This window comes from Eubacterium sp. (assembly GCF_057858645.1).
In genome coordinates this window covers 1-57671 of sequence record NZ_DBLZZO010000009.1, presented here as the reverse complement: position 1 = coordinate 57671, position 57671 = coordinate 1, and the positions used below count along the sequence as shown (strand labels likewise).

Annotated in this window: 42 protein-coding genes and 1 other annotated feature (1 of these 43 running past the window's edge); of the genes, 36 read left to right on the top strand and 6 right to left on the bottom strand. The window is 33.4% G+C overall.

Going from position 1 to position 57671, the window contains the following annotated elements; all coding sequences use genetic code 11:
• From ACZM4J_RS04560 to ACZM4J_RS04550, 3 genes are all read right to left on the bottom strand, one after another.
• Window positions 1–464, bottom strand: partial view of a YoaK family protein gene (locus ACZM4J_RS04560; protein ID WP_118000434.1) — the 5' portion only. It extends 217 nt beyond the left edge of the window; only the first 464 of its 681 coding nucleotides appear in the window; the start codon lies at window positions 462–464; its stop codon lies beyond the left edge, outside the window.
• 105 nt (window positions 465–569) lie between these two features.
• The gene (locus ACZM4J_RS04555; RefSeq protein WP_428245208.1) at window positions 570–1910 is read right to left on the bottom strand and encodes a threonine/serine exporter family protein; all 1341 of its coding nucleotides are present in this window, start codon (window positions 1908–1910) and stop codon (window positions 570–572) included.
• Window positions 1897–2658 carry a DUF4866 domain-containing protein gene (locus ACZM4J_RS04550; RefSeq protein WP_022165312.1) on the bottom strand — a complete coding sequence of 254 codons (762 nt, stop codon included), beginning with the start codon at window positions 2656–2658 and terminating at the stop codon, window positions 1897–1899. The genes ACZM4J_RS04555 and ACZM4J_RS04550 overlap by 14 nt, the downstream gene beginning before the upstream one ends.
• 119 nt (window positions 2659–2777) lie before the next feature.
• On the opposite strand from ACZM4J_RS04550, the gene ACZM4J_RS04545 reads away from it, so the two are divergent.
• From ACZM4J_RS04545 to ACZM4J_RS04515, 7 genes are all read left to right on the top strand, one after another.
• Window positions 2778–3665 carry a LysR family transcriptional regulator gene (locus ACZM4J_RS04545; protein WP_022165313.1) on the top strand — a complete coding sequence of 296 codons (888 nt, stop codon included), beginning with the start codon at window positions 2778–2780 and terminating at the stop codon, window positions 3663–3665.
• Window positions 3666–3843: 178 nt separating this feature from the next.
• On the top strand, window positions 3844–5175 hold the full coding sequence (locus ACZM4J_RS04540; protein WP_022165314.1) for a sodium-dependent transporter: 1332 nt from the start codon (window positions 3844–3846) through the stop codon (window positions 5173–5175).
• A gap of 145 nt (window positions 5176–5320) precedes the next feature.
• Window positions 5321–5794 carry a GNAT family N-acetyltransferase gene (locus ACZM4J_RS04535; RefSeq protein ID WP_022165315.1) on the top strand — a complete coding sequence of 158 codons (474 nt, stop codon included), beginning with the start codon at window positions 5321–5323 and terminating at the stop codon, window positions 5792–5794.
• 56 nt (window positions 5795–5850) lie between these two features.
• Window positions 5851–6582, top strand: coding sequence for a LytR/AlgR family response regulator transcription factor (locus ACZM4J_RS04530; RefSeq protein ID WP_022165316.1), 732 nt, complete (start codon window positions 5851–5853; stop codon window positions 6580–6582).
• Between the two features lie 5 nt (window positions 6583–6587).
• Window positions 6588–7907 carry a sensor histidine kinase gene (locus tag ACZM4J_RS04525; RefSeq protein ID WP_489485673.1) on the top strand — a complete coding sequence of 440 codons (1320 nt, stop codon included), beginning with the start codon at window positions 6588–6590 and terminating at the stop codon, window positions 7905–7907.
• 235 nt (window positions 7908–8142) lie between these two features.
• Window positions 8143–10767 (top strand): lectin-like protein, encoded by a 2625-nt coding sequence (locus ACZM4J_RS04520; RefSeq protein ID WP_489485672.1) that lies wholly within the window; start codon window positions 8143–8145, stop codon window positions 10765–10767.
• A complete protein-coding gene (locus ACZM4J_RS04515) occupies window positions 10727–12304 on the top strand; it encodes a hypothetical protein (protein ID WP_489485670.1) in 1578 nt (525 codons plus the stop codon). The genes ACZM4J_RS04520 and ACZM4J_RS04515 overlap by 41 nt, the downstream gene beginning before the upstream one ends.
• Window positions 12305–12438: 134 nt before the next feature.
• Here the strand turns inward: ACZM4J_RS04515 and ACZM4J_RS04510 are convergent, their stop codons facing one another.
• Together ACZM4J_RS04510 and ACZM4J_RS04505 are read right to left on the bottom strand one after the other, a co-directional pair.
• Window positions 12439–13548 (bottom strand): hypothetical protein, encoded by a 1110-nt coding sequence (locus ACZM4J_RS04510; protein WP_022165319.1) that lies wholly within the window; start codon window positions 13546–13548, stop codon window positions 12439–12441.
• 1 nt (window position 13549) lies between these two features.
• Window positions 13550–14032, bottom strand: coding sequence for an RNA polymerase sigma factor (locus ACZM4J_RS04505; RefSeq protein WP_022165320.1), 483 nt, complete (start codon window positions 14030–14032; stop codon window positions 13550–13552).
• A gap of 330 nt (window positions 14033–14362) precedes the next feature.
• Between ACZM4J_RS04505 and ACZM4J_RS04500 the strand changes: the two genes are divergently transcribed.
• The 7 genes from ACZM4J_RS04500 to ACZM4J_RS04470 all read left to right on the top strand — a co-directional run bounded on the left by ACZM4J_RS04500 (window position 14363) and on the right by ACZM4J_RS04470 (window position 26778).
• Window positions 14363–16726 carry an alpha-galactosidase gene (locus tag ACZM4J_RS04500; protein WP_022165321.1) on the top strand — a complete coding sequence of 788 codons (2364 nt, stop codon included), beginning with the start codon at window positions 14363–14365 and terminating at the stop codon, window positions 16724–16726.
• 204 nt (window positions 16727–16930) lie between these two features.
• Window positions 16931–18226: an ABC transporter substrate-binding protein gene (locus ACZM4J_RS04495; RefSeq protein WP_022165322.1), complete on the top strand. Its 1296-nt coding sequence runs from the start codon at window positions 16931–16933 to the stop codon at window positions 18224–18226.
• 232 nt (window positions 18227–18458) lie between these two features.
• Entirely contained in the window at window positions 18459–19325 is an 867-nt protein-coding gene (locus tag ACZM4J_RS04490; RefSeq protein WP_412336437.1) for a carbohydrate ABC transporter permease, read from the top strand.
• Window positions 19318–20160 carry a carbohydrate ABC transporter permease gene (locus ACZM4J_RS04485; protein WP_022165324.1) on the top strand — a complete coding sequence of 281 codons (843 nt, stop codon included), beginning with the start codon at window positions 19318–19320 and terminating at the stop codon, window positions 20158–20160. Before ACZM4J_RS04490 ends, ACZM4J_RS04485 begins: the two co-directional genes overlap by 8 nt.
• A 100-nt stretch (window positions 20161–20260) precedes the next feature.
• Window positions 20261–23296 carry a beta-galactosidase, LacZ type gene (lacZ, locus tag ACZM4J_RS04480; protein ID WP_489485668.1) on the top strand — a complete coding sequence of 1012 codons (3036 nt, stop codon included), beginning with the start codon at window positions 20261–20263 and terminating at the stop codon, window positions 23294–23296.
• 16 nt (window positions 23297–23312) lie between these two features.
• Entirely contained in the window at window positions 23313–24833 is a 1521-nt protein-coding gene (locus ACZM4J_RS04475) for a response regulator transcription factor (RefSeq protein WP_022165326.1), read from the top strand.
• A gap of 61 nt (window positions 24834–24894) precedes the next feature.
• Window positions 24895–26778, top strand: a complete 1884-nt coding sequence (locus ACZM4J_RS04470) for a sensor histidine kinase (protein WP_489485666.1) — start codon at window positions 24895–24897, stop codon at window positions 26776–26778.
• Between the two features lie 174 nt (window positions 26779–26952).
• On the opposite strand, the gene ACZM4J_RS04465 is transcribed toward ACZM4J_RS04470, so the two are convergent.
• Window positions 26953–27843, bottom strand: coding sequence for a LysR family transcriptional regulator (locus ACZM4J_RS04465; RefSeq protein ID WP_412336314.1), 891 nt, complete (start codon window positions 27841–27843; stop codon window positions 26953–26955).
• A 384-nt stretch (window positions 27844–28227) separates the two neighbouring features.
• Between ACZM4J_RS04465 and ACZM4J_RS04460 the strand changes: the two genes are divergently transcribed.
• From ACZM4J_RS04460 to ACZM4J_RS04355, 22 genes are all read left to right on the top strand, one after another.
• Window positions 28228–28914: a F0F1 ATP synthase subunit A gene (locus ACZM4J_RS04460; protein ID WP_022165328.1), complete on the top strand. Its 687-nt coding sequence runs from the start codon at window positions 28228–28230 to the stop codon at window positions 28912–28914.
• A 46-nt stretch (window positions 28915–28960) separates the two neighbouring features.
• Window positions 28961–29191, top strand: coding sequence for an ATP synthase F0 subunit C (gene atpE / locus ACZM4J_RS04455; protein WP_022165329.1), 231 nt, complete (start codon window positions 28961–28963; stop codon window positions 29189–29191).
• Between the two features lie 26 nt (window positions 29192–29217).
• A complete protein-coding gene (gene atpF, locus ACZM4J_RS04450; protein ID WP_022165330.1) occupies window positions 29218–29670 on the top strand; it encodes a F0F1 ATP synthase subunit B in 453 nt (150 codons plus the stop codon).
• Window positions 29648–30166, top strand: a complete 519-nt coding sequence (gene atpH, locus ACZM4J_RS04445; protein ID WP_022165331.1) for an ATP synthase F1 subunit delta — start codon at window positions 29648–29650, stop codon at window positions 30164–30166. The genes atpF and atpH overlap by 23 nt, the downstream gene beginning before the upstream one ends.
• Complete coding sequence (gene atpA / locus ACZM4J_RS04440; protein ID WP_368074867.1) at window positions 30163–31680, top strand: F0F1 ATP synthase subunit alpha; 1518 nt, start codon at window positions 30163–30165, stop codon at window positions 31678–31680. The genes atpH and atpA overlap by 4 nt, the downstream gene beginning before the upstream one ends.
• Window positions 31681–31701: 21 nt before the next feature.
• Window positions 31702–32586 (top strand): ATP synthase F1 subunit gamma, encoded by an 885-nt coding sequence (gene atpG, locus ACZM4J_RS04435; RefSeq protein ID WP_022165333.1) that lies wholly within the window; start codon window positions 31702–31704, stop codon window positions 32584–32586.
• 16 nt (window positions 32587–32602) lie between these two features.
• Window positions 32603–33994, top strand: a complete 1392-nt coding sequence (atpD, locus tag ACZM4J_RS04430; RefSeq protein ID WP_412336315.1) for a F0F1 ATP synthase subunit beta — start codon at window positions 32603–32605, stop codon at window positions 33992–33994.
• Window positions 33995–34024: 30 nt separating this feature from the next.
• On the top strand, window positions 34025–34438 hold the full coding sequence (atpC, locus tag ACZM4J_RS04425; protein WP_022165335.1) for an ATP synthase F1 subunit epsilon: 414 nt from the start codon (window positions 34025–34027) through the stop codon (window positions 34436–34438).
• Window positions 34439–34718: 280 nt separating this feature from the next.
• Entirely contained in the window at window positions 34719–35687 is a 969-nt protein-coding gene (locus ACZM4J_RS04420; RefSeq protein ID WP_302689595.1) for a hypothetical protein, read from the top strand.
• 141 nt (window positions 35688–35828) lie between these two features.
• Window positions 35829–38366, top strand: coding sequence for a YhgE/Pip family protein (locus ACZM4J_RS04415; RefSeq protein WP_428245221.1), 2538 nt, complete (start codon window positions 35829–35831; stop codon window positions 38364–38366).
• Window positions 38363–40540: a YhgE/Pip domain-containing protein gene (locus ACZM4J_RS04410; RefSeq protein ID WP_022165338.1), complete on the top strand. Its 2178-nt coding sequence runs from the start codon at window positions 38363–38365 to the stop codon at window positions 40538–40540. The genes ACZM4J_RS04415 and ACZM4J_RS04410 overlap by 4 nt, the downstream gene beginning before the upstream one ends.
• 433 nt (window positions 40541–40973) lie before the next feature.
• Window positions 40974–41960, top strand: a complete 987-nt coding sequence (locus tag ACZM4J_RS04405; protein ID WP_022165339.1) for a diaminopimelate dehydrogenase — start codon at window positions 40974–40976, stop codon at window positions 41958–41960.
• 798 nt (window positions 41961–42758) lie between these two features.
• Window positions 42759–43535, top strand: a complete 777-nt coding sequence (locus tag ACZM4J_RS04400) for an MFS transporter (RefSeq protein ID WP_428245222.1) — start codon at window positions 42759–42761, stop codon at window positions 43533–43535.
• 393 nt (window positions 43536–43928) lie between these two features.
• A complete protein-coding gene (locus ACZM4J_RS04395) occupies window positions 43929–47774 on the top strand; it encodes a leucine-rich repeat protein (protein ID WP_428245223.1) in 3846 nt (1281 codons plus the stop codon).
• A gap of 233 nt (window positions 47775–48007) precedes the next feature.
• The gene (locus ACZM4J_RS04390) at window positions 48008–48379 is read left to right on the top strand and encodes a CidA/LrgA family protein (protein WP_022164581.1); all 372 of its coding nucleotides are present in this window, start codon (window positions 48008–48010) and stop codon (window positions 48377–48379) included.
• Window positions 48360–49052: an LrgB family protein gene (locus ACZM4J_RS04385; protein WP_022164580.1), complete on the top strand. Its 693-nt coding sequence runs from the start codon at window positions 48360–48362 to the stop codon at window positions 49050–49052. The genes ACZM4J_RS04390 and ACZM4J_RS04385 overlap by 20 nt, the downstream gene beginning before the upstream one ends.
• 191 nt (window positions 49053–49243) lie before the next feature.
• Complete coding sequence (locus tag ACZM4J_RS04380; protein WP_022164579.1) at window positions 49244–49804, top strand: cytidylate kinase-like family protein; 561 nt, start codon at window positions 49244–49246, stop codon at window positions 49802–49804.
• Between the two features lie 189 nt (window positions 49805–49993).
• Window positions 49994–52165, top strand: coding sequence for an ATP-dependent helicase (locus tag ACZM4J_RS04375; RefSeq protein WP_022164578.1), 2172 nt, complete (start codon window positions 49994–49996; stop codon window positions 52163–52165).
• A 122-nt stretch (window positions 52166–52287) separates the two neighbouring features.
• Window positions 52288–52540: a binding site (T-box leader), on the top strand.
• Between the two features lie 450 nt (window positions 52541–52990).
• Window positions 52991–54691 (top strand): carbon starvation CstA family protein, encoded by a 1701-nt coding sequence (locus ACZM4J_RS04370; protein WP_022164577.1) that lies wholly within the window; start codon window positions 52991–52993, stop codon window positions 54689–54691.
• Window positions 54692–54957: 266 nt separating this feature from the next.
• A complete protein-coding gene (locus ACZM4J_RS04365; RefSeq protein ID WP_022164576.1) occupies window positions 54958–55500 on the top strand; it encodes a type IV toxin-antitoxin system AbiEi family antitoxin domain-containing protein in 543 nt (180 codons plus the stop codon).
• Window positions 55500–56297: a nucleotidyl transferase AbiEii/AbiGii toxin family protein gene (locus ACZM4J_RS04360; RefSeq protein WP_412336329.1), complete on the top strand. Its 798-nt coding sequence runs from the start codon at window positions 55500–55502 to the stop codon at window positions 56295–56297. The genes ACZM4J_RS04365 and ACZM4J_RS04360 overlap by 1 nt, the downstream gene beginning before the upstream one ends.
• Before the next feature lie 141 nt (window positions 56298–56438).
• Window positions 56439–57413: an ATP-dependent 6-phosphofructokinase gene (locus ACZM4J_RS04355; RefSeq protein ID WP_022164575.1), complete on the top strand. Its 975-nt coding sequence runs from the start codon at window positions 56439–56441 to the stop codon at window positions 57411–57413.
• Window positions 57414–57671: the final 258 nt, after the last annotated feature.

Genomic DNA, 57671 nt, shown 5'->3' with positions numbered 1-57671 from the left:
ATACCGCTTCTGATATTGCCAATGCACATTGTACTTGCGAAGGCATAGCCATTTACTTTTCTGAATGTTTGAACCTGCATTGCACAGGAAAAAGATACTACAGCGTTAGCAAGCATATTGAGATTTTCAGGTATGAACCCAACAAATAGCAGTAGAAAAATTTCTATTATAAGAACTAATTGGCGCCAATGTATTTGCTGAACTCGTTGGAACTTGGTTCTAATAATTTCTGCTGCAACAATCCCAATTGCAAAAGAAACAAGTGGAATCATATAATGAATTACCAGGTGCCAATTCCTTTCCATAATATTTTGACTTAAAAGAACAATGTTACCTGTTTGGGCATTTGCAAAAACTTTGCCTCTAAATAAATATGTGTAGGCATCCTGTAAACCGCCTGATATTGAAAGGAACGCGGCAGTTAGGATAGATTCAGACATTTGCCCATGTGTTTTGTAATTCATTTATATTTCCTCCACAAGTTTCATAGAATATAGTAAAGCACATAGCTTTGTGAATAAAACATTGACTGAAAAAGGGAAAAGCCAATCTATGTTTTAAACACACCGTTACGTGCAGTAACGGAAAGTTTTATCAGTTAATATTCTGGCAAAAATTAATCCTAATGGAAGAGCCATAATAATCATAATAGCTAATGAGAACCATGAGACAGCTTCCGTAAGTGACATAATGCCAAAATTGTAAATTGCTCTGTATAAATAAAGTCCCGGAACCATAATTACAATGGAAGGAACGGTAAGGGATATTCGTGGATATCCATTATTGCTTTTTATAAAAGAAGCAAGAAGCCCGGCTGTTAGGGCACCAATAAAAGCTGCCACAGAGTAAGGCATGTGTGTAAAATCTATAAGTTCTAAACGGAGTGTGTTTGCAACTGCACCAATACAGGCGGCTGTTGTAGCCATTGGTATAGAACTGTTAAACATAATTGAGAAACCAAATACACCACAAAAACTTGTTATTATTCTTAATACTAATAGTAAAATTTTACTCATGTGTATTGTTGTGAAATCCTGTGGCTGTAGCTTTAACAGAAGTGCCATAATCCAGGCAAACATTGTTGCTACTAATATAATTATTATTGAATATGTTAATCGTTCAAGACCTGAACGTAAATCTAGCTTAGCAAGGTCAATACCGCTTGTTATAAATGGAAAGCCGGGAATTATAAATAACATGGAGCATATATATCCGGCTTCATGTACATGGGCAATACCAAGCACAGACTCAGCAACATTAAAACAAATGGCATAAACCAAACATGCGATTGAAATCGATGCTGCTATATTTAAAAATAATGTAAAATGATGTTTTATAAGCTTTGTACGGACAATATTTCCAACACCAGCTGCAATAAACGCAAAAAGCATTTCAATTGGCCCGCCTCCAAGAAGAAATGTAAAACCACAACAGGCAAGAGCTGCAGCAAGACCTAATTTAACAGGAGAATACAATGTATGAATTTTCTCTATTTCATCAAGTCGTTTGTGAATTTCTTCACCGGTTAAATGGGCGTCTTCCTTTGGAAAGTTCTCAACAAATTGTTCCATTCTGTAAAGCTTTGAAGTATTAACCCCTGTGTTAGATATACTAAGAGACTGTGAAACACAGTCTTTTCCATCAAAACAGTTAAATTCAATGGACATAAGTCCAACATCAACTGTACATGTAACATGAAGTTCCTTTGAAAGTCTGTTCATTGAAGTTCTTACACGCCATGCACCTGTGCCACAGGAAAGCATAATTAAACCAACTCTGCCAATAACAGATGCTTTTTCAATCAAACCTGACTCTTTAATTAATGTATTACTGTCATCACCGGTATAATCATGCCATGGAATTTCCATATGGTTTTTTTCCATAATATCAATGTAATTATTTGTTGGCATATATAATCGCCTCTGCTTTCGCTACATGTTTTTCTAAATGTTTTAAAAAGATGGAATTTGGAAGAAATATTCCAATTTCATCATATCTTTTATTATTTTCTACAAGTGAGTCCTGACCATAAAAAACAAATGCCATAGGGAGATTCTTTTCAAGTTCAATCATTAAGTCCCAAACTGCTGAATAGGCTTCGGCTTCAGTTTTGTTAGCCGTTACAGTGTCAGGCAATTCTCTAATAACTAATATACCTGTATTTTTTTCAAGAATCTGCTGCTTCATTTCCATATTGTCTGAAGTGTATTTATGATTATATCTATATGCTTTTGCAAGATATATTTTTTTATTGTTATTTAACTTTTTATATATTTCATGAAAATGATTGTAGTCTTTTTCGTGAACTTTTGATTTATACTTTGGAAGTAATAATCCATTATCGTCGGTCATAATTACAGGATTTTCTATTCCGTCAGCATTAAATCTATATGGAATCAGATATGAATTTCTAAGTAAGTCAAATATAGTATTTTCACAAATAGCCATCAAAAAGGCTGATAAATCTCTATTGTGATATGCATTGAATAACGCCTGTGAGAATTCTAATGGAGATAAATAGCTATTGATTTCATCATCGCAAAAAAGATAATTGCAAAATGTTTCCTGAAGTTTTTCGCATGCCCAGGGATCATCAAGAATTTTCTGAAATAACACTTCTGTTTTTTCTTCTCTTGGAAAAATTGTTCCTTCTCTCATACAACTCACACCCTTTCTTGAAAATTTCATTCGGCTAGATTATACTATGATTATAGAAATAAGTAAAAATCATAATTGATATGATAACAATAAGTAATTGATATACCAAGGAGAATGCCATGAATGTAAATTTAGATTATTATAAAATTTTTTATTATGTTGCTAAATATGAGAATTTTACAAGAGCAGCTCAGGCATTAGGTAACAGTCAGCCTAATGTTACAAGAGCAATGAATTGTTTGGAACAACAGATTAACAGCACTTTATTTGTTAGAACGAACAGAGGTGTGCAGCTTACACAGGAAGGAAAGCGTTTATATGAACATGTGTCAATTGCTATGGCACAACTTTTAGAGGCAGAGGAAGAACTGGCTGACAATGAAGGAATTTTTCAGGGAAGTATTTCTATTGGAGCAAGCGAAACTGCCTTAAATATATTTTTATTAGATATTCTAAAATCCTTTCACAAAATGTATCCAAAAGTAAGACTAAAAATATATAACCATTCAACGCCACAGGCAATTGAGGCTGTGAAAAGTGGCAAGATAGATTTTGCAGTTGTATCAACACCTGTAAAGGTTAAGTCGCCTTTAGAAAAAACAATATTATGTTCATTTAAGGAAATATTAATAGGTGGAACTGATTTTGAGCATATAAAAGATGACAATATTTCTTTAAAAAATCTTAAAGACTATCCATTAATTAGTTTGGGGCAGGAAACTACTACATACGATTTTTATAATAAGATATTTTTAAAACATGGTATTGAACTTAATCCTGACACGGAGGTGGCAACTACAGACCAGATTATTCCTTTGGTAAAGTCAGATTTAGGAATGGCATTTGTTCCTGAACCTATGGCAAGAGAAAGTATTGAGAAAAACGAAATTGTTGAGATTTCTTTAAAAGAAAAAATTCCTAATAGAGAAATATGTATTGTGCATGATTGCCAGCATCCACTTAATTCTGCAGCGCGAAAATTAAAAAATGAAATATGTTCCTGTTAGAGTTTCTCTTCTATTGAAAAGATATACTCTAATAGTTGCATTTAATTAAGAAGATATGCCTATTATTAAATAGATATATTCACATTTTATTATTCCTGATTAAATAGATATATATTCTATAATATGGTATGATAGACCTTATAGTGCGAAAAGCACAAAAAGGAAGGATATATTAATTATGGAAAAAAAGAGGGATGCTTTTAAAAGCGGAACCGGCTTTGTCATTGCTTGCATAGGCTCAGCCGTAGGTATGGGAAATATTTGGAGGTTCCCATACATGGTATCAGACTGGGGAGGCATGACATTTTTGCTACCTTATGTTTTGTTTGTTATTCTAATTGCTTCAACAGGACTTATTGAAGAAATGGCGTTAGGTAGAGCCGCAAAGGGTGGTCCGATTAAAGCATTTGGAAAATGTACGGAAATTAGAACCGGTAATAAGAAAACAGGTGAGGCCATTGGTGTGCTTCCTGTACTTGGTTCACTGGCTTTAGCCATTGGGTACACAGTTGTTGTTGGGTGGATTTTTAAATACGCCTTTTTAGCACTTTCAGGTCAGTTGTCAGCTATGGGTGGTGATATGAATAAGATAGGGGCAACATTTGGAAGTACAGCAACAAAGTTTGGTAATAATAGTTGGCTTGTAGTTGCCATGATAGTAACAGCAGTAATTATGGCATTTGGTATTGCAGCAGGAATCGAGCGAGCCAACAAAATAATGATGCCACTTTTATTTGTATTATTTTTAGGTTTGGGAATTTATATTTTCACATTACCGGGAGCAACGGAAGGGTACAAATATATTTTCACAATTAATCCTAAAGGACTTTTAGATCCAAGATTGTGGATTTATGCATTTGGTCAGGCATTTTTCTCGCTTTCAATTGCAGGTAATGGAACGGTAATATATGGTTCTTATCTGGATAATTCAGAAAACGTAGTAAGCTCAGCAAGAAATGTAGCAATCTTTGATACAATAGCAGCATTGTTAGCAGCATTTGTTATTATTCCGGGTATGGCAGTTGACGGAGCAGAGTTGTCATCAGGTGGACCGGGACTTATGTTTATTTATCTGGTAAATGTATTTAACGGAATGCCGGGGGGAAAAATCGTTGGCATTATTTTCTACATATGTGTGTTGTTTGCAGGTATGAGTTCATTAATCAACTTATATGAAGCACCTGTTGCAACATTAGAAGAAAGATTCGGACTTAAAAGAGTAACTTCAGTTGGAATAATTGCTGTTATCGGTTGTGCAGTGGCACTTGTTATTCAGGGAATTGTTTCAGGTTGGATGGATGCAGTGTCAATTTACATCTGTCCATTGGGAGCCATGCTTGCAGCAATAATGTTTTTCTGGGTTGCAGGAAAAGATTTTGCTACAACAGCTGTAAATACAGGAAAAGAAAAGCCAATTGGCAAATGCTTTATACCACTTGGAAAATATGTTTTAGTTCCATTAGCTTTTATAGCATTAGTTGCAGGTGCAATTTTAGGTGGAATCGGTTAATAAAAATATAATTAAAAGCGCAGAGAAACCATGGTGGTCATCATGTTTTTCTGTGCTTTTTTTATTTCATTTGCTATAATAATTACGGATATATTTAATAAAAAATATAAGAAGAAATGTTATATGACAGCAAAGGAGAATATAAATGAACATTAGATTAGCAGAAGAAAAAGATATAGATTCAGTAATTAAATTACTAACACAGGTTTTAAATATACATGCAAAAATCAGACCGGACATTTTTATTGGTGGAACAACAAAATATACAAAAGAGGAATTAATGGAAATTTTTAATGATGCTAACAGACCTGTGTATGTGGCAGTAGATGAGAATGACAGCGTTATGGGCTATGCTTTTTGCATAAAGAAGAAACAGCCATTTTCAACTAATATGGTGCCATTTGATTCTTTATTTATTGATGATTTGTGTGTGGACCAAAACATTAGAGGAAAACATGTAGGGCAGAAACTTTTTGAACATGTTAAGGAAGAAGCAAAGAAAATGGGCTGTTATGAAGTCACACTTAATGTTTGGGAAGGCAACGATACAGCCCGCAGATTTTATGAAAAAATGGGTATGGTTCCAAAAGAAACACAGATGGAATTTATTTTAAAATAGAGAATTAATTATGATTTGAAAGTAGTGGTAAAAAAACTGAGATAAGGGAGAGAATTATGAAAATAGCAATAGTGGATGATAGTATAAAGGATAGAGAATATCTGCAAAAAGAAATACAGGAAATTTTTTTTAGAAGAACGAAAAATCATATAGAAATTACTACTTTTAAAAGTGGTGAAGAACTTCTTGAATATTTTTATGATAATAAGGAAGGTAATGCTTTATTATTTGATATTGTTTTTCTTGATATATACATGGAGGATATAACTGGTGTTGATACAGCAAGAGCAATTAGAAAAATAGATGAAGATGTTAAGCTTATATTCATAACCACAAGTAATGAGTTTGCCAGTGAAAGTTATGAGGTAAAGGCAGAAGATTATTTAATAAAGCCTTTTAATAAGGAACGTTTGGAAAAAACTTTAGAGAGACTTGTGATAAAGAAGAAAAAGGAAGACAAGATATTAAAGTTTTCAGAAAACAAAGTGGTTCATGTAGATTCTATTGTCTATACAACATTTTCAGGGCATTATGTTACCATATATTTAAAAGACGAAACATCAATTCAAGTTCGTTGTACTCAGAAAAATTTCGAAAAGCAAATAGAACATTTTCCGCAGCTCATATCTTCATTTAAGGGAATCACCGTTAATTTGGCACAGGTGGATAATATTGAAAGTGACAGATTTAAAATGAAGAATGGCTCATTTGTCCCAATCAGTCGTAGGAAGTATGCTGAAATCAAGAAAGCATACACAAGATTTTTAATTGAAGCTTTAAAGGAGTAGGGCGTATGACATCATTTAGAATTTTTGAAATTATATTATATTCATGTCTTAATTTGCTACCTTATTTGGGGCTTGCCTTATATCCTTTTGCAGACAAATTAAGATTTTCAAAAGTAAAAGTCGGTTTATTTATTTTTCTTTTATTATTTTTCCAAACATCACTTGGAATATATGCAACAACCTGTTCACAGGGACAAAAGGGAATGTTGTCCCTTATTAGTACCCTTTGTTATGGCATATTTTATTTTTTCGTTGTAAAAGAGACCCCGGGAAAGTTAATTTTTGTATTACTAATAGTTTCTAATTTTGCTAATTTTATTGTGATTTGTGCAAAGTGGATGGAAGCACAGATTTTTCCTAAAATGGTATTTGACAATAATAGCTGGTCTTTTTCTTTGTGTACTTTTGTGGCGCAGATTATATTTATTCCAATGCTATTTATATATTTTAGGAAGCACATAAAAGAAATTGCAACCATAGAAACAGGAAGAAAAGTTTGGAGAATTTTGTGGTTAATCCCGGCTACTTTTTATTTGTTTTGGTATCATGGACTTTATTTTAATTCTCAGTCAACAATTGCATTGGCAATGAATCCCGCCAATGTGGTTTTTACATTGTTTGTAAATATAGGGGCAATGCTTGTATACAGTGTAATTGTAAATGCCATAATAGAGTTTCGTAACAATCTGGAATTGCGTGATGAAAACAGACAGTTGGAAGTTCAGAATTTGTGTTATGAAAATCTTAAAACACAAATGGAGTCTACCAGACGGGCAAGGCACGATATGCGTCATCACATGAATGTGATTCGCACCATGGCTGAAAATAATCAGTGTCAGGAGATAAGGCAATATCTTGAAAAATATTTGGAAGCAACATCCTGGAACGAAAAATTTGTATATTGTGGCCATTTTTCTTTAAATGCACTGTTAGTATATTATGTGCAAAAAGCGAAGAATTATGGAATTGATGTTAATATAGATGTGATAATTCCAAAGGAATTGAGTATAAGTGACGCAGATCTTACAGTGTTATTTGGCAATCTGTTGGAAAATGCAATTGACGGTTGCAAAACCATAACAATAGAGAACAAGTTCATTAATTTAAAAATCAAAAGACCAAATGAAGGAGCGTTGGTTTTCTCAATAAAAAATACTTTTAACGGCAATGTAAAATTAGAAAACGGCAAATTCCTTAGCACAAAAGAACAGGGTAGTGGTATAGGAACAGAGTCTGTTAAGTACGTTGTAAACAAATACAACGGAGCTATAGAATTTAAGTCAGATGAAGAGACCTTTAGCGTATCAGGAGTACTGTTTATTTAAAATATTATAACCACTTGATGCCAGGAGCAGACCGTTTGAAGCCAAAATATAGAACGAAAAGAATATTTATATGATAATGATTACATAAATGTTGTGATGCAACTTATGTAATCATTTTTTTTTGTAACACAGTGTCCAAAGCACGAAGCAATCCGTGTTACAAGAAGTGTAGACTTTAGGAATGTCCCATTTGTGCTTACACAAGAATGGGAGAATTATCAAAAAGGAGGACAATATGAGAAAAATATGGAAACAGCTAATAAGTATTTCAATGTCTTTAATAATGGCATTAGGAAGCAATGTGGTAATGACTCAGACGGCTTATGCTGATGAGGAAACAGGAACTGAAACAAAACAGGAAATTGTTTATGGGGATGAGGTGGCGTATGATCCAAACACAGGTCATAGTTATGAATTTGTTAATAGTAGTGTGAATTATAGCACTGCAAAGAAAGAGGCAAAAAATAAGGGTGGTTATTTAATTTGTATATCATCCAAAGAGGAAAATAATATCGTTGTACACTATCTGGAAAAATTAAATCAAGGGGATACCAGAATGTGGATTGGTTTAGAGAGAAATCAAAACGATATATCAAAATTTAAATGGATTGATGGTAGTGAACTTACTTATACTAATTGGGAAAAAGGCGAACCAAGCACATTAAGCGAAACAAGGGTAGAAGTCTATTTTGAAGGAACATGGAATGACTGCTATGGGAATTTAGATCGTCCATATATAATTGAATATGATAAGTGTTCTCATCCGGAAGAAAAAGAAATTGTGGAAAATAGAACAATAACAGATTGTTCAATAGGTGGTTTTACAGGAAAAGTTACATGTGGTGTTTGTGGTGAAATTTTAGATGAAGGAATCATGGTAGAACCGGGAAATCACGCAGAGGCTGTTATAGATAAGAAAACATTTATTGAGGCAACCTGCAAGAGCAAAGGCTTTAGTGGTAATAAAATCTGTCCTTTATGTAAAAAAGTTTTAGAAGAAGGAAAAGAGACAGATATAGTAGATCACAAAAAAGAGGACGAACCTGAAAATTATACTGAAAATACATGTTATGTAGATGGATATACAGGAGACTACAACTGCAAATGGTGTGGTGAAAAGGTACAGGAAGGCAATATTATAGCAAAAAAATCTCATGAATATAAGGATGATGTATGTGTAAATTGTGGACGTGTTAATAATGCAGTTTATGGAAAAGAATATAGCATGAAAACAACAGCACAAAATCCGTTCCAGGTATTTCAATTTAAAGTTGATGAAGATGGATACTATGCAATAACCTGTAGTAATAAAACAGATTGGGATAGCTATGGATATCTTTTTGAAGAAGAAAGCTTTAATGATGATATTATTGCTAACGGAATAAAGGAACTTAAAAATAACAATCGTGTAAGATTAGAAGGGTGCATAAAGAAAAATGATGATGGTGGTCAGGGAAGTGCACCTAAGATTATAGGAAAGCTTAAAAAAAATCATACATATTATTTTGTTGTAGGACCGTGTAGTGATGAATATGAATATGGAGAGTATACAATATCTTGGGAATGTGCACATTCAAGAAAGAAATTTGTGAATAGAACTATCAAATCCTGTGAAGAAGGTGGATACACAGGAGATTTACAGTGTAAAGATTGTGGAAAAACTATTAGTGAAGGACAACAGATTGAACCCCAATCAGACCATAGTTATTCAAGATATTATACAATTGGTAAAACTTGTACAAATTATGAAAAAAGAGTGTCTGAATGTGAATATTGTGGTTATGTACATAAGGAAATTAATGAAAAAGAAGGTTTAGGCGAACATGTATTTGTGAAGGTAAATCATAAGGAACCAACATGTACTGAAGAAGGTTATTCTTATGACTTGAAGTGTAGTGAATGTGGCGAAATTAATAATGATGGGAATCAGAAAGCCGGACAAACAATTCCCAGCATTCATAGTAATCTGTCAGGAAGCAATATTATAAAGTATTATAACGAATCAAACGCAACATGTTTTAAAGCAGGTTACACAGGAGACACAATATGCCTGATATGTAATAAGGTTCTTGAGAAAGGTAGTGAATCACCACAGCTAGAACACAATTATGTGGATGATAAATGTACAAACTGTGGTTTAACAAAGAATCAAATTCAGGAGCTTAAGGATAATTGCTTTGAGATTAATTCTTTCGAAGATTTATTAATGTATTTACAGATGGGAAGTTTAGGAATAAATGGAAAATTAAATGCTGATATTAAGTTCCCGGATAATTACAAAGATGATGATAATATTTTACAGGGGGCATCTTTATTAAATTCAAAGCTAGATGGAAATAACCACACAATATCAAACGTAAACATAGAAGGAATACCATGCCGTTTATATGATAGTATTGGTAATAGTACATTAAAAAATTTAAAAATTGAAGTTCAGGGTGAATGTGAACAGAGTATTTATTACCTTACAGAATATGCGTATTATTCTACAATAGAGAATTGTACATTTGAGGGAAATGTGAAAGCTTCCAGAAGTGATGTGGCAGCGATACAAACAATCGATACATGTACCATTTCAAAATGTATTAATAATGTTGATTGTGTAAATTTCGGTGATGCATATGTGGCAGGTTTAGCTATTAAGGCAAACAATAGTAATATTACAGACTGTGAAAATAATGGTGATTTTTCAGCGAATGATTCTAATATTGCAGGTTTAGTACACACGGCGTCAAATTGCCATATAGAGAATTGTATTAATACAGGTAATATAACAGATGCATATGAGGCTGCAGGAATTGTAGCATCAATAAATAATAGTGAAATTAAAAACTGCACAAATAAGGGGGGATATTACTAATGCAGAGGGGGCAGTAGGCATTTGTGCATATGCATATAACACTAAAGTAGAAGAGTGTAGTAACTATGGCAATATTATTGATAATGAGTATGTAGCATCAGGAATAGTAGGTTGTATTCTTCAGGCACAGATTATAAATTGCACAAACTATGGAAAAATAAAAGCAGATGACTGTGCAGCTGGAATTTTTTATGCTAATAGCAGAGATGATGAGGGATATTATGATCAGAAAGAAATAATTCAAGGATGTACTAACAATGGCGAAATTACTTCTATAGATGTAGCAGCCGGAATTGTAAGTAGTATATATAATTGTAATATTGATAATTGCACTAATAACGGAGATGTACAAGCTGGAAGTATTGGGGGAGGAATTCTAGCAAGTACAGCCAACTCATCAATAAGTAATTGTATCAACAATGGAAGTGTTGATGGATATGAATATGTGGGTGGAATTTGTGGTTCCAGTGACGATGGTGTAACATTTGAAAAAGTATACAATTCAGGAAAAGTTACTGAAGAAGCTTTTAAGTCAAAAGGAATAACAAATGGAACAGGTAATGAAGTTATTAAGGATTCAGAAGAAAATCATGAACACAAATATTCAGAAGTAGTAGAAATGACACCTGCAACATTAACAGAAAACGGTGTAATCAAAGAGAAATGTTCTTGTGGTTATATTAACAAGAGAACAATTAGCCATCCAAATGAACTTATTATTTCAAATGACAAATTTGAAGCAACAGGCGAAAAGATTGCACCTACAGTTACAGTAGTAGATGTTGAAAATAATCCTATTGACCAGAAATACTACACAGTAACATATCGCGACAAAGCCACAGGTAAAACAGTGGATCAAGTAAAAGCGGTTGGTACATACGAAGTTGTAATTACTTTCAGCGATTTATATGAAGGTGAAATGACAAAAGAATTTACAGTAGTTGAAAAGACAACTGAACCTGCAACTTCAGATGTGACAACAGGAAACAATGAAACATCAACACCTGACTCAACAACAGGTGACCAGGAAGTATCAACACCTGACTTAACAACAGGTGACCAGGAAGTATCAACACCTGACTCAACAACCAGTGACCAGGAAGTATCAACACCTGACTCAACAACAGGTGACCAGGAAACATCAACAAGCGAAACAACAGCAGGAGATGTTGAAACAACAACACCAAAGACAACTACAGGAGACAAAGTAACTACAACCGGCAACAAACCGACAACAAAAGTTAAAAAACCGGGCAAGGTTAAAAAAGTATCTGTAAAGAAACTTAGCCGTAAAAAGATTAGCGTTAAGTGGAAGAAAATAAAAGGTGTTAAAGGCTATCAGGTTAGATATGCTACAAACAAAAAAATGAAGAAAGCAAAAATTAAAACAATTGCCAAAAACAAAGCTTCATTTACACTAAAAAAATTAAAAGGCAAAAAATACTTCATTCAGGTAAGAGCTTACAAGATTGGGAAATCAAATAAGAAAGTTAAAGGAAAGTGGAGTAGTGTTAAAAAAGTTAAAATGAAGAAGTAATATCATTTTAGAACATGGTTAGATAGTAACTTCAAACAATTAACCATAAATTGTAAAAAGACAGCTACGGCACATGGTATGCAGAAATTATAAAATTTCTTATGCATATCACAACCTAGCTGTTTTTTTCAATATTATTTTAGATTAATAATATTTCCCCCAGGTAATTCAATAGACTCAATATTTTCAAATCCCCCAATATAACCTGTGTATCCTATAAATGTAGAATCTTTAGGATTATATGAATCTGATGTATAGGAAATCAGATTAGAATATTTCTTCCCATTTTTTAGATGCAAATAAATAGGAATATCTTTACAATTTGTAGAAAGACTACCCATAAGAAGATCATCACAAGCTTTTGATAAAGCTTTAATACTTTTTGTTCTGCTATCATAGCTGTAATTAATAACGTATGAAAGTGGTGTAATGGTTATGTCTTTGATAGTAAAACTAGCATTTTTATAATTTTTGCCAAGATTAATTTCTTTATTGACAGTTTTCTTAATCCCTGCTGTTCCGTATTTTAGATTCCATTTAAGTACCCATTTACCTCTAATTAAAGGAGTGTCTTCTGCAATAGTGTTGCTACTAACATCAAATCCCTGGAATTCGATTATCATCTGTTTAATATCATAATGATGTTCGTTGCTTACTGTTATACCGTAGGTACCCTCGTCTTCATTTACAATGTGCCAGTCACTACCACCTGTGGCAAAGGATAGCCCATGTTTTTTGCCATTGTTGTCTATTGCATAAATTTCATAAAGTGGATCTATGTTTGGAATGCCCTTGTTATATTTAGCATATTTAGCAGGGCATTTTAACTGGTCTTTGTATTTCCCATAATCAACTTTGAAATATACATATATCTGATTTAGGTCTGCAACAGTTTCAAGCAATTTAATGGAAATACCTTTGTTTTTATCTGCAACAGTATTAGCTTTTCCTGTTGAATAAAGTGTGTCGAAACCATTTTCAATAAGATATTTTTCAGCAGCTGATTTTGTTTCGGTTTGAACAACGCTGTCTTTTACATGGGAATCCATGTGAAGTGCGTAGCTAATGGCGGAAACTGTACCTGTTGATAATGCAATGCAGGCAAGTGCCACAGCAGCAGCTTTTGAAAAACTCCAGTTTTTCTTTGTTTTGTGATTTCCTTCTACAGAATTAAGAATTTGTTCGTCCATGTAGGTAGAAGTTTTTAAGTTGTTATAAACTTTTTTGTAATCTTTAATGTTCATACTAATCCTCCTCTAAATCCATTCGCAACAGCTCACGTCCCTTTTTTAACCTCATCTTAATTGCAGATTCCTTTACATTAAGTATTTCTGAAATTTCCCTGCAGGTATATCCTTCATAATAGTGTAGGTACATTGGACCCTTGCATTTTTCCGGTAGGTTCAGAACCATTTCCAGCAACTCATTCCCCTTGTTATGGTTTGAATGTGAAACGTTGCCGGTTTCAAAAATCTCATTATCAAATAAATCTCTTTTCTTATTCCAAAAAGATTTAAGATGATTCTTCGATAGGTTAATGGAAATCCTAATAAGCCATCGCTTTTCGTGTTCGTCTGTTTCGAAAGTTTTCTTATTACAGTACAATTTGGTAAATACTTCCTGTAGAATGTCCTGAGCATCACTTTGATTTTTAACGTATGTAAAGACAATTCTAAAAAGGGTATCTTTGTATCTGTAATATTTCTCTTCAAATTCTTGAGTACTCATTAATTTTTATCTCCCTTCACCTTATATACAATTGTAATACGAAAATGGTCAATTGGGCTAAAAGGATTTTATATAAAAGTTAAAATAATCCAAATTCACCTTAAGATATTAAATTAACAAAATAAAAGTCAAATGATACAATTTCATTAACAAATAAAATCGGGTTAATTTGAGATTGTGGTATTTTGATACCAAACTAAATTTATGTAAAAGTAGTAAGGAGATAAGTATGTATATTGCAGATGAGAAAAGATATGAAAGAATGAAATAATCTTAGGACACTATGTAATAAACGAACACATATAATTTAGGAAAGTGCAGGGAAAAGATATGATTAAAAAATTAGAAAACGGATTTATTTTAAATACTAAAAACACTACATATGCCTTTAGAGTTTTGAAAACAGGGCATCTTGAACATTTATACTATGGAAAGAAAATCGCAATTGAAAACATGGAACCTTTAATTGAACAGCATAACTTTATGCCTGGTAATACAGTTGCATATAATCAGGAAACAATGGAGTATTCTTTGGAAAACATGAGACTTGAAATGTCTTCTTATGGAAAAGGTGATGTAAGGGAACCTTTTGTGGAAGTTGTTAAGTCAGACGGTAGCTTCACCAATGATTTCACTTATGCCGATTCAGAAATATCATGGGGAAAGCAGCCATTTGAAACATTGCCCGGTTCTTATGACGAAGATGGTAATGTGGACCATTTGACAGTTACTTTAAAGGATAATGACTTGGTAATGGAATTACATTATTATGTTTATGAAAACTGCGATGTTATTACAAGAAGCACAGTTTTAATAAATAAAGGTAAGGAAAAAGTAAATATAAAAAGATTAATGAGCATGCAGCTTGATATGTTTGGCATGAATTATGTAATGACAACATTTAACGGCTCATGGGCAAATGAAATGAACAGACATGATACAAAAGTAGCTGCTGGCAGATTTGCTAATTATTCATATGCCGGAACTTCATCTAACAGAGCAAATCCATTTGTTATGATTTCAAGGGAAGAGACTACAGAAGATTTTGGCGAGTGTATTGGAACTAATTTAATTTATAGTGGAAACCATTATGAAGCAATGGATGTATGTTCTTTTAATAAAACAAGATTCGTTTCAGGAATTAATCCACAATCAATGAGTTATGGACTTTTACCGGGAGAGAAATTCGAAGCACCTGAAAGTGTTTTAACATATTCTAAAAAAGGTTATAACGGCATGAGTCAGAATATGCATAAATTTGTAAGAGAGCATATTGTAAGAGGTAAGTGGAAATACAAAGAACGCCCTGTTTTATTAAATAGTTGGGAGGCAAACTATTTTGACATTACAGAGGAGAAACTTATTAATCTTGCAAAAGCAGGAAAAGATATTGGCATAGAATTGTTTGTAATGGATGACGGTTGGTTCGGAAAACGTAATGATGATACAAGTTCTCTTGGAGACTGGTATGTAAATAAGGACAAGCTTCCTAATGGACTTGCTCACTTAGTTGATGAAATTAATAAAATAGGTTTAGACTTTGGTATTTGGATTGAACCTGAAATGATTAATAAAAACAGTGAACTTTACAAAAAACATCCTAACTGGGTATTGGAAAATCCTAATGCACAACATTCAGAAGGCAGAAATCAATGTATGCTTGATTTAACAAATAGTGAAGTTGTGGACTATATGATTAAGGAAATTAGCAATATTTTAAGTAGTGCAAATATTTCTTATGTTAAGTGGGACATGAACAGAATATTCTCTGATTATTATTCAGCAGGTTTGTCTTATGAAAGTCAGGGTGAAGTGCCACACAGATACGTTTTAGGTTTTTACAAAATGGCAAAAGCGCTTACAGAGAAGTTCCCTGAAATTTTATTTGAAGGCTGTTGCGGTGGCGGAAACAGATTCGACCTTGGAATGTTATGCTATTTTCCACAGATTTGGGCAAGCGATGACACTGACGCAGTGTGCCGTGTAAATATTCAAAACGGATACAGCTACGGTTATCCAATGAGTACAGTAGGAGCACATGTTTCAGCATGTCCAAATCACCAGACTTTAAGAACAACTCCAATTGATACAAGATATAATGTTGCCTGTTTTGGAGTATTAGGTTATGAATGTGACTTGACAAAAATGTCAAAGGAAGACCTATTCTTAATTAAGAAGCAAATAGAAGAATATAAGAAGTGGAGAAAAGTCTTACAGTTTGGAGAATTCTACAGAGGAAAGAGTCCTTACGAGAACTCACAGGACAGTGATTCTAACAATGTATATCAGTGGACTTGTGTAAGTGCAGATAAGAAAAAGGCTGTTGGCATGTTGTTTAGAAAAATTATTAAACCAAATGATCAGTTCTTAAATTTCAGACCAAAAGCTTTGGCTGAAAATAAGGAATATCATTTCTATAACCGCCCGGTGTACCATAACAAAAAAGATATGGGACATTTTGTCTACGAAAATAATGAAATTAAAAGTAATGAGAATTTATCAAAAGATGAAGTTTCATTTGTAGCAGAAAATTTTGTAAAAGGTGAAACTGAAGATTACATTGCATACGGAAGTCTTTTAAATGAAGCAGGTGTTAATCTGAAAGAAGGATTTGCAGGTATAGGAATAAACGGAGATACAAGGATTATGAAAGATTTTGACTCCAGACTTTATTATATGGAAGAAATGGAATAGGGCTTTTGAACCGTTTCAAATAAAAATAGTACAAATTAACTGAAAATAGTCCAAAAAAATTTAAAAATGCACAAAGAAAATGTTAAAAGATTTTAAAAATTGTATAAATTACACTGAACTATGTCCTAACTGTGAAAATGTTACTATGGTACTATTGAATTACAAAGAAACCCGAATAAAAAAATTGTAAGGAGGAAATTTTTTATGAAACTAAAAAAAGTTGTAGCATTTGCAATGGCAGCAGTTATGACATTGGGAATGGTAGGATGTGGTAGCAGCTCAGGAAGTAAGAGCAACTCATCAAAGGATAGCAAAACTATTACAGTTTGGGCTTGGGATGAGAATTTTAACATTAAGGCAGCAAAGGAAGCAGCAGAAATTTACAAAGGAATTGATAAGGATGTAAAAATTAAAGTTGTTACAATGGCACAGGATGACATTGTTGCAAAGTTAAATACAAGTCTTTCATCAAAATCTTATGACGGTCTTCCAGATGTAGTTCTTATTGAAGATTACAGAATTCAGGGATACTTACAGTCATATCAGGATGAGTTTTATGATTTATCATCAGTTGTTAATAATGACGATTTCGCAAATTATAAAACAGGTGTAAACACACTTAATGGAAAAGTATATGGCGTTCCATTTGACAGTGGTGTTGCAGGATTATTCTATAGAACAGATATTTTAAAACAGGCAGGATATTCAGAAAAAGATTTACAGAACATCACTTGGGAAAAATACATTGAAATTGGTAAGAAAGTAAAAGAAAAGACAGGCAAGTACATGTGTACACTTGATCCTAGTGACATAGGTCAGATTCGTATGATGTTACAGAGTGCAGGTGCCTGGTATACAGACAAGGACGGAAAAGTAACAATTTCAAACAATCAGGCATTAAAAGATGCAATTAAGATTTACAAAGATTTAGTAGACGCAGGCATTACAAAGCAGACTTCAGACTGGAATCAGTTTGTAGGTGCATTTAACAATGGTGACGTAGCTTCAGTTATTACAGGTTGCTGGATTGCTCCTTCAATCAAGGCAGCAGAAGACCAGAGTGGAAAATGGGCTGTAGCAGCATTTCCTAAGATGGGTTCAAACTCATCATCAGTTAATGCTTCATCAATTGGTGGTGCAGGTTGGTATGTATTAAAGAATACAGGTAACAGCAAGTTAGCAGCTGATTTCTTAGCAAAAACATTTGGTAGCAACACAGATCTTATGAACTCACTTGCAAAAGATATTAGCTTAGTAAGTACATTAAATGCATCATCAGATTGTGCAGCATACAAAGAAGAAGATAAATACTTCGGTGGCCAGAAGATTTTCGGTGACCTTGGATCATGGACAGAAAAGGTTCCAACAGTAAATTATGGAGTTCATACTTATGCAATTGAAGATATGATGACAGAAGCTGTTTCAGCAATCGTTGGAGGAGCTGACATGGATTCAACATTAAAATCATATCAGAGCAAAGTAGAATCAGCAGTACAGTAAATTTTACGGTACTTAAGATAAACTAATTTAAAAATCTAAAAAACAAGACTCAGAAGTGGCCCGATATTCACAAGAATGTTTCCCATTATGTGGACATCGGGTTTGCTTTTGAAACCAATACTTATTAAACAAACATGTGTGAAGAAGTAAACAGAAGGTAGTAGATAAAGGAGGCTGCGTTAAAATGGATAAACTAAAAAAACGAAATAAAGCAGTTACCCGTAACAGTGGGATGAGTCCCAAATTAAATAGAAAAGGATGGGCATTTGTTCTTCCGGCATTTATTTTAATACTTATATTTGTATTTTACCCAATGGTACAGTCATTCCTGTTATCATTAAAAACAGGAATGGGAAGTAACTTAACTTTTACGGGACTGGATAATTATAAAAGATTATTAACAGACGAAACATTTAAAAAAGCATTATTTAACACAGTTTTATACTTGATAATTCAGGTGCCAATAATGATTCTTTTAGCACTTGCAATTTCATCAATGTTAAATAATAAGAAGTTAAAATTCAGAGGATTTTTCAGAACAGCAATTTTCTTACCATGTGTAACATCACTGGTAGCATATTCCATTATTTTCAAAAGTTTATTTGCAACAGATGGAATTATTAACTCAATACTTATGAACATACATCTTGTAAGTGAACCAATTCAGTGGCTTACAAATCCTATAGCGGCAAAGGTTTTAATTATCATTGCCATTACATGGAGATGGACAGGATACAATATGGTATTCTATTTATCAGGTATGCAGGGAATTGACGATTCAATTTACGAATCAGCTCAGATTGATGGAGCTTCAGCATTTGCAAGATTCAGATATATTACATTACCAATGCTTAAGCCAATTATTTTATTTACAACAATTAACTCAACAATAGGTACATTACAGTTATTCGATGAAGTTGTAAACATCACAGACGGTGGCCCGGCTAATGCAACAATTACAATATCACAGTACATTTACAATACAATGTTTAAATATAACTCAAACTTCGGATATGCATCAGCTATATCTTATGTAATAGTTATCTTGGTAGTTGTATTGTCATTTATCCAAATGAAAGTAGGTGACAAGAATGACTAAGAAAAAAATAATGAGTATTTTACAGTACGTTATATTAATTATATTAAGTATCATTTCAATCTTCCCATTTTATTGGATGATTGTGGCAGCTACAAACAAGTCTGTAGATGTATCAAAAGGCACATTAATGATTGGAAGTCATATTGTAGAGAACTTTAAGTCATTAATTGCATCAGACTTAAATTATTTTGGAGCATTTAAGAACTCAATTATAATCGCAGTAGTTACAACAACACTTGCAATGATTATTTCATCTGCAGCAGGATATGCTTTTGAAGTATACAAGTCAAAAGCAAGAGACAGAGTATTTAGTGTTATTCTTGTTTCAATGATGATTCCTTTTGCAGCATTAATGATTCCATTATTCCAGTTATTTGGTAATTTTAATACAATTCCAATATTAAGCTGGATTGGAATTAATACACCGGGATCAGTAATTATTATTGCCATAGCAACGGCATTCTTAATTTTCTTCTTCCGTCAGAACACTCAGACATTTCCAAAAGATTTGGTTGAGGCTGCAAGATTAGACGGACTTGGAGAATTTGGAATTTTCACAAAGATTTTCATTCCAACAATGAAATCAACATACGCAGCAGCTATTATTGTTACATTTATGACAAGCTGGAACAACTACATGTGGCCATTAATTTCTTTACAGTCACCTGAAAAGAAAACATTACCACTTATTCTTTCAGCATTAGGTTCATCATACACACCTGATTATGGAATGATGATGGTAGCAGTTGTAATCGCAACAATCCCAACAGCATTAATCTTCTTCTTAATGCAGAAGAACTTTGTACAGGGAATGACAGGCTCAGTAAAAGGTTAAAAAAGAACATAAAAAACACAATAATATGGATTATGGTTAAAAGAAATTTTAGCTGTAATCCATATTAGTATAAATATAAAAATATGGAGCGGAGGTAAAAATGAAAAAATCAGTATTAAAACCGGAATTAAACTGGCTAAGCAATCCGGAAGTTTTTCGTGTAAACAGAATGGATGCACATTCTGACCACTTTGTATATGAAAGTGAAGAAGCCTACAAGAATAATAAAAGCAGTTTATTTCAGTCATTGAACGGTCAGTGGGACTTTGCTTACGCAAATAAGCCGGCAGAGCGAATGGCAGACTTTTATAAAATGGATTTTTCCACAGAAAAATTTGACAAAATAAATGTACCGGGACATATTCAGCTTCAGGGGTACGACAGATGTCAGTATATTAATACAATGTATCCTTGGGATGGCAGAGAGGAAATGCGTCCACCTCAGGTATCAGAAGAATATAATCCTGTTGGAAGTTATGTAAAATATTTTGACCTGGATAACAGCCTTTTGGATAAAAATATTATTCTTTCATTCCAGGGTGTTGAAGTGGCTTTTTATGTTTGGGTAAACGGAGAGTTTGTGGGATATTCTGAGGATACTTTTACACCATCAGAATTTGACATAACAGATTTTGTACAGGAAAAAAACAATAAACTTGCAGTGGAAGTATACAAAAGAAGTAGCGCAAGCTGGATTGAGGATCAGGATTTTTGGAGATTCTCAGGCATATTCAGAGATGTTTATTTACAGGGACTTCCAAAAAGTCACGTATACGACATTGATTTGAAATCTGATTATGATTACAAAAATCACACAGGCGATTTAAACACAAAAATTACTATAACAGGTGCTATAGGTAATAAATATAAAATAGATTTAAAAAATCCAAATGGAGAAGTAGAAACTTTATTTGAGGGTAACACAACGGACAAATTTGAATTATCCTCAAAAGTTGAAAACATTGCTCCTTGGAGCGGAGAAAAACCAAATTTATATGAAGTAATTGTTTATTTATACAATGAAAATAATGAAGTAGTAGAAGTTGCATTTACAAAATTCGGCTTTAGAAAGTTTGAAATAATCAACAAAGTTATGTGTCTAAACGGCAAGCGTATTATTTTCAAAGGTGTAAACAGACATGAGTTTAGCGCTACTGAAGGCAGAGCTATTACAAAGGAAGAAATGATTTACGACATTAATTTTATGAAACGAAATAACATTAATGCTGTAAGAACTTCACACTATCCAAACCAGAGTTTATGGTACAGACTTTGCGACGAATACGGGATTTATTTAATTGATGAAACTAACTTAGAAAGCCATGGCTCATGGCAGAAAATGGGTGTAATTGAGCCGTCATGGAATGTTCCGGGAAGTCACGATGAATGGAAAGAGTGCATTCTCGACAGAACACAGTCAATGTACGAAAGAGATAAAAATCATCCTGCAATACTTATGTGGTCTTTAGGAAATGAGTCTTATGCAGGAACTGTTTTAGAGGCAACATCTAAATATTTACATGCCAAAGATAATACAAGATTAGTACATTATGAAGGTGTAGTTTGGAATAGAGAGTTTGACCATATTACTGATATGGAAAGCAGAATGTACGCAAAACCTCAGGATGTAGTTGAATATTTGGAAAACAATCCAAAGAAACCATACATTAACTGCGAGTACACACATGCCATGGGAAATTCATGTGGTGGCATGCATTTGTACACAGATTTGGAAGACAAATATGATATGTACCAGGGAGGCTTCATTTGGGATTATATTGATCAGGCAATTGAAGTAGAAGAAAACGGTAAGAAGGTATTAAAGTACGGCGGAGACTTTGGCGAACGGGCAACAGATTATTGCTTCTGTACAGATGGAATAATTTACGCAAACAGAACTCCTTCACCAAAGGTTCAGGAAGTAAAATATTTATATCAGAATATCAAGATGAACATTTTTGAGAATGAAATAGAAATAGATAACCAGAATTTGTTTACAAATACTAACAAATATGTTTTTGTATTGGAAATAATCCAAAAGGAAACAAGCATTTGTAAGAAAGAATATTCTTTTGATGTGGAACCGGGAGAGAAAAAACGTTTTCAGCTAAACATACCTGAAACTATAGGTTTGACAAGAAATGAAGATTATATTTATAATATGTCTATACAGCTAAAAGGTGATGAAAAGTGGGCTGAAAAAGGCTTTGAAATTGCTAAGGAACAGTATGTTTTTGAGGGTGTCTGCAACACTGAAAAAACAGCCATTAACAATTTAGAAGTTATTAATGGAGATGTAAATATCGGTGTTAGAGGAAATGATTTCTTTGCCATGTTCTCAAAGCAGGAAGCAGGAATTATTTCACTTGTATATTCAGATAAGGAATACATTACAAGGGCACCTAAGCCAACATTTGTAAGAGCATATACAGACAATGACAAAGGTTGTGGCTTAGATTTCCAATATGCTATATGGGACAAAGCAGGAAAAACTGCAAAGTGTACAGGATTTGCAAAAGATGAGTTGGAAGAGGGCATAAAAATAACATATGACTATGTTCTTCCAATAGAAGGAAAGAGCTGTACAATTTCATATTTGGTATATGGAGATGGCTCAATAGACGTAGATTTCAAGTTAAAAGGTGAGGACGAATTTTCAATTCCTTTATATGGTATGGAATTTAAATTACCAAAAGAATTCGTTAATGTAAAATATTTTGGAAATGGACCTGAAGAAAATTATCAGGACAGAAACAAAGGTGCAAAGCTTGGAGTTTATGAAACTACAGCAGCAGACAATATGTCTTCCTATTTAATACCTCAGGAATGTGGTAACAGAACAGGCATAAGATATATGGAAATTACAGATGAAACACAAGAAGGAATCAGATTCTCTTATGTGGATAAACCAATTGAGGGAAGTGTATTACCATACAGTGCGGCAGAACTTGAAAACGCAATGCATATAGAAGAACTTCCACAAAGCAGCTACACCTGGGTACGTGTTTTAGGACAGCAAATGGGAGTTGGTGGTGACGACAGTTGGGGCGCACCAGTTCAGGAAATATATACAATTCCTAAGTCAAAAGTTCACGAATTTAAATTCAACATATCACCTGCAAAGCAAAGAAGTTAGAAAAGGTGAGTGAAAAATGTCAGACTTATGTAAAGTATTAATTGTCGATGATGAGTACATTATGAGACAGGGAATAAAACATTTAGTTAATTGGGATAAAGAGGGATTTCTTATCGTTGGTGAAGCCACCAACGGTAAGGAAGCCCTTATTATGGTTGAGGAATTAAAACCACATATAGTTGTAATGGATGTTGTAATGCCGGTAATGGACGGAGTGGAACTTACAAAGGAAGTTCATGAAAAATATCCAGACATAAAGATTATTGTTCTAAGTGGTTTTGATGACTTTTGCTATGTAAAGGAAACTCTCAAAAACGGGGCAATGGATTATATTTTAAAGCCTACATTAACAGGAGAGGTTTTTCTGGAAGCTTTAAAGAGAGCAGCAGACAGCATACCGGGATTTAGTTTGTCAGGTAACAGCAATTTGAATTTGAATCATGCATTAGAGTGGTACATAGCAGGTTATTCAGATTCCATGAACATACAGGATTTCCCTGAATTTGCAAAACTAAATACATATAGGATGTTTGCAGTTGACATAAATTATGCATTTGAAAATGATAACGATTATGTAGCAAAAATCAGAAAAGAAATCCGAAAAACACTGAACGAAGCAGGAATCATATTTGGTAGAACAGTTATTGATAACAGAAATTTAATATACGTTTTTAATTATGATATTGTTTACGAAATCGGTGTTTTGGAAAAATTATCTAGGATTGCTGAAAGGGTAAAAAATGTTAAGCCTAAGGGATTTTTTGTTTTAAGCAAAAGATTTGAAAATATACAGGATGTAAGAGAAATTTATTTACAGGTGGAAAGTCAGATAAACAGCGGCTTTTATTATGACAATAAATCAATATTGAATATGGAATATTCTAAGGAAATCCAGAAAGAAATTCCCAAATTTGATTATAATGATTTCTCCTATGATTTGCGAAATGGTGAATACAATACAGCAATAGGAAAAATGCGTGGCTATATTGAAAAATGTGCCAAGGCTCATGACAATTGCGAGAAAATCAAGAATAAGGCTAAAAACTTTATTTACAACATTATTATTATGCTAGAAGAATATGACATTGATGTTGAACCTATGAGACGTAAGTATTTTAAAGAAATAGAAGAGACTATTTATGTTACTGATTTTTTAAAGAAGCTGGATGAAATTTTAGATGAAATAAAAAAGGCTTTTGCTGAAAACATGACAGGTACCGACAGGGTAATGAACAAAATAACAAAGCATATTTTGGAACATTACATGGAACCATTGGATTTGGATTCTCTGGCAAAAGAGTTTAATTATAATTACAACTATTTATCATCATATTTTAATTCCAAAAATAAGGAAGGTTTCAGTGGTTATTTAAACAAAATCAGAATTGAAAAATCCTGTGAAATTTTGAAGAAGGAAGATATACCTATTTCAGACGTAAGTACAATGGTTGGATATTCAGATCATAGTTATTTTTGTCGTGTATTTAAGAAAAACACAGGGTACACACCAAGTGTGTACAGAAGACGATTCAGATAAAAAACAAAATTATTACAATATGTATAAAAAGAATATATTATAAATATTCAGGGAATAAAATATGAATAGAGAAGATGAAAAAATGCACAGTGAGAAGGCATGGAATAAAAAGATACAGAACAAGAAAGTGCTAAGCGGTAAGGAAAAAATCCACAAAAGGGACAGTATAAAAAAAGGCTTAAAGGAGAGAAAAGGCAGCCTTATTATTAAAATAATGGCAGCAATTATTATCGGTGTTGTTTTAATTAGTCAGATTAATATTCTCCTTGTAAATAAATTTTCAAAAGACTTTTTCAGTGAAGTGTATGGAGATTCACAGGAAAAAAACATTGAGAAAATACAGGAAGATTTGGAAGAATATTTTGACAGTATTGAAAAAACATTTGACAATATTTCCACAAGTTATGACATAAATATGTATTACTCAGGAAAGAATTCGTCATTAGCAGATAAATTTGTTGCAATGCATAACATGCAGAAGTCTTTTCAAAATGCAATCGAAAGTAAGCTTAGCGGAACAACGGTCCTGCTTGTGTCAAAAGAGGGAGAAATCTCTGTAAATAACAATGATGTGCTTACAAAAGACTGGAAAGAAATTAAACAAAATGAAGTTTTTAATGAAGCACGAAAAAACAACCGAAAGTTATGTTACAGCTATGTAGATGAAGGCTTTACTTATGCAACTAAGTCAAGCTCCATAATTTTAGGAGTAAAGGCATTAAGAGATATGAATAATAAGTTGTATGGTTATGGTGTGATTTTAATACCTGATAGTGAGCTGGATAACTTCTATAGATATGGTGAAAACCAATACAACAGTATTAGCATAATTGACAGCAATGGCATGATTGTCTCATCTACTGATAAATATCAAATAGGAGAAACAGATACAGAACTACAAAAGATAACAAACGAAATGCTTGAAAAAGAAATCACTGTTGAGAAAATGGAGAAAAACGCAAAGACTAATATGGTTTTGTGTAAAAAAATTCCATACGTGGATTACAGTTTGTGCTTTACGGTAGATGCAAATGAGGCCATTGAAAGTCTTTATAATATTTCAACTTTGATGTGGTACATTGCAATAATTACAGGAGCAGTTCTTTTAGTAATTTATATTTTAATTAGAAGAACCATGTCGCCATTAAGACAGCTTGGAAGAAAAATGTCTTATGTAGCAAAGGGTGATTTTAATCAATATGCGGAAGTGACAGGGGATGGAGAAATTCAGGAGCTTGCAAAGTCATATAACAGAATGCTTCATGATATCAACCATTATGTTGACAGCATAATTGAGATACAGAAGCAAAAACGACAGGCTGAGATACATGCTCTTCAAATGCAGATAAACCCTCATTATATTTACAATACATTAACCAGCATAAAATGGTTGATTATGCAGGGTGATACTGTAAAATCAACAAAAGCAATTGATGCATTTATTAAGTTGCTTAGAAGTACAATAAGCAAGTCAGATGAATATATTTCCGTTGAAGAAGAAATAGAAAATCTGAAAAACTACATGTATATTAACGAAATCCGATATGGCGAAAAAATCAAAACAGAGTTTTTCATAAGCATAAACGAACCGGACCAGTTAATGATTCCTAAAATGATTTTACAGCCGTTTATTGAGAATGCATTCTTCCATGGATTTCCTGAGGGACAAAATGGAGAAATTTTTGTATGTGTAAGAGAAAAAGCAGAAAAACTTATTGTAGAAATTATTGACAACGGTGTTGGAATGGATGAAAGACAGGTTAACGAACTTGAAAACGGTAAGAGCAGTAGAAAGTCAGAACATTTTACAGGAATTGGAATTAATAACATACGTGACAGACTTAAATTAATATACGAGAATCAATATGAACTGAAAATAAAAAGTTCATTAGGCGAAGGCACAACAGTTACAGTTGTCCTACCTATACAGCACAAAGAAATATAAATATTATAAGAAGATATAGAAAGGCATCGTATAGGAAGCCTTTCTTAAGACGCAGGAATGTAATTATTTTTACAAACCTGCGTTTTTTGTGTAATAAAAAATAGTTTCAAACGGGCATGCACCTGACGCGTAAAATGTGGCAGGGACCATTCTTTGTTCTAAGAAATTTTTTCTCTATGAAACAGAATTTCTTAGGAAGTTATAAAATTTCTGAACCGAGGTGCTCATGGCACTACTTTTATTTTTAACCAAACAGACTTCTCTAATAGGAAGTTTTTCTTCAATATTAATAGGAAAGACTTTTTTATCTTCTATTAGTTCTGTTGCCAAATCTTCCGGATAAAAGCCAATGCCAAGATTATGTGTAATCATAGGAATAATCTGGTCTGTAGTAGCAACTTCCATATCAGGAGTAAAAGGTACGCTGTGAGCTATATAGAACTTATTGTACAAATCATAAGTTCCTGTACCTTCAGATAAACTGATTAAAGGAATTTCTGTTAAGTCCTTAAGACTTTTGGCTGTGTCTGTAAGGTAACTGTACTTAGGACCGCAAATAAGAATTTCCTTACATTTACTTAAAGGAATTTTCTCAAGAGGCTTTTTTAATGACATTGGAGTGGTGACAACTGCCAAGTCAATTAAGTTTGCTCTCATGGCACGTATGGCTTCCGGTGTAGAGTGATTAAAAATACGAATTCTAATATTAGGAAACTGTTCGTGAAAAATTTCAAGTTTATCTAACAGGAAAAGTCGCAGAGCGTTCTCACTAACACCAATTGTAATAATACCCTTTTCAAAAGTCTTGTCCTGATGAAGCTCCTCTTCACCTAAAGTAAGGTGTTTGTAGGCAATGGAAACATGTTTGTACAGTTTCTTTCCTTCAGGCGTTAAAATAATGCCACGATTAGAGCGCATAAACAATTTACATTCAAGTTCCTGCTCTAAGTTCCCCATGCATCTGCTTATGTTAGGCTGGCTGTTTTGTAAAACTTCCGCAGCCTTAGTAAAGCTTTTGTATTTTGCCACAAAATAAAAAATTCTATAATAATCAAAAGTAATCATGTCTAACCTCCCAAGTGAAAATCTAAATGAAAAATAAATTGTAACCTTATAATATTTCAAAGCATATAAAGATATCATACAAATATATATTATAAGAATATGGAAAACAACCATATAACCATTCCATATTATACAAGTATTTAAGAGTGTCTAATTAAATGACGATCTAAAAAAATTAAGTAAAATTAAATTTTTTTAGGAATTTTTTGACTAATGTATAAAATTACCATAAATGTATAATCATTCTAAATATATATGTACTTTTTATACAATACCATACTAAAATGATATAGTAAATATATTAAAGATATATTTTACATATTCCCAAGAAAAGAGTTATAATACGTGGCAGTTAAAAAGTTGTCATGAAAGGAAGTGAAACTGTTGAATGACATTGTTAACAGATTATTAGAAGAGCTGAATTGCGATGTTGTTTTCACGATTCCAATTTTTGGCGGCATTCCAATTTACGAATCAGTAGTAGTAACTTGGATAATCATGCTGGCGGTTTTGCTCATATGTGTTCTACTTGTTAGAAATTTAAAAGTAGAAAACCCGGGCAGAAAACAAATTGTTTTGGAAACAGCAGTTCAGGGACTGTACAATTTCTTTAAAGGCACCATAGGAGAACATGGAACAGCATATATTCCTTATCTTATGTCAGTTGTGCTTTACATAGGAATTGCAAACCTTATTGGTTTAATAGGGTTTAAACCACCAACAAAGGATATGAATGTTACAGTGGCACTGGCAGTCATGAGTATAGTCCTTATAGAGGTGGCAGGAGTAAGACAAAAAGGAACTAAAGGATGGCTGAAAAGCTTCGCAGAGCCTATGCCAATAGTTTTACCAATTAATGTGTTAGAGGTATTTATTAAACCACTTTCACTTTGTATGCGACTATTTGGTAATGTATTAGGTTCATTTGTAATCATGGAATTATTAAAAATTGTAGTTCCGGCATTCTTACCGGCAGTATTTAGTTGTTACTTCGATATATTCGATGGATTGATTCAGGCATATGTTTTTGTATTCCTAACATCCTTATTTATAAAAGAAGCAACTGAATAAAAATAAAAAATAAAAACAAATTTGAAAACGTAAAGGAGAAATTATTATGTCAACATCATTATTAGTAGCAATTGGAGCAGGTATTGCAGTATTAACAGGTATTGGAGCAGGTATGGGTATTGGTAAAGCAACAGCATCAGCTTGTGATGCAATTGCAAGACAGCCTGAAGCAGAAGGAAAAATCAGTAAGTCACTTCTTTTAGGATGTGCCCTTGCCGAAGCAACAGCTATTTACGGATTCGTAATTGCCCTATTAATCATTCTTCTTTTAAAATAATAAAAGCAGAAAGGTAGGAAAAGCGTATGCTTAAATTAGATATATGGAACATTGTTTGGACAATAGTTAATATCTTAGTTCTTTATGCTATATTTAGAAAATTTCTTTTTCAGCCTGTGCTAAAAGTTATACAGGACAGAGAAAACATAATAAAAGATCAAATTGATAATGCACAAAAAGTTACAGATGATGCAAATCAGTTGAAAACAGATTATGAAAAGAAGCTTGAAGTAGTTAAAGAGGAAGCCGATAAGATTATTGTTGAAGCAAGACAGCGTTCTGAAAAAGAAAGAGCCAAGGCTATTGAAACTACACAGCAGGAAACTCAGGATATGATGGAAAGAGCCAGAGGCAACATTGAAAGAGAGCAGGAAAATGCAAGAAAAGCTGTTCAGGCAGATATTGCCAGATTAGCAATTGCAGCAGCAGAAAAAATCGTAAAAACAGGTGATAGAAGTGACAATACAAGTAGTAAATAATGCGAAAGTATTATATGGCTTAAACTTGGATAGAAGTGAAGTTGAAAGTGTAGAGAATATTTTTTCTCTTACACCACTTCTACAGGAAACAATTAACAATCCTACAATTCCAAAGGAAGTTAAAGTCAATATAATAGGAAAAGTATTTTCAAGTGAGAATATTTCAGAAAAGCTTATTAGATTTTTGCAGGTAATGTGTAAGAACAATCAGGCAGATGACATGAAAGCCATTTTTGAACAGTATTACTTATATTACGACCAGATGAATAAAATAATTCATGCAAAACTGATTTGTACTTCATCATTTACAGATGCAGAAAAACAAGAAGCTGACAACATATTAAAAGAAAAATATGCAGATTACAAGGTTATTCTGACACAGGAAATTGACGACACGTTATTAGGTGGCTATGTACTTAAAATTGGAAACCATGAGTACGATAAAAGTTATAAAGAACGTTTAAGACAATTGCAGGAGAAGATAACCGGGAGGTGAAACAAGTGAGTGCAATTAGTGCAGAAAATATAATTTCCATTATACAAAGCGAAATTGAAAACTTTGAGTGGAAAGAAAGCGATAGAGAAACCGGAAAAGTTATATGGGTTGGTGATGGTATCGCCACTATTTACGGAATTGAACATGCCATGTATGGAGAAATCGTAGTTTTCGAAAATGGTACAAAAGGTATGGTTCAGGATATCCGTCAAAATGAAATAGGATGTATTTTATTTGGTAGAGATACAGGTATTAAGGAAGGCACAAAAGTTGTAAGAACTAAGAAGAAAGCCGGAGTTCCTGTAGGTAAAGGATTTATCGGAAGAGTAGTAAATGCTTTAGGTGAACCAATTGACGGAAAAGGAAATATTGAAGAAGAAGGATATTTACCAGTTGAACAGGATGCTCCCGGTATCGTAGACAGAAAATCCGTTGATACACCAATGGAAACAGGTATTTTGTCAATTGACTCAATGTTCCCAATTGGACGTGGACAAAGAGAATTAATTATCGGTGACAGACAGACAGGTAAAACATCTATAGCAACTGATACAATTATTAACCAGAGAGGTAAAGATGTTATTTGTATCTACGTTGCAATCGGACAGAAAGCATCAACAGTTGCAAAGATTGTATCAACTTTGCAGGAACATAAAGCAATGGATTACTCAATAGTAATGTCAGCTACAGCCAGTGATGCAGCATCATTACAGTACATTGCACCATACGCAGGTACATCAATGGCAGAATTCTTCATGCATCAGGGAAAAGATGTTTTAATTGTATATGATGATTTGTCAAAACACGCCGTAGCATACAGAGCTATTTCATTATTATTAGAAAGATCACCTGGACGTGAAGCTTATCCTGGTGACGTATTCTATTTACATTCAAGATTATTGGAACGTTCAAGCAAATTAAGTGATGAATTAGGCGGTGGTTCAATTACAGCCCTTCCTATTATTGAAACACAGGCAGGCGACGTTTCAGCATACATTCCAACAAACGTAATTTCAATTACAGACGGTCAGATATTCCTTGAAAGTAACTTATTTAATTCAGGTATGAGACCAGCCGTAAACGTTGGACTTTCTGTATCACGTGTAGGTGGTGCAGCACAGACAAAAGCCATGAAGAAGGCAGCAGGTAGTGTAAGAATTGACCTTGCACAGTACAGAGAAATGGAAGTATTCACACAGTTTTCTTCAGACTTGGATGACAACACAAAGAAACAGTTAAATCATGGTAAAGCATTAATGGAACTTTTAAAACAGAAGTTATGCCATCCATATTCATTACATGAACAGGTTATGATTCTTACAATGGCAAATAACGGAATATTCGATGAAGTTCCAACTAAAGAAGTAAGAGATTGTTGTAGAGAAGTTTTAAATTATATAGATTTAAAACATGGTGAAATTACAGAAAAGATTGAAACTGAAAAAGTTCTTACAGAAGAAATTTCAAAGGCAATAATTGATGCAGCACATGAATTTATGGAAACAAAGAATTAAAATTAAGCAGGAGCGAATAATATGGCAAATGCAAAAGAAATTCAGGAAAGAATGAGTAGTATTAATGATACATTGAAAATTACAAATGCAATGTACATGATATCCTCATCAAAATTAAAAAAGTCCAAAAAGATGTTGCAGGATACAGAGCCTTATTTCTATGAGTTGCAGACACAGATGAGCAGAATTTTAAGACATGTACCTGACATTGAAAGCAAATATTTTGAAAAATCAAGAGATGAGAAAAAAGACCCAAAGGTAGGTTACATAGTAATTACCGCAGATAAAGGTCTTGCAGGTTCTTATAACCACAATATTTTAAAAATTGCGGAAGAAGAAATTGAAGCTCACAAAGATAATAAATTGTTTGTTTTAGGTGAAGTTGGACGACATTATTTTGAAAAAAGAGGAGTACACATAGATAAACAATTTCATTACACAATACAAAATCCAACATTAAACAGAGCTAGAAATATTACAGAAGAATTGTTGGAATTGTATATAAACAATGAGTTAGATGAAATTCATATTATATATACAAAAATGATTAATCCAATTAAGGAAGAAGCAGAAATAAAGCAGTTGTTACCACTTTATAAAACAGATTTTCAGATGAAAATTCCTGCAGACATTCCATTGGAACAGGTAACATTCAGGCCATCACCTGAAGAGGTAATGAACAAGATTGTACCTGCCTACATTGAAGGTTTTGTTTACGGTGCTTTAGTAGAAAGTTATTCCTGTGAACAAAATGCAAGAATGATGGCAATGGAAGCGGCAACAAAAAGTGCAAAAGACATGCTTCAGGAGTTAAGCGTGCTTTACAACCGCGCAAGGCAGGCAGCAATTACTCAGGAAATTACCGAGGTAATCGCTGGAGCCAAGTCACAGAAAAATAAGAAGTAATGGAGGAACAGTTCAAATGAAAACAGGTAAAATAGTACAGGTTTTAGGTCCTGTTGTAGACGTTGCATTTGAAAATGGTGAACTTCCCGCAATTAAAGACGCACTTGAAGTACAAAATGGTGATAAAAAGTGCGTAATGGAAGTTGCACAGCATATTGGAAACGACGTTGTTCGTTGCGTTATGCTTGCGTCAAGTGAAGGACTTTCAAGAGACATGGAAGTTGTTGCTACAGGAAGTGGTATAAAAACTCCGGTAGGAAAAGAAACATTAGGACGTTTATTTAACGTTTTAGGTGAAGCAATAGATGGTGGCAAAGCATTAGATGATGCAGACAAATGGGAAATCCATAGAGAAGCACCAAGCTTTGACCAGCAGAACCCAGCCCAGGAAATATTGGAAACAGGTATTAAGGTAATCGACCTTTTAGCACCATACGCTAAAGGTGGTAAAATCGGTTTGTTCGGTGGTGCCGGCGTTGGTAAAACTGTATTAATTCAGGAACTTATCAGCAACGTTGCAACTGAGCATGGTGGATATTCAATATTTACAGGTGTAGGTGAAAGATCAAGAGAAGGTAATGACTTATGGACTGAAATGAAAGAATCAGGTGTTCTTGAAAAAACAGCCCTAGTGTTTGGACAGATGAACGAGCCACCTGGAGCACGTATGCGTGTTGCTGAAACAGGACTTACAATGGCAGAATATTTCAGAGATGTGGAACATCAGAACGTATTGTTATTCATTGATAATATTTTCAGATTTACACAGGCAGGTTCTGAAGTATCAGCCCTTTTAGGACGTATGCCATCAGCCGTAGGTTATCAGCCAACACTTGCAAATGAAATGGGTGAACTTCAGGAAAGAATCGCATCTACAAAGAACGGTTCAATTACATCAGTTCAGGCTGTATATGTACCAGCCGATGACTTAACTGACCCGGCACCTGCAACAACATTTGCTCACTTGGATGCCACAACAGTATTATCAAGAAAGATTGTTGAACAGGGTATTTATCCTGCTGTAGATCCTCTAGAATCATCATCACGTATCCTTGAGGAAGACATTGTTGGTAAAGAGCATTATGAAGTAGCACGTAAGGTTCAGGAAATTCTTCAGAAATATAAAGAATTACAGGATATTATCGCAATTCTTGGTATGGAAGAATTATCAGAAGAAGATAAGACACTTGTATACAGAGCAAGAAAAATTCAGAAATTCTTATCACAGCCATTCCATGTAGCTGAGAACTTTACAGGTGTAAAGGGTGAATATGTTCCACTTAGCGAAACTATAAAAGGTTTCAAGGCTATTATTTCAGGTGAAATGGATGAATATCCTGAAAATGCATTCTTTAATGTAGGAACAATTGACGATGTTATTAAAAAAGCAAGCAAGATGAAGGAATAAAATCATGTATTGCAAGGATTGGAGTAATATATGGCGACTAATACATTTTATCTAAGAATAGCGTCTGCTAAGAAGATTTTCTTTTCAGGAAGATGTGTTTCAATTATAGTACCTGTTGCAGATGGGCAGGAAGAAATTCTTGCACACCATGAAAACATGGTCAATGCAGTAGAAAATGGTGAATTGAAATTTAAACCTGAAGGCGCAGACAAATATACAACAGTAGTTGTAGGTACAGGCTTTGCCCAGATAATCAACAACCGAGTAACTGTTTTAGTAGAAACAGCCGAGTTGCCTGAGGAAATCGATAAAGCCAGAGCTTTAGAGGCAAAAGAAAGAGCCGAAGAACAATTGCGACAAAAGCAAAGTATGCGTGAATATCATCATTCAAGAGCATCTCTTGCAAGAGCAATGGTTCGACTGAAGGCTACAAGCGGAAAATAAATAAGAAAAAGCAGTAGTATTTGTAATGAGGTACTATTGCTTTTTTTGCTCTTTGTTAAGCTTGGGGGAGAAAATAACTTACATAAAATCGTGTGTGATTTTTAAAAATAATTTTAAAAAGTTTGAATAAATTGAAAAAAAATAAAAAATGTTGCATAAAGTCAGTTTACGGTATACAATAAAAATGTGGTATGAAGAAAATAAAAGAAAAAACAAAAAATAAATATAAAGTTCTCTTGCATACTTCACAAGAGGACTTTTTTTGTTAGGAGGTAATTTTATGAAACACAAAATATGTAAAATTGTAGGAGCTTTATTAATGGCGACAGTGTTGTTTTCATCTGCAAACAATGTAGGGGCAAGTGAAACAAAAGTAAATTTTAAAGACGCATACTTGCTATTTTCAATTTGGGAAGGACAAGGTGATGCAACCATTGAAATAGGAGAGGATTTCTTAACTAAAGATAGAAATCTTGTTAATTATAATGAATTTGAAGATATCCTATTAGATGGAAAAAGCTTAAACAAAGAGAATTATGATATAACATCAGAAAATGAAAAAAATGAAATAGTTAAGGTTTCATTGAAAGAAAAGTATCTGAAGTTATTAAAAGATGGAGCTTATAATTTTGATATTGTTTTTGAAAAGGTTGTTGTGCCAACAAGATTATATGTGGTAAATAACAAAACGCAAATAAAGGACTTGTATTTTGATTTTAGTAAGCCTGAAAAAAATGGTGAAATTGTAGCCCAAATTGATACAACAGTTTTAGGGACAAACGTTGATATGAATCTGTTCAAAAATATTTTTAACAATGGAAAAATCATTAATACAAAAGATTATAAAATAGTTCAGAAAGGGAAAATCATAACTGTTACATTTAGCAAAGCTTATGCAAACAAAATACCAGTGGGAACAACATATTACTATGCTGATTTCTATAATGTTCAAATTGGTTTAAAGGTAACTAAAGGACCTAAAAAAGTAACAGGTTTTAAAGCTACTAGAAAAAAATCAGGTATGAAGATTAGTTGGAAGAAACAGAAAAATGTTACCGGTTATGTAATAAAGATTAGCAAAGATAAAAAGTTCAAGAAGAATGTAAAAACAATAAAAGTAAATGGCAAACAGAAAAGTAAGCTTATTAAAAAGATAAAAAAAGGAAAGTATTTTCTGAAAATAAAATCTTATGTTGAAATAGGTGGAAAAAAATACTACAGTGAATGGTCAAAAATTATAAGAAAGTAAATATATATGTAGGGAAAAAAGGTAATTATTGAAATAAAAATAATTACCTTTTTTTGTGCAATCTGACGTAGTTTTTTACCTATGATTATGTTATGGTATTTTATTATGAAAATAGTAAAAAGTGGCAAATAGGAGAGTTGAATGAGAACAGTTTTAAAGATTTTTAAAAGAGATTTTCGCAGGGCGTTTAGCAACAGAGCGGCGGCTCTTATTATGGTGGGAGTAAGTCTTCTTCCTTCATTATATGCCTGGTTCAATATTGCAGCTAACATAGATCCCTATGCAAATACTCAGGGCGTAAAAGTTGCAATAGCAAATTGTGATGTGGGAAAAGAAACAGAGCTTCTGTCAATGAATGCGGGAGAAAATATTGTAGAGAGTCTAAAGAAAAATGACAAGCTGGGTTGGACTTTTGTAAGTGAAAGTCAGGCAAAGGAAGGGGTGAAATCCGGAAAATATTATGCGGCAATAGTAATTCCGAAAGATTTCAGTGAATCCCTACTTAGTATTTTGTCCGGCAAGCTTAAACAGCCGGAGCTGGATTATTATCTAAATGAAAAGAAAAATGCAATTGCACCAAAGATTACAGATTCAGGCGCTACAACAATACAGCAACAGATAAATGACACTTTTTCGTCAACAGCTTCAGAAGCAATATCAAAAATGGTAAGTGAGGCGGCGAAAAAGATAAAGGGTGATGTTGATGATGCAAACGAAACAATCATTAATGACATTTCTTTAGTTCATAAAAATATTGAAGAATATAATAAAGTTCTTAAGAATTTTAAGAAAACAGCAAAGAGTTCGGAAAAAATAATTGATGATACAATCGATATTTTAAATGAAGTTAATAAGGTGGCTGATTCTACATCAGATTCTGTTGCAGGTGTATCTTCACGAATTACAAATTCAAGAGAAAAGCTAAGAACTTTTAACGGCACATTTTCAAATAAACTACAGAATATAGAGAGTGATTTTAATGATATTGCAATAGCAACTTCAACAAAATTAACAAATTTTGAAAACAAAGGGACAAGTGCAAAAGAAGAGTTGGAGGTAGGAATTGACCAGGTTAATTCTTTGGTTAAAAGAAATTCAAAAATATTAGAGGAGCTTGCACAGCTTAACCGTAAGCTTGGAAATGACAGTGCCACAACAAAAATCGAAAAGCAGATTAGTGAAATTAATGACGTAGATACAGCTTTAGGAAAAATACAATCATCCCTAAACAGCGGTAATTCTACACTTGATAAGACTATAGCTAAGTCAAAATCCACAAGAGAACAAATTGGTTCAGTGGCTACAAATGGCAAGAAATCCTTAGACGGTTACCAAAGTGATTTTCAGAAGAAAACATTGCCTAATGTATACGCATCTTTGGATGGCATGGTTACCATTAACGGCAATTTAAGCTCAACTCTGAAAGGGATAAAACCAACAGTCAAAGAAGCAAAGAAAATATTAAAACAGTTTGGTAAAAGTCTCAACAACATTTCAACAACAATGGATAATGCAAAAGAAACATTAGCAAAAGTTGATGAAAAGTTAGAAGGAATTGTAACAGACCTTCAGGCAATTAGTAGTACGGGAACATACGAAGAGTTAATTTCATTAAAGGGAATTGACACTGAAAAAATATCAGATTTTATGGCATCACCTGTTGATATGGAATCAGAAGTGCTATATGAAGTAAAAAATTATGGCTCTGGCATGACACCATTTTACACAAACCTTGCTTTGTGGGTAGGTGGTTTGATTTTAGTTTCTATTTTAAAACAGGAAGTTGACAGAGAAGGAATAAAAGAAAAATTCTCAGCAACACAGGGCTATTTCGGAAGATGGCTTTTGTATGTGTGCACAGCCGTTGTGCAGGGATTCATAGTGTGCGTTGGAGATTTAGTAATACTTAGAACACAGTGCGTACATCCTTTTGTATTTATTTTAACAGGTATGTTTTTATCATTCGTTTATGTAAATATTATTTTTGCACTGTCAATAACATTTAAGCACATAGGAAAAGCGGTTGCGGTATTACTTGTTATTTTGCAGATACCAGGTTCGTCAGGAACATATCCTATTGAAATGATGCCGGAATTTTTCCAAAAGCTACATCCGTTAATGCCATTTACATACGGCATTAATGCTATGCGTGAGTGTGTGGCAGGCTATTACGGTCATATTTATTTGGAAAACATGATAGCGTTGGTTGTGTTTATAATTTTAGCTTTGTTTGTAGGCTTGGTAATCAGACCGTTAATTCTTAATTTGAACAATATGTTTGATAAAGAGTTGGCAAAAACAGATTTGATGTTATGTGAAACTGCAACAGCTACAAATAAAAACAAACAACTTCAAATGATAGCGAGAGCAATTTTGCAGGATGAATATGGAAGAAAGCAATTCCTGGAAAAGTCTGCTAAGTTTGAAAAGAATTATCAGAAGAAAATTAAAATCGGATTTATTAATATAATTATAATTCCTTTAGTATTTTTAATATTAATGTTTAGTTTAGAATCCAAATTGGTATTTTTAATATTGTGGATTTTATCAATAATAATTCTTGCGGTTTACTTGATTTGCGTGGAATATATTCACAACAAAATACAAAAGCAAATTAAGGTAAGTGGATTCACTTCAGAAGATTTTGTAAAAGTATTAAAGGAGGAGAAGGACACATGAAGAATATTTTAAGAATTTTCAAAAAAGATGTCATTCGCATCCATAAAAACGTAATAGCCCTTATTGTAATCATGGGTATTACGATTGTACCTTGCCTGTACGCATGGTTTAACATTGCAGGAAGTTGGGATCCATACAGCAACACTGGAAATCTTAAGGTGGCTGTGGCAAGTGTAGATGACGGTTATGAGGGAACTTTGATTCCTATTAAACTAAATGTGGGTAATCAGGTTTTGTCAGCATTAAGAGAAAACACTCAAATGGATTGGGTTTTTACGTCAAAGAAAAAAGCGGTTGACGGTGTGAAATCCGGAAAATATTATGCAGCAATTGTAATACCTGAGAATTTTAGTAACCGAATGATGAGCATTTTTTCAAAAAATGTAAAGAAGCCTAATATTATATATTATTCAAATGCTAAAGAAAATGCCATTGCACCTAAGGTTACTGACAAGGGTGCTTCGGCAATTCAAAAGCAGGTAAATCAGGTATTTATTGAGACAGTATCTGATACAGCCTTAACAGCTCTTCAAAGTGTATCAAATCTTGCGCAGGCAGGAGATGCAGACGATATTGTTAATAATTTGTGGAACAATCTGGATAAAATCGCAGATGATCTTGAAGCTACACAAAGCACGCTGGAAACTTTTGGCAACATGGCAGATGCTTCACAAAGCATGTTAAGCACAACTACAGACTTTTTTAAGGATACAAAAAGCAACACAAAAAGTAGCGAAAAAGAATTTAGCGGAATTAAAAAACAGTTTAGTGGCATTAAAGACACACTAACTGCTACAACAGATGCCATTAACAGCGCACTTTCTTCAGGAAAGAAATTTTACGGAGAAATGGGTGATGTTATTGAAGATGCACTAAGCAGTCAAAGTCAGAATACTACAGACGTTAAGACCACACTTAACAAGACATCATCAAAAGTTAATTCAATGATTAGCGACTACTCCAAGTTGAAGTCTTCATTAGAATCAATTGAAAGTCGTCACCCTGAGTTAAGTAAGTACACTCAGTTTTTAATTTCAAAAATAGATGCATCATTAGAAACACAGGAGAAATTAAATGACAAATTAGGTGAAGCTGAAAAAAATCTTACTACAGGGAAAAGTCAGTTAAACAAGGACAAAGCAGATATTTTGAAATTAGTTGATAAAAGTAAAACATCTGTATCATCAGTAAAAACAGATTACTCAAAAGACGTGGAAGAGGCTTTAAAGAAAATTTCAGATTCAGCAGGTAATGTTGAAAATGACATTTCAGGTCTTTTAACAAAAATTGATAACAGCGCAAAAGGAATTTATAAGTTATCAGATTCTGTTGATTCAGATTTATCACAGATAAAGAAAACATTGTCAGACTCAGGTAAACTTTTATCAAAAGCAGCAAAGAAAATCAGAAAAACAACAGGCAAGTTGAAAAATGCAAAAGATGGCGACAATTCAGATTTGAAATCACTAATCATGGGTAACAAAGAAGATTTAACTTCATTTTTGGCAACACCTGTACAGTTAAAAACGACCAAGTTGTATCCAATAGATAACTATGGTTCTTCAATGGCACCATTTTACTCAACCTTATCAATATGGATAGGCGGAATTGTATTGGTAGCAATGTTAAAAGTAAATATTTCTGAAAAAATGAAAAAATCTCTTAGGAACTTACAGAATTATCAGGCATACTGTGGAAGATACATTATTTTCTTAATTGTTGGCTTGATGCAAAGCACGTTAATTGCTTTAGGCGATTTGTATTATTTAGGAATACAGTGCGAACATCCATTTTTATTTGTATTTGCGTGCTGGTTTTCAAGTATTGTTTATGTAAATATTATTTACACATTAACAGTATCTTTTGGGGACATAGGAAAAGCCATAAGCGTTATTTTACTTGTTGTTCAGGTAGCTGGCGCAGGCGGCACCTTCCCAATTGAAGTGGCACCGGGATTTTTCAGGGCAGTATATCCACTACTTCCATTTACATACAGTATGACAGCTTTAAGAGAAGCAGTTGGCGGCATGTACGAAATGACATATTGGATTGAACTTGGAAAGCTTGGAATATTCCTTGTGATTTCTTTATTTGTAGGTTTGGTTTTGCGAAGACCAATAATAAAGATGAATGACGCATTCACTGAAAAGCTGGAAGAGACAAAGATAATGTAGTGCTGAAAGGCTGGAAGAGACAAAGATAATGTAGTGCTAAAAAGCTGGAAAAATCAAAGAAAACATAGTGCAGAAAAAATGGAAAAATCAAAGATGTGTAAAGGCTAAAAGTTTGAAAAGTCAAATACAATGTAAAGATTAAAATCTGTAATAAGTAAATGGAATGTAAAGATTAAAATCTGTAATAAACAAATAGAATAAATTGTGATATACTTTTAGAGTTGGTGTTTGAGAGCATCGGCAATGAGTATAATACATTTACAAGGCAGAAATAAATATCCATTGAAGAAAGCGTTTGATATCTATAGAATTATAAGCTTCAGGATATAATATTTAACGCGTTGTGTTTATTTTGGGATAGTAATTTTGTATGGTAAATGTGGCATGTACTTATTAGGAGATTAGGTAAATATATAAACGAAGGAGACTGAAAATGAAAACAAGAATTGGTATTTTAGGTTATGGTAACCTTGGAAGAGGTGTTGAGTGTGCTGTAAAAGAAGCCACTGACATGGAATTAGTTGCAGTTTTTACAAGAAGAGATCCTAAGGATGTAACAATCCTTACAGAAAATGTTCCTGTATGTAACGTTAAAGACGTAGAAGATTGGAAAGAAAAAATTGATGTTATGATTTTATGTGGAGGTAGTGCTACAGATCTTCCTGTTCAGACACCACAGTTCGCATCAATGTTTAATGTAATTGATAGTTTTGATACACATGCAAGAATTCCTGAACATTTCGCAGCAGTTGACAAGGCTGCAAAAGAAGCAGGAAAAGTTGCAGTTATTTCAGTAGGTTGGGATCCTGGAATGTTCTCACTTAACAGAGTATATGCAAATGCAATTCTTCCAGATGGAAAAGATTACACATTCTGGGGTAAGGGCGTAAGCCAGGGACATTCAGATGCTATTCGTAGAATCAAAGGTGTTAAGAATGCTAAACAGTACACAATCCCAATTGAAAGTGCATTAGAAAGAGTTAGATCAGGAGAAAATCCAGACCTTACAACAAGAGAAAAACATGAGAGAGAATGTTTTGTTGTATTAGAAGAAGGTGCTGACGCAGCAGCTGTAGAAAAAGAAATCAAAGAAATGCCAAACTATTTCTCAGATTACAATACAACAGTTCATTTCATTTCTGAAGAAGAATTAGAAAAGAACCACAGCGGTATGGCTCATGGTGGTTTTGTAATCCGTTCAGGAAAGACAGGAATGAACAAAGAACATAATCACATTATCGAATATAGCTTAAAGTTGGATTCAAATCCAGAATTTACAACAAGCGTTTTAATCGCATACGCAAGAGCAGTTAAACGTCTTTATGACGAAGGTCAGAAAGGTTGCAAGACAGTATTAGACATTGCACCAGCATACCTTTGCGAAGCAAGCGATGAAGATTTAAGAGCACACTTATTGTAAGAAGTAAGGCGTGTTTGTGGCTACTGCCACACATTTATAGAAATTGAAAAATTAGAAAATAGAAAAAGGGCATCCCAAAAGGCAAGTAAGAAGCCGAAGGGGATGCCCTTTTTAGTAAAATTCCACCCCTATGAGCAGAGAAACAAGCAAAGGGGTGGGAATCCTGGAAAGAAGTAAAGCAAGAACAAGAAAATAAGTCAAAATTCCACCCCTATGAGAAGAGAAACAAGCAAAGGGGTGGAAATCCTGGGAAAGTAGTAAAGCAAGAAAAAGAAAACAAGTCAAAATTCCACCCCTATGAGAAGAGAAACAAGCAAAGGGGTGGAAATCCTGGGAAAGTAGTAAAGCAAGAAAAAGAAAATAAGTCAAAATTCCACCCCTATGAGCAGAGAAGCAAGCAAAGGGGTGGAAATCCTGGGAAAGTAGTAAAGTAAGAAAAAGAAAATAAGTCAAATATCCACCCCTATGAGAAGAGAAACAAGCAAAGGGGTGGAAATTCTGGGAAAGTAGTAAAGCAAGAAAAGAAAATAAGTCAAAATTCCACCCTTATGAGAAGAGAAACAAGCAAAGGGGTGGAAATCCTGGAAAGCAGTAAAGCAAGAAAAAGAAAATAAGTCAAAATTCCACCCTTATGAGCATAGAAACAAGCAAAGGGGTGGAAATCTTGGAAAGTAGTAAAGCAAGAAAAAGAAAATAAGTCAAATTTCCACCCTTATGAGCATAGAAACAAGCAAAGGGGTGGAAATTCTGGGAAAGTAGTAAAGCAAGAAAAAGAAAATAAGTCAAATTTCCACCCTTATGAGCATAGAAACAAGCAAAGGGGTGGAAATCCTGGAAAGTAGTAAAGCAAGAAAAGAAAATAAGTCAAAATTCCACCCTTATGAGCATAGAAACAAGCAAAGGGGTGGAAATTCTGGGAAAGTAGTAAAACAAGAAAAAGAAAATAAGTCAAATTTCCACCCCTATGAGCAGAGAAACAAGCAAAGGGGTGTAAATCCTGGGAAAGTAGTAAAGCAAGAAAAAGAAAATAAGTCAAATTTCCACCCTTATGAGCAGACAACATTTTTGTGGTGTGTAAGTTATCTTGTAATCAATCGTGGAATAAGCAATGAGACGGCGGCGAAGTTCGCTTCATTTGTATACATAGGAATTACTATAGGCAGATTTTTATGCGGATTTGTAGCAGACCGACTAGGTGACAGAAAAATGATTCGAATGGGAATTGTTGTAATTGTAGTTGGCTTAGCACTTATGTTTATTCCTACAGGATTAGATACGATACCCCTTATTGCATTAATAATTGTAGGACTTGGATGCGCACCAATTTATCCATCAATTATACATTCAACGCCGTTCAATTTTGGAAAAGAAAATTCGCAGTCGGTTATTGGAATACAAATGGCATTTGCATATGTGGGAACAACTTTTATGCCACCACTATTTGGTATAATTTCGCAACACATAACAATAGCGTTATTCCCTGTGTATATTTTAATTTTTACATTACTAATGCTGTTAAGTACAGAGAGACTTAATAAAATGAAAAGTGTAAACGAAAGAAATAAGATTATGTAAAGTAAAACGATAAATTGGAAATATTAAAACAGAAAAAAGTAAAGTAACTGAAAGTAAATATGGAACAAAAAATTATAAATACGACCGAAAACCAAACACAAAACCAAATGAAAACTGAAAATACGACTGAAAATCAAACGTAAAACAAAAACTGAGAATACGACCGAAAATCAAACGCAAAACAAAAACTGAGAATACGACAGAAAACCAAACGTAAAACCAAACGAAAACTGAAAATACGACTAAAAATCAAACGTAAAATCAAACGCAAAATTTTACGTTTGATTTTTTTTGAACGATTTTCCAGAGATAAAAATTTAAAGTAAAATGTATTGTTTTTAGTGCTATAATAGACAGGTAGTGAAAATACTTAAAGAAAAGGGGAAGTTTATTATGGTACTAAAAACGAAAAGAATCTTATCAATAACCTTGGCAGTAGCAATGGTAGCTACCGCACCAAATCAAATCCCGGCAAAGGAAAATGATATACAAATTCAGGCAAGTCCCGGAACGGTGGAAAAAGTTTTACCGGAAGGCTTTACGGGAGTAACAGCAGAAATTAAAAATGCGTGGAACAAAATTGACGAGGAAATCTTGGCAAATGGCAATGCAAATTATCCTGCTGATGATGGCAAGAAGCCAACACTCAAAATTTGTCCTGATGAAAATTACACAATACCAGAGGCAATTAATGAGGGAGAAACTCTTCAGGTTATGTATGACGTGGATTTGCTGGTGGGCGCAACTTCAGCAAACAGAGTCAAGGCTTTTAAAGATTATGTAGACGAAAGCAACCCACACAACACACCAAGTGGTGGGGCAAGACTTAAAAAAAGACCATATTTAATTGGAACTGAAATATGGTACAAGTTGGATGATGCAATCAAGTGGACAAAGGTTCCTGAAAAAACTCAAAAAAGACTGGGACATTATTTTATGCAAATCCCGGCAGATATTTTGTTTGGACATGATCAGGTTACTTTTAAAGTTAGAGCTTATACATATTATGGCGTTAGCAAGTCGGCGGCAAAGACTGTAAAAATTAACAGATTAAAAAATGATATAGGAAAAATAAGACTAAATGTTAATGACGGAGAAGTTATTTCAGGCAGCAAAACTGTTACCGTAAATGACGGAAAAGAAAACAACATATCTGTTAAATTAAATAATCAGGAACAAAACACTAAAGCTATGTTGGAAAATGGGGCCTATTTTATTGTACAGACAGCAGACACAGCAAATGGCTACAAAAATGCAGTTACAGCAACAAGTAATGGACAAAAAGATATTTTGGCCTTGCTTAATCCTTGGCGAGATTCCACAATGACGAAAGTAATCAGGGTGGATAATAAATATTTTAAATATAATGAGCAGACAAAGGCTTACGATGTTGACCTTACTCTTTGGGCAGGAAACACAGGAACTTCTTTTGAAGAAACATTGTATCCGGAAGTCTTTGGCGAAAACAGGGACGATTACAAGGTGTCTCAACTACAGATGAAATTGCCAAATGGTTCGGTATATTTGCCAACAAAGATTGTACCGGATAATTCAAAAATAAATACAAGAACTGAACTTTCAGCAGTTCATGCAATCGGTGACTCAAAGGGCATGGAAAGCAAAATGACAGTCTCATTTTCAATTCCTGAAAAAGAAGTTGACGCAGTTGGCTGGTTACTTGATACAACTAAACTAAAAGACGGCAAGTACACAATAGTTGCCCAGGAGAATCAGAGTAGCAACAATCAAACAACTACAGTAAATGCACAGGAAAGCAACCAGCAGGCAACTACAGCGAATGCACAGGAAAGCAGCCAGCAGACAACTACAGCGAATGCACAGGAAAGCAGCGAGCAGGCAACTACAGCGAATGCACAGGATAGTAGCCAGCAGACAACTACAGCGAATATCGCAAACAGCAATGACCAGTCGGAGGAAGCAAACAGCATTCCGGAAAGTACAAAAGTAGATTTCGTAGTTGATAACACAAAACCTACAATTAATATAGACATAAAAGATAAAGCAACTTTAAATAAACAGCTTGTAATCATTGAAGGTGATGTGGCAAAAGATGCAAATGGCATAGACAGCGTTGCAGTAACATTAGATGGAAAAGACGTGGAACTTCCAGGGGTGATTTCTCCTGACGACCTAAAAGAAGGTTCACATCAGCTGGCAGTTGTGGCAAAAGATGTGGCAGGTAATATCACTGAAAAAACAGTAACTTTTAATGTTAAAAACTCTGCAATTACAAGTACAACAGAAAAGATTACAAAAAATACTGCTACATTATCAGTGAATGTGGGCAGTAAAAAAACTAATGTAACTTTTTACAAGGGCAAAGCCTTAAATGTGGCAAACAACGGTATAGTGAAAGGACAGGTTGTTTCAGGTAACAATGGCAAAGCTCCCTATGAAATTTTTAAGGTGAACACAGGAAGTGTTAAAGCTCAGGAGAAAGTTGTTGTTAATTGGAGTGGAAAAACCACAGGAACTGACAGTGACCATAAGCTTACAATGTTTGTTCAAAATATAAATACAGGCAAGTGGAAAGCTATTGGCGAGGAAAAATCAGGAAAAATAACAGGTAAATTTGTAGCCAAGGACTATGTAAAAGACGGTAAGGCAATAGTTGCAGTACAGGTAATTGCTAAAGACGGCAATCCTGAAATAGAGCAAAGTGAAGTCACAAAAGTTGCTAACCAGACGTCATGGGATGGAACAGGAAAACCTGAAAATTATGATTTTGCATTTGCATGGGAAACAGACACACAGATATATGCAGAAAGTTTTCCATATCATTATAAAAACATGAATCAGTGGATTGTGGACAATAAGAAAGATTGGAAAATCAAGTATGTCCTACATACAGGTGATATTACCGATGATTATGACATGGAGACTCAGTGGAAAAATGCCGACACTGCAATGAAGATTTTTGATGATGCAGGCATGCCATATGGTGTTTTGGCTGGAAATCACGATGTTGGCGCCGGTTTGGAAAATTACACAAATTATCAAAAATACTTTGGTGCAGACAGATTTAAAAACAAAGATTATTACGGTGGTTCATATAAGAATAACTTAGGTCATTATGATTTAATTACTGAGAATGGACAGGATTTTATTATTTTATATATGAGCTGGGATATTTACACAAATGAAATTAACTGGATGAATAAGGTGTTGAAAAAATATCCTAACAGAAAAGCAATCATTGCCCTTCACCGTTACACAAGAGGTTCTGAAAAAGCAAACACACCGATTACAGACTATGCAGGAAAGTTGATTCAGACTAATGTTGTTGCTAAGAACCCTAACGTAATAGCAGTGTTAAACGGACATTACAGTGGTGCCAGCATGAATGTAATGGGATTTGATGACGACAAGGATGGCGTAAAAGAAAGAACTGTTTACGAAATTTGTACCGACTATCAATCGAACGACCAGGGCGGAGCCGAATACGTTAAACTGTTATATTTTGATTTGAAAAACAACAAGATTTATGTTAATTCATATTCTCCATATAAGAAGGATTTCAATTATTATGACAATCCTAAGTTGGAAAATTACAACCAGGGAACAGTTGTTTATAAGCAGGATATTGTAGAATTAAATTATAATTATGTTGATAAAAAACAAAGCCTGATAACAAATTCAATTAATGGCTTTGTGGAGACAGCTGACGTAATTAAGAGTGTAAATGGGAAAACAGGCAAAGTTTCATGTACATACTCAGGCTTGAAAGCGGATAGCGAATATAGTTGGTATGGAAAAGTAACTAACAGTGATGGTGAAGAATTTTATACAAATGCTAATACCTTTAAAACATTAAAAACATTAAAGGTAAAAGCACAACCGACAATAAAAGTAGGAAAAACATATACTGTTGGTAAGTTTAAATACAAAGTAAAATCTACAAAGAAGGGCATTACAAAGGTAGCAATTTCTGGTAAAAACAAGAAAATTAAGAAACTTGTTATACCTTCATTTGTAAATATTAAAGGCAAAAAATGTAGAGTTACTGAAATTAATGCAAGTGGCTTTAAGGGTTACAAAAAACTAAAAACCGTTGCTATTAAATCAAAGTATTTAACAAAAATTGGCACAAAGGCATTTTATAAATGTAGCAATCTTAAGACTGTTAAGTATTATAAGAACAAAAAAATTAAAGTGGGAAGAAAAGCTTTTGCAGGGTGTAAAAAACTGAAAAAAAAGTTCCCAGCTAGAGCATTTTAAAGGTAATGTTATTTTCGATAATGCAAAAATTAAATTTACAAATTGCATTAAGTACTAGATAAAATTAAAAAAAGTCTGTATCATTGTATGTGGCTTTGCAGAGCAATATCTGCAATTTGCCAATAGAGTTTAGAATTTTACAATGATGCAGGCTTTTTCTGTTTCACCATAAAATTTATTTTCTACAAATATGCTAATAATAAAATAAAAGAATAAAGGAGACAAGCAAAATTATGAAGTACATGAGACAGTTTGGAATCATCATGTTTGTTACCTGTTTGGGAGAGGTTTTAAAATATTTGATTCCATTGGCAATTCCATCAAGTATATATGGTCTTTGTCTGATGATGTTATTTCTTGTAACAGGAATTGTAAAAGTTGACAGCGTAAAAGAATCAGGTTCATTTTTAATAGAAATCATGCCCATTATGTTTATTGGTTCCGGTGTGGGAATTGTTGTTTACTGGAATCAGTTAAAAGGCATGTTAATTCCGTTAATTGTAATCACCATTATCTCAACAATTCTGGTAATAGTGGTAGCTGGAAAAGTTACACAGTTTGTAATTAAAAAAAGGAGCAAAAAAAATGGATCAGGTAGTAATTAATTCAACAACAATTGGGATAGTTATAAGTGTTTTAGGTTATGAATTAGGTATGCTTCTAAAAAGAAAATTTAAGCTTGCCGTTTTTAACCCACTACTTATTTCTATTATTTTTGTAATTATATGTTTGGGGATATTTAACGTAGATTATGAGAGTTATAATAAAAGTGCCCAATATTTAGGCTACTTATTAACACCGGCAACAGTATGCCTTGCTATACCGTTATATCAGCAGATTAGACTTTTAAAAGAAAATATTTGGGCTATATTTCTTGGTATTTTATCAGGGGTATTAACAAGTCTGGGATGTATTTTGGCTTTTGCGTTATTGTTTGGTTTCAACCATAAAGAGTATGTTACACTACTTCCAAAGTCAATTACAACAGCAATTGGTATGGGTGTTTCAGAGGAACTTGGTGGCTATGTAACAATTACAGTGGCAGTTATAATCATAACAGGAGTTCTTGGAAACATGCTTGCAGATGTGGTTTGTAAAATTTTCAGAATAACTAATCCAGTGGCAAAAGGAATTGGAATTGGGACAGCCTCACATGCCATCGGCACAGCAAAGGCAATGGAAATGGGAGAAATAGAAGGGGCAATGAGTAGTTTGTCCATAGTAATAGCAGGAATTTTAACAATGATAGGAGCATCAGTTTTCGCTAATTTTCTGTAAACATACGACTATTTCTAAAATTAAAATAAATACGTGAATATCTCAAAAGTTACGCAATAATTTATATGTTAATATTAAAAAAATAATAATATATGCATGAATATCTTGAAAATTAAAACAGGACATACTAAACATAACGTTAAAAAAATGAAAATATTTATATGCAAAAATCAAATTCTGGGAGGTAAAACATGATTATTACAATAGCAAGACAATGTGGAAGTGGCGGTCACGAAGTGGCACAGATTTTAGCTGACAAATTAGGTCTGGAACTTTTTGATAAAAATAGATTATTAGAAGAAGCAAGAAAACTTGGGAAGGAAGATGAGTTTAGCGACTTTTTTAATGAAAGACCGGTAAACAGTCTTTTGTATGGAATAGCCATGAGTTTTGGAAACGAAAAGCCAATGTCTAAGGCACTTGATTTTATAAAAGAAGTAACCAAGGATAAAAACGCAGTTATAATTGGACGCTGTGCAAACATTATTTACAAAGATAATCCTGAAGTTATGAAGGTTTTTCTCCATGGAAACGAGGCTTGGAGAGTTGATTATGTGGCAGAGCGTGATAGTGTTAGCAGAAGAGAGGCACTTAAAAACATCAAGGAAGTGGACGAAAAAAGAGCATCTTTCCACAAATATTGTACAGATGCAGTGTGGGGAGATGCAAGAGATTACAACCTTTCAATTGACACAGCCACAATTGGAATCGAGAAAGCGGCAGAAATTATTTTAAGTTATATGGATAATTAAATTCAGATGTATAGTCAATTGGTATGGAAATTAAGTTTGTTTGTATAACCAAATTTCTATAGACAATTAAGACTGTTCGTATAACAAAATTTCTATAGACAATTAAGTGATTGCAAATAAGGAAATCTGCATTGATAACCAAATTATATTTTAGGCATTTATATTTACTAATAATAAATAGAGGAAAATATGATATTAGAAGAATTTATCGGGAAGTATCAAATAAATTTAACAAAACAACAACTTGAAGGGGTTACATCAATTGAGATGCCAACCCTTCTTTTAGCTGTGCCGGGAAGTGGGAAAACCACTGTTTTAGTATACAGATTGGGCTATATGATATATTGCAAAAACATAATGCCGAAAAAAATTCTCACACTTACATATACAGTGGCAGCTACAATTGAAATGAGAAAAAGATTTGCTGGAATTTTTGGCGAAGAAATGGCATCAAGACTTGAATTTAGGACCATTAACGGTGTATGTGCCAAAATAATACATTATTGTGGAGTAAGACTGGGAATTAAGCCATATAATTTAATTCCAGATGAAGGTTTTAAAGTGAAGCTTTTAACAGCAATCTATCAACATATACAGGATAGCTATCCTCTTGAAAGTGATGTTCAGAATCTTATAACACTGATTACTTATGCAAAAAACATGATGTTATCAAAAAAAGAGATAGAGAAATTAGGAAATCAGGAGAAGATAAAATTATTAGAAATTTATGAAATGTATAACAGGGAGTTAAGCAGAAAATCATTAATGGACTATGATGACCAAATGGTTTACGCCCTGAATCTTCTTAAATCAATACCTGAAATTCTTGAATATTTTCAGGAAAAATATCAGTTTATTTCTGTTGACGAAGCACAGGACACTTCAAAAGTTCAACATAAAATCATTAGAATACTTGGTGGCAAATACAAAAACATCTTTATGGTAGGAGATGAGGATCAAAGTATTTACGGTTTCAGAGCTGCATATCCCGAAGCGTTGTTGGAATTTGAAAAAACATATCCTAACGGAAAGATTCTCTTAATGGAAGAAAACTTTAGATCTAATGGTGAAATTGTTGTGGCAGCAGACAGGTTTATTCAAAAAAATACTCTGCGACATAAAAAGAAAATGAAGGCTTTTAGACCAAACAATAATAAAATTAGATTAATCGACATAAAAACAAGAAAAGGGCAGTACAAATATTTAGAGAAAGTAGTAACAGATTGTGAAAATGAAACAGCTGTGTTGTACAGGGATAATGAAAGTATTTTGCCGGTAATAGATTTGCTAGAGCAGAATAACATACCATACAAAATCAAAAATAAAGATTTAACTTTTTTTACTAACAAAGTTGTAATGGATATTGAAAACATAATTAATTTTTCAAAAGACCAGACAAATACAGAGATGTTTATGCAGATTTATTTTAAAATAAATACTTACGTGGGAAAAGTCGTTGCTGAAAAAGCTTGCGTAATTAGCAAAGAAAAAAATATTTCCGTACTAGATGCAGTTCTTCAGTGTCCACAGACACCTAAAGGAACGGTGAAAAGCGTAAAAGAGATTAAGTTGCACATGAAAAATCTCGCAAACGAAAATGGTGCCAGCGGTCTTTTTAGAATTATAAATGCAATGGGTTATAAAGATTACCTTGAAAAAAATCATATAAAAGATGGTAAGCTGGAAATATTGCAGACAATAGCACAGAATCAAACGTCAGTATTTGATTTTGTAGCTCGTTTGAAGGAATTGGAACAACTTATAAGAAATAAAGAAAATGACGCTAGCTGTAATCTGATTTTCTCCACAATGCATTCCAGCAAAGGTCTGGAATTTGATAATGTGTACATAATGGATGCGATAGATGGTGTTTTTCCTGAATATATACCAGGGAAAAAAGCGACAGATGAAGAAATAAAAATATATGAGGAAGAAAGACGTTTATTTTATGTTGCCGTAACAAGGGCAAAAAATAATCTTTGTATTTTTTCAAAAAAAGGCAGTAATACTTTTATTTGTGAATTGTTAGGGACAAAAGCACCAATAGCTCCAATTGGTAAAGGCGAAAGCACACCAATAGTTACAAAAACGGAAAGAAAAAGGACGAATAATATAGGAAAAACCAAACCTTATGCCTACAATAATTCAAAAAAATGTTATAAAACATCAAGTAAAATTATTACAGAGTCAGAATACTGGGATAAGTATGAAGAAATAAAAAATACAGGAAAAATAGAGCATAAAACTTTGGGAAAAGGTGTAGTTAAAAGGATTTCAGGGGATACAATTGAAGTTGAATTTGAAAATAAAACAAGCAAAATGAAACTGAAATTTTTAATGGAAAAGGATTTACTACGATAAATAAAGGGACATTATTTAAAAATTGTCACAAAAATATTAAGAAATATCAAAAAAATCTGTGCAAAATTTAACCTTGCAAGATTCGACAATAAGTGATAAAACATAAAAAGACAAACAAATAACAAGTTGCGTTGAAAGGGATACATTGCAAAGAGTAGCTTGATTACAGAGAACCGAGGTAGCTGAGAATCGGAAGAAAAGCCTTGTTGTAACATCACCCTGGAGCATCTCTCCTAAAGCTTTTAGTTAGTAGGCAGGGACGTGTTCTTCACGTTACAGAAGAAGCTGTTTATACAGACAGTATTAAGTGGTGATAATTAGCAATAGTTATCTCAAACAAAGTGGTACCACGGAAATGATTTATCCGCCTTTGTTGTCCTAGGACAACAAAGGCGTTTTTATTTTTTTATTACAGTGTTGCAATAGGTAAATGCACCTGTGCTTGCACAAAGGTGCATTTACCTATTGACAACACGCCCCACAAATGAGCATAAAAGCACGACGAAGTCGGGCGATATGCGAATGTGTGGGTTGGATTGCGGGAGTACGAAGTACGTAGCAATCCAAGGTAATAAAAATAATGTAAGTATGTTATTTGGATTGCGGGAGTACGAAGTACGTAGCAATCCAAGGTAATAAAAAATAATGTAAGTATGTTATTTGGATTGCGGGAGTACAAAGTACGTAGCAATCCAAGGTAATAAAAAATAATGTAAGTATGTTATTTGGATTGCGGGAGTACGAAGTACGTAGCAATCCAAGTAATAAAAAATATTAGATTGCACAAAGCAATCTAAATAATAAAAAAGAAGAGAGGTAATACAAATGAATGGAATCTTAATGATGGTGATTGCAATCGTAGTTCTTGGAGGAGCATATCTTCTCTACGGTCGCTATCTTCAGAAAAAGTGGGGAATTGATCCTAACGCAAAAACTCCAGCGTATGAAATGGAAGATGGAGTTGACTATGTGCCAGCTGATACAAACGTAGTATTTGGACATCAGTTTGCATCTATCGCAGGTGCAGGCCCAATTAACGGTCCTATTCAGGCAGCAATTTTCGGATGGTTACCGGTTTTATTATGGATACTTATAGGTGGTGTATTCTTTGGAGCTGTTCAGGATTTTGCATCAATGTACGCATCAGTAAAAAATAAAGGTCGTACAATTGGTTATATTATCGAAGAATATATTGGAAAATTAGGAAAGAAATTATTCTTATTATTCTGCTGGTTATTCTGTATTTTAGTAGTTGCAGCATTCGCAGACGTTGTAGCTGGAACATTTAACGGCTTTACAGTACCTACAGTAGCAGGTGAAGCTGTAAAGAAAGTTGCAGCAAACGGTGCAGTAGCAACAACATCAATTTTATTTATTTTTGAAGCTGTTGCATTAGGTATGATTTTAAAATATGGAAAATTACATAAATGGATTAACACAGCAATAGCAATTGTTATGTTAGTAGCAGCAGTTGTAATTGGCTTAAACTTCCCAATTTACTTAACAAGAGAAACATGGCACATTTTAATTTTTGCTTACATTTTTGTTGCCAGCGTAGTTCCTGTTTGGGCATTATTACAGCCTAGAGATTACTTAAACAGTTATTTGTTAATATTTATGATTGTAGGTGCTGTTATTGGTGTATTTGTTTCAAATCCATCATGTAACTTACAGGCATTTACAAGCTTTAATGTAGATGGACAGTATATGTTCCCAATTTTATTTGTAACAATCGCATGTGGTGCTGTATCAGGTTTCCATTCACTTGTTTCATCAGGTACAGCTTCGAAGCAGATTAAAAATGAAAAGAACATGTTACCAGTATCATTTGGTGCAATGCTTATGGAAAGTATGCTTGCAGTAATCGCATTAATCGCAGTTGCTTCATTTGCAAAAGGCGAAGCAGCAGCACAGGGGTTAACAACACAGCCTCAGATTTTTGCAGGTGCAATCGCAAACTTCTTATCAGTTATTGGTTTGCCACATAGCTTAGTATTTACATTAATTAACTTAGCAGTTTCAGCATTTGCTTTAACATCACTTGACTCAGTAGCAAGAGTTGGTCGTCTTTCATTCCAGGAATTCTTCTTAGATGAAGGAGTAACAGAAGAAAATATGACACCATTCCAGAAGGTAGTAACAAACAAATATTTTGCAACAATCATTACATTGGTACTTTCATTCTTACTTGCAAAAGTTGGTTACGCAGAAATTTGGCCATTATTTGGTTCAGCAAACCAGTTATTATCAGTTCTTGCTTTAGTAGCATGTGCAGTATTCTTGAAGAAAACAAAACGTCAGGGTTGGATGTTATGGGTACCTATGTTCTTCATGATGGCAGTAACATTTACAGCTCTTGGAATGACAATTTACAAATTAGGTGGCGCATTCCTTTCAACAGGATTAACACTTGGAAACACATTGCAGTTAATCTTCGCAATTTTACTTTTAATCCTTGGTGTAATCGTTGCAGTACAGGGTGTTAAGAAATTATTCCAAAAGAATACAGAAAAAGCAGTTGCATAGGGCAACAGTTATAATTAAATAAAATAATAAGCGAAAGCGTAAATTCTATACCAATTTCAAAATTTTAAAATAGTTTGATTTTGGAAAGGTATAAAGAATTTACGCTTTTCTTTCTTTTTGGAAAATAGATGCAAAAGTAAAAATACACATAATATTCTAATGTGTGTATTTTTACTTTACAAAATACATTTATATACATATAATTAAAGTAAAAGTACACACTATAATAAATAGAGTGGATAATTACTACAATATGGAGGGATAAAATGATATTAACATATAAAGATTGTATAAAGAAATATGGATCAGATTACATGATAAAAAAAGAATTAGAGCAAGGAAAACTTTTTCAAAAAAGTAAAGGAGTTTATTCTGAAGAAGAAAATTGTTCGGAATTGGAAATCATTACTGTTAAGTATCCCAGAGCAGTTTTTGCAGGAGCAAGCGCTTACTATTATTATGGTTTGACAGATACTATTCCGGATGAATATGTTTTAGCAACAAGACGCTCAGATAGTAGAATAAAAAATGAAAAAATACATCAGATATTTGTTAAGGATGATATTTTCGATATGGGAAAATCAACAATGCAATATAGAGGAAGTACAATAAATATTTACAGTTTAGAGAGAGTGCTGGTTGATTTGATTCGCATGAAAAAAAAGCTACCATTTGACTTTTATAAGGAGATAATAGGCAATTATAGAGATATTATTCATAAATTAGATTTTTATACTATTGAAACATATGCTGGCAAGTTTAGAAATAAAAGATCTATAATGAACGCTATACAGTTGGAGGTAATGTAGTGAATTTACAAAAAGAGATAGAGAAAATGAAAAACGAAGGATATAGTGAAAATAATGCAGAAGCACGACTTTGTCAGGATATAATTTTAAAAGCAATATCTGAAAGTAGCTTAAATAGAAATGTCACAATCAAAGGTGGAGTTGTAATGAGAAATTTGTCAAAGAGTGTGAGAAGAGCGACTCAAGATATTGATTTAGATTTTATAAGATATTCCATTTCGAATGATTCTATAAATGCATTTATACAAAAATTGAATAATGTGGATGGTGTTGTAATTGAATTAAAGAAGCCAATTAAAGAATTAAAACATCAGGATTATAAGGGAAAAAGAGTGTTGGTTGATATAAGAGATGTTTACGGATATCAAATAGAGGGGAAAATTGATATTGGGATTCATAAGGATTTAGATGTAGAGCAAGAAGATTATTGTTTTGACATTTGTTTTCAAGAAGACGGAGCAAGTCTTTTAATGAATTCAAGGGAACAGATAATAACTGAAAAATTAAAATCATTAGTTAGATTTATGACAAGAAGTACACGATATAAGGATGTATTTGATATATATTTTTTGAAAAGCAATATCAATAAGAAAAAGTTAAAGGAATGCATAAAAAAATACATATATGATGATGAAACATTAGCTGTAAATAATATCGAAGACATAGTTAATCGTCTTGAAATTATTTTTAGTGATAAAATATATATTAGTGAATTAAACAAATCTCGAAAAAATTGGTTGGAAGCTGAAACAGGGAAAGTATTAGAGGCGGATATAGAATTATTTAAGAATTTATAAATAATCTGGATAATCTGGCTTATACTTTTAATTTATTGACATGAAAAATACTCGTTGTTAGAATAATTATCGGAGAAAATAATTGTATGTAATGATTTATGAAAACAAGCCTAAAAATCAAAAAGATACAGGAGAAAAAACATGAAAGATATTAAAAAAATTGCAGTTTTAACAAGTGGTGGAGACGCACCGGGAATGAACTCAGCTGTTAGGGCAGTTGTGTTTAGTGCATTTCATCATAATATAGAAGTTGTGGGAATTTACAGAGGATATGAAGGGTTAATTGATTGGGAGACAAAAGACCTTACATTAGATGATGTGAGAAATATTAATAGTCAGGGCGGAACTTTTCTTTTAACAAGTAGAAGTGAAAGATTTCTTGAAACAAAATATAGAGAACAGGCAGCAGAAAATCTTAGAGCAAACAATGTAGATGCGTTAGTTGCAATCGGCGGGGATGGAACTCTTAGAGGCGCAATTGATTTTAAAGAACAGGGTGTCAATGTTGTGTGCATCCCTGGAACAATCGACAGAGACATTTCATGTAGCGAATACACATTAGGTTTTGATACAGCTGCAAATACTGCTACAGAGGCAATTGATAAGATAAGAGATTCTTCAATTTCCCATGGAAGATGTAGTGTTGTTGAGGTAATGGGTAGAAAAAGAGGTTACATTGCTTTATGGGCAGGGATGGCAACATCTGCAGAGGCTATCGTACTTCCTGAAAAATGGAATGGTAATTATGACACAATTACTGATGCAATAAAACAGCGACACGCAGAGGGAAGAAACAGTTACTTGGTAGTAGTTGCAGAGGGCGTTACAGATGCACCAAAACTGGCAGAAATAATTTGCGAGAAAACAGGCATAGAATCAAGAGTATCTGTGTTAGGCTACATACAGCGTGGTGGCAATCCAACAGCAAAGGACAGAATGTATGGTTCATTAATGGGTGCTTATGCTGTTGAAATTTTAACTCAGGGAAAACAAAACCGAATTGTTGCAATTAAAAATGACAAGCTTATCGACTATGATACAGCAGAAGCGATAAATATTCATAATAATATGTTAGATTCATTCCAATACGAATTGAGCTTGATGCTGTCAGATTAAAAAGATAAAAAATGAAAAAATCTACGTTTCTGATAAAGAAATGTAGATTTTTTATTTTGTAATTAAATATGTACCTTGCAAAAATAATTACTAGTTTGTGAAAATAGTAGCAGGGAAAAGCTAACAGTTTAAATTGCAATTAAATTTTGAAATTTGTACTTTAAATGAAAAAGTAACTGCACGAACATATTGACACCAAATTTTTTAAACCTTAAATGGGGTGAAAATTGAGCTTTAAATGGTGTATAATAATAAAAA

Excerpts from the sequence above, each read along its gene's own strand:
- ACZM4J_RS04395 (WP_428245223.1), top strand. The coding sequence starts at position 43,929 with ATGGTACTAAAAACGAAAAGAATCTTATCAATAACCTTGGCAGTAGCA.
- ACZM4J_RS04540 (WP_022165314.1), top strand. The coding sequence starts at position 3,844 with ATGGAAAAAAAGAGGGATGCTTTTAAAAGCGGAACCGGCTTTGTCATT.
- ACZM4J_RS04490 (WP_412336437.1), top strand. The coding sequence starts at position 18,459 with ATGAGTCCCAAATTAAATAGAAAAGGATGGGCATTTGTTCTTCCGGCA.
- ACZM4J_RS04385 (WP_022164580.1), top strand. The coding sequence starts at position 48,360 with ATGGATCAGGTAGTAATTAATTCAACAACAATTGGGATAGTTATAAGT.
- ACZM4J_RS04465 (WP_412336314.1), bottom strand. The coding sequence starts at position 27,843 with ATGATTACTTTTGATTATTATAGAATTTTTTATTTTGTGGCAAAATAC.
- ACZM4J_RS04535 (WP_022165315.1), top strand. The coding sequence starts at position 5,321 with ATGAACATTAGATTAGCAGAAGAAAAAGATATAGATTCAGTAATTAAA.
- atpC (WP_022165335.1), top strand. The coding sequence starts at position 34,025 with ATGGCGACTAATACATTTTATCTAAGAATAGCGTCTGCTAAGAAGATT.
- ACZM4J_RS04520 (WP_489485672.1), top strand. The coding sequence starts at position 8,143 with ATGAGAAAAATATGGAAACAGCTAATAAGTATTTCAATGTCTTTAATA.
- ACZM4J_RS04485 (WP_022165324.1), top strand. The coding sequence starts at position 19,318 with ATGACTAAGAAAAAAATAATGAGTATTTTACAGTACGTTATATTAATT.
- ACZM4J_RS04400 (WP_428245222.1), top strand. The coding sequence starts at position 42,759 with ATGAGCATAGAAACAAGCAAAGGGGTGGAAATCCTGGAAAGTAGTAAA.
- ACZM4J_RS04510 (WP_022165319.1), bottom strand. The coding sequence starts at position 13,548 with ATGAACATTAAAGATTACAAAAAAGTTTATAACAACTTAAAAACTTCT.
- ACZM4J_RS04420 (WP_302689595.1), top strand. The coding sequence starts at position 34,719 with ATGAAACACAAAATATGTAAAATTGTAGGAGCTTTATTAATGGCGACA.
- ACZM4J_RS04530 (WP_022165316.1), top strand. The coding sequence starts at position 5,851 with ATGAAAATAGCAATAGTGGATGATAGTATAAAGGATAGAGAATATCTG.
- atpD (WP_412336315.1), top strand. The coding sequence starts at position 32,603 with ATGAAAACAGGTAAAATAGTACAGGTTTTAGGTCCTGTTGTAGACGTT.
- ACZM4J_RS04375 (WP_022164578.1), top strand. The coding sequence starts at position 49,994 with ATGATATTAGAAGAATTTATCGGGAAGTATCAAATAAATTTAACAAAA.
- ACZM4J_RS04545 (WP_022165313.1), top strand. The coding sequence starts at position 2,778 with ATGAATGTAAATTTAGATTATTATAAAATTTTTTATTATGTTGCTAAA.
- ACZM4J_RS04405 (WP_022165339.1), top strand. The coding sequence starts at position 40,974 with ATGAAAACAAGAATTGGTATTTTAGGTTATGGTAACCTTGGAAGAGGT.
- ACZM4J_RS04475 (WP_022165326.1), top strand. The coding sequence starts at position 23,313 with ATGTCAGACTTATGTAAAGTATTAATTGTCGATGATGAGTACATTATG.
- lacZ (WP_489485668.1), top strand. The coding sequence starts at position 20,261 with ATGAAAAAATCAGTATTAAAACCGGAATTAAACTGGCTAAGCAATCCG.
- ACZM4J_RS04380 (WP_022164579.1), top strand. The coding sequence starts at position 49,244 with ATGATTATTACAATAGCAAGACAATGTGGAAGTGGCGGTCACGAAGTG.
- ACZM4J_RS04505 (WP_022165320.1), bottom strand. The coding sequence starts at position 14,032 with ATGAGTACTCAAGAATTTGAAGAGAAATATTACAGATACAAAGATACC.
- ACZM4J_RS04365 (WP_022164576.1), top strand. The coding sequence starts at position 54,958 with ATGATATTAACATATAAAGATTGTATAAAGAAATATGGATCAGATTAC.
- atpG (WP_022165333.1), top strand. The coding sequence starts at position 31,702 with ATGGCAAATGCAAAAGAAATTCAGGAAAGAATGAGTAGTATTAATGAT.
- ACZM4J_RS04355 (WP_022164575.1), top strand. The coding sequence starts at position 56,439 with ATGAAAGATATTAAAAAAATTGCAGTTTTAACAAGTGGTGGAGACGCA.
- ACZM4J_RS04390 (WP_022164581.1), top strand. The coding sequence starts at position 48,008 with ATGAAGTACATGAGACAGTTTGGAATCATCATGTTTGTTACCTGTTTG.
- ACZM4J_RS04370 (WP_022164577.1), top strand. The coding sequence starts at position 52,991 with ATGAATGGAATCTTAATGATGGTGATTGCAATCGTAGTTCTTGGAGGA.
- ACZM4J_RS04415 (WP_428245221.1), top strand. The coding sequence starts at position 35,829 with ATGAGAACAGTTTTAAAGATTTTTAAAAGAGATTTTCGCAGGGCGTTT.
- ACZM4J_RS04525 (WP_489485673.1), top strand. The coding sequence starts at position 6,588 with ATGACATCATTTAGAATTTTTGAAATTATATTATATTCATGTCTTAAT.
- atpF (WP_022165330.1), top strand. The coding sequence starts at position 29,218 with ATGCTTAAATTAGATATATGGAACATTGTTTGGACAATAGTTAATATC.
- ACZM4J_RS04500 (WP_022165321.1), top strand. The coding sequence starts at position 14,363 with ATGATTAAAAAATTAGAAAACGGATTTATTTTAAATACTAAAAACACT.
- atpE (WP_022165329.1), top strand. The coding sequence starts at position 28,961 with ATGTCAACATCATTATTAGTAGCAATTGGAGCAGGTATTGCAGTATTA.
- ACZM4J_RS04495 (WP_022165322.1), top strand. The coding sequence starts at position 16,931 with ATGAAACTAAAAAAAGTTGTAGCATTTGCAATGGCAGCAGTTATGACA.
- ACZM4J_RS04410 (WP_022165338.1), top strand. The coding sequence starts at position 38,363 with ATGAAGAATATTTTAAGAATTTTCAAAAAAGATGTCATTCGCATCCAT.
- ACZM4J_RS04470 (WP_489485666.1), top strand. The coding sequence starts at position 24,895 with ATGAATAGAGAAGATGAAAAAATGCACAGTGAGAAGGCATGGAATAAA.
- ACZM4J_RS04555 (WP_428245208.1), bottom strand. The coding sequence starts at position 1,910 with ATGCCAACAAATAATTACATTGATATTATGGAAAAAAACCATATGGAA.
- ACZM4J_RS04550 (WP_022165312.1), bottom strand. The coding sequence starts at position 2,658 with ATGAGAGAAGGAACAATTTTTCCAAGAGAAGAAAAAACAGAAGTGTTA.